At 45.6% G+C, this 56,819-nt stretch carries 59 protein-coding genes and 1 pseudogene (2 of these 60 cut by a window edge); 39 read left to right on the plus strand and 21 right to left on the minus strand.

Annotation, left to right across the window (positions count from 1 at the left end; genetic code table 11):
- The 3 genes from ACQG2Q_RS20105 to trhN all read left to right on the plus strand — a co-directional run.
- Positions 1 to 251, plus strand: partial view of a TrbC family F-type conjugative pilus assembly protein gene (locus ACQG2Q_RS20105; protein WP_001256132.1) — the 3' portion only. It extends 1,261 nt beyond the left edge of the window; the window shows 251 of its 1,512 coding nt (coding positions 1,262-1,512); its start codon lies off the left edge, out of view; the stop codon is at positions 249 to 251.
- Between the two features lie 144 nt (positions 252 to 395).
- A complete protein-coding gene (gene trhU / locus ACQG2Q_RS20110) occupies positions 396 to 1,451 on the plus strand; it encodes an IncHI-type conjugal transfer protein TrhU (protein WP_181231580.1) in 1,056 nt (351 codons plus the stop codon).
- An 18-nt stretch (positions 1,452 to 1,469) separates the two neighbouring features.
- Positions 1,470 to 4,658 carry an IncHI-type conjugal transfer protein TrhN gene (gene trhN / locus ACQG2Q_RS20115; RefSeq protein WP_000776701.1) on the plus strand — a complete coding sequence of 1,063 codons (3,189 nt, stop codon included), beginning with the start codon at positions 1,470 to 1,472 and terminating at the stop codon, positions 4,656 to 4,658.
- A 28-nt stretch (positions 4,659 to 4,686) separates the two neighbouring features.
- On the opposite strand, the gene ACQG2Q_RS20120 is transcribed toward trhN, so the two are convergent.
- Positions 4,687 to 5,559, minus strand: coding sequence for a hypothetical protein (locus ACQG2Q_RS20120; protein WP_000771834.1), 873 nt, complete (start codon positions 5,557 to 5,559; stop codon positions 4,687 to 4,689).
- A gap of 179 nt (positions 5,560 to 5,738) precedes the next feature.
- Here ACQG2Q_RS20120 and trhI point away from each other — a divergent pair, with 179 nt between their 5' ends.
- The 23 genes from trhI (at position 5,739) to ACQG2Q_RS20235 (ending at position 26,954) form a co-directional block, all read left to right on the plus strand.
- Positions 5,739 to 7,523 carry an IncHI-type conjugal transfer helicase TrhI gene (trhI, locus tag ACQG2Q_RS20125; RefSeq protein WP_000517885.1) on the plus strand — a complete coding sequence of 595 codons (1,785 nt, stop codon included), beginning with the start codon at positions 5,739 to 5,741 and terminating at the stop codon, positions 7,521 to 7,523.
- 394 nt (positions 7,524 to 7,917) lie between these two features.
- The gene (locus ACQG2Q_RS20130) at positions 7,918 to 8,790 is read left to right on the plus strand and encodes a hypothetical protein (protein WP_000041927.1); all 873 of its coding nucleotides are present in this window, start codon (positions 7,918 to 7,920) and stop codon (positions 8,788 to 8,790) included.
- 57 nt (positions 8,791 to 8,847) lie between these two features.
- Entirely contained in the window at positions 8,848 to 9,225 is a 378-nt protein-coding gene (locus ACQG2Q_RS20135) for a hypothetical protein (RefSeq protein WP_000120822.1), read from the plus strand.
- Positions 9,226 to 9,285: 60 nt separating this feature from the next.
- The gene (locus ACQG2Q_RS20140; protein WP_000810361.1) at positions 9,286 to 10,263 is read left to right on the plus strand and encodes a hypothetical protein; all 978 of its coding nucleotides are present in this window, start codon (positions 9,286 to 9,288) and stop codon (positions 10,261 to 10,263) included.
- A 57-nt stretch (positions 10,264 to 10,320) separates the two neighbouring features.
- A complete protein-coding gene (locus tag ACQG2Q_RS20145; protein ID WP_031942298.1) occupies positions 10,321 to 11,379 on the plus strand; it encodes an ATP-binding protein in 1,059 nt (352 codons plus the stop codon).
- A 131-nt stretch (positions 11,380 to 11,510) separates the two neighbouring features.
- Positions 11,511 to 11,684 (plus strand): hypothetical protein, encoded by a 174-nt coding sequence (locus tag ACQG2Q_RS20150; protein ID WP_031942299.1) that lies wholly within the window; start codon positions 11,511 to 11,513, stop codon positions 11,682 to 11,684.
- Between the two features lie 63 nt (positions 11,685 to 11,747).
- Positions 11,748 to 12,875, plus strand: coding sequence for a DUF3150 domain-containing protein (locus tag ACQG2Q_RS20155; RefSeq protein ID WP_000174396.1), 1,128 nt, complete (start codon positions 11,748 to 11,750; stop codon positions 12,873 to 12,875).
- A 77-nt stretch (positions 12,876 to 12,952) separates the two neighbouring features.
- A complete protein-coding gene (locus ACQG2Q_RS20160; protein ID WP_000762700.1) occupies positions 12,953 to 14,959 on the plus strand; it encodes a VWA domain-containing protein in 2,007 nt (668 codons plus the stop codon).
- 72 nt (positions 14,960 to 15,031) lie between these two features.
- Positions 15,032 to 15,253, plus strand: coding sequence for a hypothetical protein (locus ACQG2Q_RS20165; protein WP_000192120.1), 222 nt, complete (start codon positions 15,032 to 15,034; stop codon positions 15,251 to 15,253).
- A 113-nt stretch (positions 15,254 to 15,366) separates the two neighbouring features.
- Positions 15,367 to 16,599, plus strand: a complete 1,233-nt coding sequence (locus tag ACQG2Q_RS20170) for a DUF7146 domain-containing protein (protein WP_000220379.1) — start codon at positions 15,367 to 15,369, stop codon at positions 16,597 to 16,599.
- 269 nt (positions 16,600 to 16,868) lie between these two features.
- A complete protein-coding gene (locus ACQG2Q_RS20175; protein ID WP_001011130.1) occupies positions 16,869 to 17,390 on the plus strand; it encodes a hypothetical protein in 522 nt (173 codons plus the stop codon).
- Between the two features lie 78 nt (positions 17,391 to 17,468).
- The gene (locus ACQG2Q_RS20180; RefSeq protein WP_000762003.1) at positions 17,469 to 18,347 is read left to right on the plus strand and encodes a hypothetical protein; all 879 of its coding nucleotides are present in this window, start codon (positions 17,469 to 17,471) and stop codon (positions 18,345 to 18,347) included.
- Between the two features lie 69 nt (positions 18,348 to 18,416).
- Positions 18,417 to 19,352, plus strand: a complete 936-nt coding sequence (locus ACQG2Q_RS20185) for a hypothetical protein (RefSeq protein ID WP_000691119.1) — start codon at positions 18,417 to 18,419, stop codon at positions 19,350 to 19,352.
- A 68-nt stretch (positions 19,353 to 19,420) separates the two neighbouring features.
- Complete coding sequence (locus ACQG2Q_RS20190; RefSeq protein ID WP_031942300.1) at positions 19,421 to 20,341, plus strand: hypothetical protein; 921 nt, start codon at positions 19,421 to 19,423, stop codon at positions 20,339 to 20,341.
- 66 nt (positions 20,342 to 20,407) lie between these two features.
- Positions 20,408 to 21,028 carry a hypothetical protein gene (locus ACQG2Q_RS20195; protein ID WP_031942301.1) on the plus strand — a complete coding sequence of 207 codons (621 nt, stop codon included), beginning with the start codon at positions 20,408 to 20,410 and terminating at the stop codon, positions 21,026 to 21,028.
- Between the two features lie 489 nt (positions 21,029 to 21,517).
- Entirely contained in the window at positions 21,518 to 22,474 is a 957-nt protein-coding gene (locus ACQG2Q_RS20200; protein ID WP_000149830.1) for a hypothetical protein, read from the plus strand.
- A gap of 263 nt (positions 22,475 to 22,737) precedes the next feature.
- Positions 22,738 to 23,013 (plus strand): hypothetical protein, encoded by a 276-nt coding sequence (locus ACQG2Q_RS20205; protein ID WP_001004201.1) that lies wholly within the window; start codon positions 22,738 to 22,740, stop codon positions 23,011 to 23,013.
- Positions 23,014 to 23,057: 44 nt separating this feature from the next.
- Positions 23,058 to 23,648 carry a hypothetical protein gene (locus tag ACQG2Q_RS20210; RefSeq protein ID WP_000578891.1) on the plus strand — a complete coding sequence of 197 codons (591 nt, stop codon included), beginning with the start codon at positions 23,058 to 23,060 and terminating at the stop codon, positions 23,646 to 23,648.
- 7 nt (positions 23,649 to 23,655) lie between these two features.
- On the plus strand, positions 23,656 to 23,913 hold the full coding sequence (locus ACQG2Q_RS20215) for a hypothetical protein (protein WP_001371933.1): 258 nt from the start codon (positions 23,656 to 23,658) through the stop codon (positions 23,911 to 23,913).
- Between the two features lie 73 nt (positions 23,914 to 23,986).
- A complete protein-coding gene (locus tag ACQG2Q_RS20220; RefSeq protein WP_000107167.1) occupies positions 23,987 to 24,523 on the plus strand; it encodes a hypothetical protein in 537 nt (178 codons plus the stop codon).
- A gap of 16 nt (positions 24,524 to 24,539) precedes the next feature.
- A complete protein-coding gene (locus tag ACQG2Q_RS20225) occupies positions 24,540 to 24,986 on the plus strand; it encodes a hypothetical protein (RefSeq protein WP_282815391.1) in 447 nt (148 codons plus the stop codon).
- 90 nt (positions 24,987 to 25,076) lie between these two features.
- Complete coding sequence (locus ACQG2Q_RS20230) at positions 25,077 to 26,039, plus strand: DNA replication terminus site-binding protein (protein ID WP_000119428.1); 963 nt, start codon at positions 25,077 to 25,079, stop codon at positions 26,037 to 26,039.
- A 9-nt stretch (positions 26,040 to 26,048) separates the two neighbouring features.
- Positions 26,049 to 26,954, plus strand: coding sequence for a hypothetical protein (locus ACQG2Q_RS20235; protein WP_001198595.1), 906 nt, complete (start codon positions 26,049 to 26,051; stop codon positions 26,952 to 26,954).
- Positions 26,955 to 27,255: 301 nt separating this feature from the next.
- Here the strand turns inward: ACQG2Q_RS20235 and ACQG2Q_RS20240 are convergent, their stop codons facing one another.
- Positions 27,256 to 28,431 (minus strand): tyrosine-type recombinase/integrase, encoded by a 1,176-nt coding sequence (locus ACQG2Q_RS20240; RefSeq protein ID WP_000795949.1) that lies wholly within the window; start codon positions 28,429 to 28,431, stop codon positions 27,256 to 27,258.
- Positions 28,432 to 28,600: 169 nt separating this feature from the next.
- Here ACQG2Q_RS20240 and ACQG2Q_RS20245 point away from each other — a divergent pair, with 169 nt between their 5' ends.
- Together ACQG2Q_RS20245 and ACQG2Q_RS20250 are read left to right on the plus strand one after the other, a co-directional pair.
- Positions 28,601 to 28,813: an Hha/YmoA family nucleoid-associated regulatory protein gene (locus ACQG2Q_RS20245; RefSeq protein WP_001285422.1), complete on the plus strand. Its 213-nt coding sequence runs from the start codon at positions 28,601 to 28,603 to the stop codon at positions 28,811 to 28,813.
- 360 nt (positions 28,814 to 29,173) lie between these two features.
- Positions 29,174 to 30,256 (plus strand): hypothetical protein, encoded by a 1,083-nt coding sequence (locus ACQG2Q_RS20250; protein ID WP_001232447.1) that lies wholly within the window; start codon positions 29,174 to 29,176, stop codon positions 30,254 to 30,256.
- A 165-nt stretch (positions 30,257 to 30,421) separates the two neighbouring features.
- Here the strand turns inward: ACQG2Q_RS20250 and ACQG2Q_RS20255 are convergent, their stop codons facing one another.
- The 13 genes from ACQG2Q_RS20255 to ACQG2Q_RS20315 form a co-directional block, all read right to left on the minus strand.
- Positions 30,422 to 31,921, minus strand: a complete 1,500-nt coding sequence (locus ACQG2Q_RS20255) for a helix-hairpin-helix domain-containing protein (protein ID WP_001284318.1) — start codon at positions 31,919 to 31,921, stop codon at positions 30,422 to 30,424.
- 25 nt (positions 31,922 to 31,946) lie between these two features.
- Complete coding sequence (locus ACQG2Q_RS20260; RefSeq protein WP_000081060.1) at positions 31,947 to 33,584, minus strand: PP2C family serine/threonine-protein phosphatase; 1,638 nt, start codon at positions 33,582 to 33,584, stop codon at positions 31,947 to 31,949.
- Entirely contained in the window at positions 33,584 to 34,624 is a 1,041-nt protein-coding gene (locus ACQG2Q_RS20265) for a TerY-C metal binding domain-containing protein (protein ID WP_001253656.1), read from the minus strand. The genes ACQG2Q_RS20260 and ACQG2Q_RS20265 overlap by 1 nt, the downstream gene beginning before the upstream one ends.
- Positions 34,625 to 34,708: 84 nt before the next feature.
- Positions 34,709 to 35,347 carry a vWA domain-containing protein gene (locus tag ACQG2Q_RS20270; RefSeq protein ID WP_001253658.1) on the minus strand — a complete coding sequence of 213 codons (639 nt, stop codon included), beginning with the start codon at positions 35,345 to 35,347 and terminating at the stop codon, positions 34,709 to 34,711.
- The gene (locus ACQG2Q_RS20275; protein WP_000116681.1) at positions 35,347 to 35,988 is read right to left on the minus strand and encodes a TerD family protein; all 642 of its coding nucleotides are present in this window, start codon (positions 35,986 to 35,988) and stop codon (positions 35,347 to 35,349) included. Before ACQG2Q_RS20275 ends, ACQG2Q_RS20270 begins: the two co-directional genes overlap by 1 nt.
- Before the next feature lie 22 nt (positions 35,989 to 36,010).
- Entirely contained in the window at positions 36,011 to 36,649 is a 639-nt protein-coding gene (locus ACQG2Q_RS20280; RefSeq protein WP_001253657.1) for a vWA domain-containing protein, read from the minus strand.
- A gap of 462 nt (positions 36,650 to 37,111) precedes the next feature.
- The gene (terW, locus tag ACQG2Q_RS20285; protein WP_001176767.1) at positions 37,112 to 37,579 is read right to left on the minus strand and encodes a tellurium resistance protein TerW; all 468 of its coding nucleotides are present in this window, start codon (positions 37,577 to 37,579) and stop codon (positions 37,112 to 37,114) included.
- Positions 37,580 to 37,596: 17 nt separating this feature from the next.
- Positions 37,597 to 38,805 (minus strand): DUF4236 domain-containing protein, encoded by a 1,209-nt coding sequence (locus ACQG2Q_RS20290; protein WP_011152964.1) that lies wholly within the window; start codon positions 38,803 to 38,805, stop codon positions 37,597 to 37,599.
- A gap of 10 nt (positions 38,806 to 38,815) precedes the next feature.
- Entirely contained in the window at positions 38,816 to 39,772 is a 957-nt protein-coding gene (locus ACQG2Q_RS20295; RefSeq protein WP_031942304.1) for an HpcH/HpaI aldolase/citrate lyase family protein, read from the minus strand.
- Positions 39,772 to 40,851 carry a cysteine protease StiP family protein gene (locus ACQG2Q_RS20300; RefSeq protein WP_001585166.1) on the minus strand — a complete coding sequence of 360 codons (1,080 nt, stop codon included), beginning with the start codon at positions 40,849 to 40,851 and terminating at the stop codon, positions 39,772 to 39,774. Before ACQG2Q_RS20300 ends, ACQG2Q_RS20295 begins: the two co-directional genes overlap by 1 nt.
- Position 40,852: 1 nt before the next feature.
- A complete protein-coding gene (locus ACQG2Q_RS20305; RefSeq protein WP_001040058.1) occupies positions 40,853 to 41,626 on the minus strand; it encodes a hypothetical protein in 774 nt (257 codons plus the stop codon).
- Positions 41,619 to 42,761 (minus strand): phosphoribosyltransferase domain-containing protein, encoded by a 1,143-nt coding sequence (locus ACQG2Q_RS20310; protein ID WP_001280115.1) that lies wholly within the window; start codon positions 42,759 to 42,761, stop codon positions 41,619 to 41,621. The genes ACQG2Q_RS20305 and ACQG2Q_RS20310 overlap by 8 nt, the downstream gene beginning before the upstream one ends.
- Before the next feature lie 9 nt (positions 42,762 to 42,770).
- Entirely contained in the window at positions 42,771 to 43,829 is a 1,059-nt protein-coding gene (locus ACQG2Q_RS20315; protein WP_012695441.1) for an ATP-grasp domain-containing protein, read from the minus strand.
- A 320-nt stretch (positions 43,830 to 44,149) separates the two neighbouring features.
- On the opposite strand from ACQG2Q_RS20315, the gene ACQG2Q_RS20320 reads away from it, so the two are divergent.
- The 9 genes from ACQG2Q_RS20320 to ACQG2Q_RS20360 all read left to right on the plus strand — a co-directional run bounded on the left by ACQG2Q_RS20320 (position 44,150) and on the right by ACQG2Q_RS20360 (position 52,239).
- Positions 44,150 to 44,731 (plus strand): tellurium resistance-associated protein TerZ, encoded by a 582-nt coding sequence (locus tag ACQG2Q_RS20320; protein ID WP_000254137.1) that lies wholly within the window; start codon positions 44,150 to 44,152, stop codon positions 44,729 to 44,731.
- Complete coding sequence (locus ACQG2Q_RS20325; protein WP_001054786.1) at positions 44,731 to 45,888, plus strand: TerD family protein; 1,158 nt, start codon at positions 44,731 to 44,733, stop codon at positions 45,886 to 45,888. The genes ACQG2Q_RS20320 and ACQG2Q_RS20325 overlap by 1 nt, the downstream gene beginning before the upstream one ends.
- A 22-nt stretch (positions 45,889 to 45,910) precedes the next feature.
- On the plus strand, positions 45,911 to 46,366 hold the full coding sequence (locus ACQG2Q_RS20330) for a tellurite resistance TerB family protein (RefSeq protein WP_000007449.1): 456 nt from the start codon (positions 45,911 to 45,913) through the stop codon (positions 46,364 to 46,366).
- A 22-nt stretch (positions 46,367 to 46,388) separates the two neighbouring features.
- On the plus strand, positions 46,389 to 47,429 hold the full coding sequence (terC, locus tag ACQG2Q_RS20335; RefSeq protein ID WP_000255079.1) for a tellurium resistance membrane protein TerC: 1,041 nt from the start codon (positions 46,389 to 46,391) through the stop codon (positions 47,427 to 47,429).
- Between the two features lie 48 nt (positions 47,430 to 47,477).
- Positions 47,478 to 48,056 carry a tellurium resistance membrane protein TerD gene (terD, locus tag ACQG2Q_RS20340; protein WP_000116680.1) on the plus strand — a complete coding sequence of 193 codons (579 nt, stop codon included), beginning with the start codon at positions 47,478 to 47,480 and terminating at the stop codon, positions 48,054 to 48,056.
- 68 nt (positions 48,057 to 48,124) lie between these two features.
- Complete coding sequence (locus tag ACQG2Q_RS20345; protein WP_000301247.1) at positions 48,125 to 48,700, plus strand: TerD family protein; 576 nt, start codon at positions 48,125 to 48,127, stop codon at positions 48,698 to 48,700.
- Between the two features lie 428 nt (positions 48,701 to 49,128).
- A complete protein-coding gene (locus ACQG2Q_RS20350) occupies positions 49,129 to 50,370 on the plus strand; it encodes a vWA domain-containing protein (RefSeq protein WP_001053340.1) in 1,242 nt (413 codons plus the stop codon).
- A 90-nt stretch (positions 50,371 to 50,460) separates the two neighbouring features.
- Positions 50,461 to 50,916 (plus strand): hypothetical protein, encoded by a 456-nt coding sequence (locus ACQG2Q_RS20355; protein ID WP_000374058.1) that lies wholly within the window; start codon positions 50,461 to 50,463, stop codon positions 50,914 to 50,916.
- Positions 50,917 to 51,030: 114 nt separating this feature from the next.
- Positions 51,031 to 52,239: an IS256 family transposase gene (locus ACQG2Q_RS20360; RefSeq protein WP_015386429.1), complete on the plus strand. Its 1,209-nt coding sequence runs from the start codon at positions 51,031 to 51,033 to the stop codon at positions 52,237 to 52,239.
- Between the two features lie 240 nt (positions 52,240 to 52,479).
- Here the strand turns inward: ACQG2Q_RS20360 and ACQG2Q_RS20365 are convergent, their stop codons facing one another.
- Both ACQG2Q_RS20365 and ACQG2Q_RS20370 read right to left on the minus strand, forming a co-directional pair.
- Positions 52,480 to 52,671: a DUF7706 family protein gene (locus ACQG2Q_RS20365; RefSeq protein ID WP_000398479.1), complete on the minus strand. Its 192-nt coding sequence runs from the start codon at positions 52,669 to 52,671 to the stop codon at positions 52,480 to 52,482.
- A gap of 91 nt (positions 52,672 to 52,762) precedes the next feature.
- Entirely contained in the window at positions 52,763 to 53,104 is a 342-nt protein-coding gene (locus ACQG2Q_RS20370) for a hypothetical protein (protein WP_001151572.1), read from the minus strand.
- 625 nt (positions 53,105 to 53,729) lie between these two features.
- Here ACQG2Q_RS20370 and ACQG2Q_RS20375 point away from each other — a divergent pair.
- Both ACQG2Q_RS20375 and ACQG2Q_RS20380 read left to right on the plus strand, forming a co-directional pair.
- Positions 53,730 to 53,950, plus strand: a pseudogene (locus ACQG2Q_RS20375) (type I restriction-modification system subunit M N-terminal domain-containing protein); the annotation flags it as partial.
- Between the two features lie 140 nt (positions 53,951 to 54,090).
- Positions 54,091 to 54,345, plus strand: coding sequence for a hypothetical protein (locus tag ACQG2Q_RS20380; RefSeq protein WP_000880375.1), 255 nt, complete (start codon positions 54,091 to 54,093; stop codon positions 54,343 to 54,345).
- Between the two features lie 2 nt (positions 54,346 to 54,347).
- Here ACQG2Q_RS20380 and ACQG2Q_RS20385 read toward each other — a convergent pair whose 3' ends face one another.
- The 4 genes from ACQG2Q_RS20385 to ACQG2Q_RS20400 form a co-directional block, all read right to left on the minus strand.
- A complete protein-coding gene (locus ACQG2Q_RS20385) occupies positions 54,348 to 54,893 on the minus strand; it encodes a 3'-5' exonuclease (protein ID WP_306307854.1) in 546 nt (181 codons plus the stop codon).
- Positions 54,894 to 55,004: 111 nt separating this feature from the next.
- Entirely contained in the window at positions 55,005 to 56,009 is a 1,005-nt protein-coding gene (locus ACQG2Q_RS20390; RefSeq protein WP_000427623.1) for an IS110-like element IS4321 family transposase, read from the minus strand.
- Positions 56,010 to 56,087: 78 nt separating this feature from the next.
- A complete protein-coding gene (locus ACQG2Q_RS20395; protein ID WP_003100847.1) occupies positions 56,088 to 56,645 on the minus strand; it encodes a recombinase family protein in 558 nt (185 codons plus the stop codon).
- Positions 56,639 to 56,819, minus strand: the 3' portion of a protein-coding gene (locus tag ACQG2Q_RS20400) for a hypothetical protein (protein WP_021243030.1). 191 nt of this gene lie beyond the right edge of the window; the window shows 181 of its 372 coding nt (coding positions 192-372); the start codon falls outside the window, past its right edge; the stop codon is at positions 56,639 to 56,641. Before ACQG2Q_RS20400 ends, ACQG2Q_RS20395 begins: the two co-directional genes overlap by 7 nt.

Here is a 56,819-nt window from a genome sequence, read left to right on the forward strand (position 1 = left end):
GTCTGGGTAGTGGAAAAGTAATGCCAATGTTTACCCGTATCCAAAAAGATAATGGATGGGATCACCTAAATGATTTACGTGAAAAATTTAACGGTAAGGTGTTTAAAGTTAACGAACAGATCATCTCACGCTTTCAGATTAAAAACACACCTGCGCTTATAACTACTGACCAAGATAAATTCCGGATCACCCTGTTTAGCGAGGCAGAAGTCCGTGGTATCGGAGCCCCAAATCTTTCAGAGGAAAAATAAGATGAAACTCGGATTTATTATAGGCGCTCTCTTTGCAACATGGCTGACGCTAAATTATCCGGACCAGATGAGAAGTTATTTTACCAAAGCCGTCGACTATATCGAAAGTGTTGCAACATTTATTACATCCAAGTGAGCATGATGGTGAAAAAATTCAAAAAGTTACTTTTAGAGTTCATTGTAGCAGTTATGCTTTCGCTTTCTATACCGGGTATGGCTATGGCAGCAGATGCTGGAGTCCCTGGGGCTATGTGTCAGTCAGCTGGAGTGTGGCAGGGCTTGATTAAGAATATCTGTTGGAGCTGCATTTTTCCCATGAGGATAATGGGCATAGGGGCAGCTCCAGAAGGCGCTGCTCCTTCACGTCCGGGTTGCTACTGCACAGATCAGAACGGCGTACCGGAAATAGGTTGGCAATTGAGCTTCTTTCAGCCGGTGAAGATTGTTGAAGTTGTAAAGAGCCCCTGGTGCAGCCCCTTTCTTGAAGGCACGATGCTTCAAAAATCGCAGTTTGATATTGGTAAAAGCAACACAAATCAGCCAATGACAGCAACTGAAGCCGGATTTTACGATGTTCATCTTTGGGAGTTCCCAATCATGACAATGCTCAAATTACTGATTATTGGCGAGTGCACTGCTGAACCCTATATAGATGCCAGCCTGACCTATATAAGCGAAGTGGACCCTATGTGGGAAAGTGATCTGCTTACACTCGTCCTGAATCCAGAGGCAGTAGTTTTTGCAAACCCAATTGCCTCAATGGTGTGCGCTGCTGACTGTGTAGCAGTAACAGCAGGAAAGGATAATCTCGCTGCATACTTTTGTGCCGGATGCGATGGCAACCTTTATCCATTAACCGGCCACATTTACGCAAATGATGACGCTGTAAGGACGAGTTCACTGATAACCCAGCGTCTTCTGACTAAACTACATCGCCAGGGAATGCTGATGCGAACGATGGGAGCAGACGCAATGTGTGAGAAAACGTGGGAATACTTTACACCTCGTTCCCAGTATCGGCTTTCAATGCTTTTCCCAACTCCTGAGGCGAAAGGGCCGGATTGCTGTCATCGTCTTGGTGATTCGGTACATGACTGGTCAACCCTTAAAGGTGGGCGCAAAAAAATAGGCAATGATAATTATGTCTATATGTTGTGGCGTTACAATGACTGTTGCGTCAGATATATACCAGGCGCTTGATTTCTAAGGGTAAAAATAATGAAACTTAGAAAAACGATAGCTTCAACTATTATTGCATCAATGATTGCCAATACTATGAGTTGGGCTTTTTATATCTCTCTCATAAATATGGTAATGACTCCTCGTATTTATGCGGCAGACGCTATATTTGACCAGCTCGAAAGTAACTTTAATCTTGCTAATCCTAACGCAAATCGCAATGCGACAACCAGTGCTCAGGACATTGTTGAGAAGTACAAGAATGCGGATTCAGGCGAGAATGTCAGTGGGAAGATCACCGAGAAATACGTGGGTAAAGCCGAATCCGCTAATCTTAATCTCGGAAAGTATGGGGCAGGGAACTCAAATGAAAGTGTCATGAAAAATGCCGCATCCGATGGAAAGTCCATTGGTAGCGCCGTACAACTGCCGAGTATGTCTGGAGGGACAATCAATTCAAACTATACCAAGGAAGGGGCAAAGCTGCTCTCTCGGGATGCTAATGGCAACATTGGTATAAGCAGTAATCCCAATACTACTCCTGGAACCAAAACAAATACCGGAGAGATTTTCAGCTCAGAGCAAAAGCACAGCGATATTAAGTTCAATGCCGCAGATCGTTATGGGGATGAGGATGGCTTTGTAAACGATATAAAGAATCGGAAAAGCCAGTTATTTGATGCTCAAAGTTATGATGGCGTTGCCTACCGCACCCTCGTAAATGCTAACAAGGACAACCCGGCATCATCTATAAAGCCTAACGATCCCATGTTTACTGCGGGGAGAAATGAGATAACAAATGCTGTTGCTGGTACTGGAAACTGGCTTCAGAACTGTAATGTTGAGACCTCTAAAAAAACAGTAACCACACACTATCCTGATTACAAAGAGTTCTACTGTAACTCGCCTAAGCAAGATAACTTCAGCAGCTGCACGATAACCCGTGATTTTTCAGTCCCTGTTTACATTTCAGGCGGAAACGGAGACATGTCGATGTGCGGCGATAATTGTGTGCGTATATGGTTTGGTCGCCGTGATGACAACTACTGGAGTGACGGGGTATATGATAACGAACTGACATTAAAATTCCATCCGGATGCAAAATTGGCCTCAGCAAAGATTGTTAACGCGGAGTGGGATGACCACATGCGGGTAACACTTGATGGCACGCAGATTTTTGCTCACATAGATGGTGCATATCGAGAAAGTGACTATCCGGCTCCTAAGGGATCTTGGGAGTTAAAAAAATCGTGGAAACTCGACAAGGTTTACGATGTGACTGATAAGGTCAGAAAATCGGTGTATGAGGAGCCTGATCGAGAAGTGACAATGGCATCCAGAGTATGGGTTGGTGGGAAGGGTGAAGGGTATTTTGAGGTTGAGCTGACTTTTGAAAATATGAAGCTCGAAGATAAGCACGTCCAGGAACCAGCTGGTTGTTACGATGCTGTACAAGCTCCGAATACATTCTGCCGTTTCGATCGGTTTAAAGATATGGATGTTGGCACAAAACGGCTTCCGGAAAGCGTGCTTTCATTGGCAAAGCCTCTGTATGAAGGTGATAAAGGATTTCTTACCTGGAAGACAAACCTTGAAGGCTACTTTTGTGATCCATTGGCCAAAGACAAAATTTGCTCTTATGACGCTAGTGGAAAAATTATGAAAGACGCTAATGGAAAGGACCTCTGTTACAACTATGAAGAAATAAAGAGTATGCCTGATGCATGTAGTGCTTATAAAAATGATGCAGCATGTGTACTCGATAAACAAACATGTGCAGAGGGTTGGTTCGATGAGGGCACTAACAGTTGCTACATGTATGAACAGAAATACACCTGTGACAGAGGGAAGGATGTAGTTCGGGAGGTTGAATCTTCTACAAATGCCTGTGTTGGCATGATCCCATGTTCAGGTGGAACATGCGAAACTGGGCCAAAGGAAGAGAACAACGATTTTGGAAAAGTTGCGGCTTATTCAAACATGGTTCAGTACATGCAGGGCGAAGCCAAATGCGAAGACCCTAACGATGCCAATTCATGTTCCGTCTTTGAAGGAAAACCTGAATGGTGTGGTCGTTCAGTAGGCTTTGTAAATGGCCTGGCAAAGACGGACTGCTGCGAAGCACCACAGGGAACCGCAGGAGCACTTGAAGGTATCATGCTTGCCGGATCTATGATCAGAAACACAAACTGGACCAGAGTTAATGCTCAGCTAATAAAATGGACCGGCGGTGATACAGGTACATGGGCTTCTATGTCTAATGCGGTCGGAGAGTGGACTGCATCAGCTGGTAAAACAGTAGGGCAAATGTGGAACAACGTCACGAGCTCCTTAACGAGCGTATATGAAAACGTCGCTGGTAATCTAAGCAGGGCAGTTGGGTCTTCCGCAACTTCTGGAGGGGCAGGAGGTGCTGGCCAGTTGGCACAGGAAACAATGTCCAGCTTCGGTATAGGTCAGCTTAAGCAGATGGCAATGAAGAAAGCCTACGAATTGCTACCAGATACAGTTCGTGACTTTGTCTTTAAGAACGTTGCTACTACCGGAGGAGAGGTTGTCTTCTCGGCTGCGGTTCAAAACTTTATGCTTGCATTAAACGTGATCGGTTGGATTTATACAGCCTATCAGGTCACTAAAATGCTTTTAGAAATGTTGGTAGCATGCGACCAGAAAGAGATGGAAGCTTCTATTCATAAGAATCAAAAATCCTGTTTTACATTAGATACGGAACGATGCGTCAAATATCTGAATGTTGGTTTCACAAAGAAATGCGTTAAAAAAGCAACAGACATGTGCTGTTATAATTCCATGTTGTCACGCGTTATTATGCAACAAGCTTATCCGCAATTAGGAATAGACCCTGTCGCCTCTAATTGCGTGGGGCTATCAATAAAGCAAATACAGCAACTGGATTTCGATAAAATTGATCTGACGGAGTGGATTAATGATGCAGTTCAGGTAGGAGAAGTTCCTGATCAATATTCAAAATTCTCCGAAGAATCAATTGTGGAAAACTTACCATTCCAGAATGAGAACTATCAACTTCCATCAGAACGTACCAAGGAAGCAATGGGCGGTGAAGAAAATATGATAAAGGCCAGACAAGAAAATGCTCAGGCTATAAAAGAGGAAAATGTAGATTGTAGCTATTTACCTCGACCGGCCATATGTGAGGTAGGTTCAACTACGCTGGATCCGGTTACGGGCAAGCAGTTGCCGAAATATTGAAGAAGGGGCCGTTAGGCCCCTTTTTTAATTACTTGGCTTTCAATGTTTTTTCTGGGAAGCCTTTTTTACCGTATTCACCGGTAAAGAGGTAATAATCTTTTCCGTTGATGGAGGCTGCAACACCCCCTGGAGTTGTTGTATTTGGGCTATCAGAACGGAAAATGATACCCGAAAAATCAGCGCTTGTTTCGTTTCCTTTAAATGGGATGAACACATAACGAATTACAGCGTAATCACCAGCGGGAAGGTTTAGCTCAGGAATTTCGGTTCCTGTTGCGGGGCGAATCGCCTGAAAGCTGTACATTGAATCTGTAGGGAAAACATCAGCATCAGGCTTAGAGGGCAGATCACAGGTACTCCATTTATTGACGACTGCCATATCAATTTTACATGTGGCCAGAGCTGCTTTCTGTTTTTCAGGGTTGTATCCAAATGAGGCCTGAGTTGCTTTTGTATGCTCAAAAACATACTTAGCTCCCTCACGTACCAAACTTTCATCATTGTAAGGCAATTTTTTTGGATTGGGGACGAACACTAGGTATTGATTGACCTGGATGTATTCGGCGTCAGAAGAACTGTACAAAGAGCTGAGGCTCATGATCCCAAAACCTTTTAGACCGCCTGTTACGTAGCCCATCGAACTATTGATGAGATACTTAGAAAGAAAGTTGTCGGCATCCCCTCCAGGAGTAACCTCTTGCTCCTTAAAATTAACGTCGAAACCAGCAAACGAATAGGCATTCTTGGCGACAGAATCATTTGCATTAGCATGCCAGTACTGGCCGTGACTGTACGCATTCAGAGCGGTGCCTGGCGTAGTGCCGGTGTCACCGGCACAACCCGATAGGGAAAAACCAATGACGACAGAAGAGACCAGAGATACTAAACGTAAAAGTTTCATTTAAAGCCCTTTTTGTAATGTCTTTTGGAGATGGAACCATTATTCCATAGTCACGCGTTTCACAAACAACCTGATTGCATAAAAAAGGAAAAAAAGTGATTTCCAGTAGAACCAGCAGTACACAAGAAAAGCGCTTTTATAAAAATGTATAATTATTAAAACGAAGTAATGAGGTTGAAATGGGTAAGCCAACAGAAGAGCAAAGACCTGTTATCGAGAATGCTAGCGCAAACAATATGGTGATAGCAGCGCCTGGATCAGGCAAATCGTTCACCATGATAGAAGCGGTTATATCGATTCTCAAAAAGTATCCATATGCAAGAATCGGGATGGTGACCTTTACTCGCGCTGCAACAAACGCACTTGCAGCAAAGTTACAAAAGCGATTGAGCAAGAAGGATCTTGACCGGGTGCTGGTGGATACTTTTCACGGACTCGTTAAGAAGCAACTGGACATGATTCGCTGGCCGGGAAAGATGTTGATAGGGCCAGCACAGAGATCTGTCATTCACCGGGCTTTGAAAGAATCCGGTGTAACGATGAAGTTTGCTGAAGCTGAATTCGTTATTGATGCTATCGGCAGAGAAATGGATACGGATGTGATTTCAGTTCGGCATAACAGACAACAGATCCATTTGTTTAATACCTATCAGGCGTTATGCCAGAAAGACCATGTGGCGGACCTCAATGCTCTTTCAAAATTTGTTGTCGGTCAAATGCATTCGGGAAAAATGCGCACGTTAGATTTGACACATTTGATAGTAGACGAAGTTCAGGATACTGACTCTATACAATTCTCATGGATAGCATTGCATACAAGAGCTGGAGTCTATACGAGTATAGTTGGAGACGATGATCAGGCCATCTACTCCTTCAGATCCTCAGGAGGAGTCAAAATATTTCAACAGTTTGAAAAACACTTCAGACCTAACATATTTTACTTAAACACATGCTTTAGGTGTGAACCTGAAATTTTAGAGGTGGCCGGAGCACTGATAGGAAAGAATGTTTACCGTTATGCCAAAGAGTTACGCTCGGCAAAAAAGGGAGGGGGAAAGGTCACTTTTCGTTCATATGTAGATATGGAGGAACAGATACAGGGTATTTTAAGCCTTATAAATCAGGATCCACATGGATGGGCAATTCTAAGCCGCAATAATGCTCACTTGGATGAGCTAGAAAGTTTGATCGAACAGCCAGTAATTCGTTACGGAGGTAAATCATTCTGGGATGAAAAAGAAACAAGCGATGTGTTAAGCCTTATGGCCTTTTTCCGACAATCAAATGATCCTCGCTTAATGAAGAGAGTATTGGCATTGTTTGGAGAACAGGAATCAGTTTTGGATGAAGTGGCATTGAGTATGAGAGGAAGAAAAGTTACTTTTGGCGACCTTGCCATCCCGGAGGACAGTTCTCTCGAAACAAAAACATTACATTCAAACTTCGTGCGCTTTACCCAGGAAAGTTCTGATAAAGTTGAGATAGCAAAACGTTTCGCCAACCTTACGAAATGGATGGAATCGTCGTCAATCAAGATGAGGAGTAATAAAGGTACAGCAACCTTAACAAAAATTGCTTTAGACACTTGTAAACAGTGGGCAGAAAAGACTGGTTGGATGAATATGATAAATCGTGCTGCTGCAATGTCATTAGGCCCTAGGAAGAAGGACGAGGAATACAGCCCAGAGAAAGTAGTCCTATCAACCTTGCATGGTTCAAAGGGTCTTGAGTGGAATAAAGTAATAATAATGAGTTGTAATGCGGATCAGATACCAAGTAAAAGATCAGTTGGGGAGGAGGCAATAGAAGAAGAAAGACGTTTGCTTTATGTTGGATTTACGCGTGCAGAAAAGCAACTTTTTGTAATGTGGTATGGTGATCCTTCTTTCTTTTTAAGAGAATGCAGTGAAGAAAAGATAAAAGAAGCAGCTAATATTCGAATTTCTCCACTTTATACAGAATAATTCGATATGGGCATTTACTTATGCTTAAAGCTATAGTATAAAAACAATGAGCTTAAATATCAGCTCCCAAATTTGAGTAACTTTGCTTAAAGTTACTTTCGCGTTAAGCGTTGATTTAGCCGTGAAAAGCGGCCAGCTTAAACAAGCTGTAAGACACCACCGGCAAAATGTCACCTTTGTCGCTGGTGCACTTCCCATGCCTGCAAAAGGCAATCTGAATTTACCAAACCGTAACTAATTTAGCTCCTCCTGGGGCTATTTTTGTTGCGTACTTCTAATGCCAGATAGTATAAATCAGGCGGTTCATAGCTTACGGGAGATGAATGACAGGCTTTGCCTTCGTGTTGAAACAAAAATTTGTTTCTTCCTTCTTACTATATATAGGTGACCCCAAATGTCTAAAAATAAAGCTCGCAGTAAAGCCCTTCATCAAACCTTTAGTGAAATTATTCCAGAGATGGATAAGGCGCTAAACAAACAGCTCTTAGAAGTTCTGATGAAATATACAGAACGTGATAATGAACTGATTGTTATTTTGAATGAGGACGGCCCAAATATCATTGAACTTAAGTCTCTTAAGCCTGTGTCTTTGTTGGCCGAAAAGCTTTCTGCTTATTCAAGCTATTATCATGTGGATGTTGTGGAGCTCGTGGTCAAGAAAATTGATTTCGAAGGAGCTTATAAGCTTCTTAAAGCTTCCCCAGATGTACCACTTTTTAAAAGCTTAACTGAACTGGATAAATATCTTGTTGAGGAGTTTGAAAAATACGGATTAAATTCATTTCTTGACGTGGATAATCTGGATTACTCACTTGAAAAAGCCAGTGAACTCAAAAATGAGCAGTTAATAAATTGGGTTTCGGACATCATTTGCAAACGTGAAAAATTAACTTTACGTAAGCGTTTTGATGTCGCAGTAAAGGCCCACTACGAAAATGTAGAAAAAATGTATGATACCATTCGTCCGTTAATGAAAAAACTGGGTTTCCCAGAAGATCTCATGACGCACACCTTTAGTGAGTTAAGCGTTTTTGAAACTAAAGGATGGGACCATGCAATAAAATCGAAAATTGAGACTCTCGCTAAGCGTGAAACTCAATATTTAGATGATGCGGCTAAAGCAGAGAATCGACGTCTTGTAACAGAGAAGTTGGAGAACTCTTTAGCGATTGCACCAACTAAACCAACAAGAAATTGGTTACATATTGCCGGAATTGCCTGTTTGGTAGTCTGCACGTTCATGTATGTAACTAATAAATTTATTTAATCCTGTTAAGGGGGAACCCTAACGGGGCTTCTCTTTGAACAAATCGAGGAGCGGAAAATGTCATATCTTGAATATATCAATGAAGTAAAAGTGTCCGGGATAGTTATCAGTGCTGTGGAGAAAAAAATGACTGACCAGAGTATAGGTTTGTTAATAAAGCTCAAAAATAGGATGAAGACAGAAGTTGATGGTGAAATCACTGAGAGAGAATTTTCAGTTCAAATCAAGGTGTCGCCTGAAATGTATTCAACCTGTTTCACTGGTATAAATCAGGGTGATGAGTTGATGGTCTCCGGTTATATTGTTGTCGATACTATTATGATTGAAGGGAGAGAACATCCTCTTGACTACATGAGAGTGGTAGCAACAAGTAAGTTGGCTCACATACCTAAACCTCTAAAAGGTTTTGGACAAAGTAGCTTTAATCAGATCTGACATTAAACCCACCCTAAAGGGGAGAAATCCCTTCATGGGATTTCTCCTTTTGGAGTCCCCATGAAACAAAAATTTAGGGCTACTGCAATAAGTAGTAATCAACTTAGTTTTTTTTCTATATTCGATATAGATGAAGATGAAATAACGCAAATAGTTGATTCACCCAAAGAGCATTTAAATGATGCATACACGTCCGGATTAAACTTTAAATCAGATGAAAGTAACATTTCTGAGATAAATTATGATTCTGAAAGGCGTGAAAATCACCTTTATGAAAAATCCAAATTACTTAAAAATCAGATTTTGCATACAATTAATTTTGCAGCAGAAACAGATTATCTATATTCGGTTGAAGAATATAACCCAGATTTGGGTGGTCTGGTAATAGAATGGACCCCTGAGGATGTGTATGTTGTTTTTCTATCCGCTATGGAAGAGTCTTTGGAAATCATTAAAGAACTAGTGTTGAGGAGAAAGTTATTCTTCAAAGATGACAATGGTAATATCACAGTGAATCCACTTTTAGAAGCTGAAACACGGTGGTATATGTCAAAATCATTTGAATACACTTGTTTATCTCATGGACTTGATGCATGTGAATTTAGAGCGGAATTAAAATCATGGCTCTATTATCATTCGCATCGTTCGATTAGTGAAAACACGAAATTAGCTGAATGCAGGAATGATGATGAAATCATTTTGCATGATTGCAATGACGATATGGGCTGGGACATCTTCTTTGATCAGGATTATTTAATGTCAGAAAAAAAACTGGCTGTTAAATGGACTGACAGGGAAATTATGGATGTTTACATAAAAGCTTTTAAATCCACATTAGAGTTGTTTGACGAGCTTGTTTCATGTGATCTGTTAACTAAACGAAACGCTTTTGGCAAGTTAGAAATAAATCCAATATTCGAAAATCATTTTGAATGGATCATGTCTGAAGCTTTTGAAATAGTGGGAAATCATCTTGGTTATAATGTGCCTCAAATCAGGAAACTGATGGCAACTATTTGCCAAATGAATCTCAAATAAAATGCCACTGGCAAACATCTGCCAGAGGGCGGTGTTTGCATTTTACCGGAGTTAAAAATGTCTAATGCCGCTATGAAGTTAAATGAAACATCTTCTGATGCTTATGAAAAATTAGAAGCTCTTCTTTCCCCGGATGTTATAAAGTTAAAACATTATGTGGATAAAGGTGAGTATCTTTTAGTTCTAGCAAAGGACCTTTTTGGTATTCCAGAAATGGATCCAAAGATGGCTGTGCCTGTTTTCAAAACTAAAACCTCGTATCGAGCTCCGCTGAACAAAGACTACATACCAAATCCCCGAATACTTGAACAAGTGGTTAAACTGCTTATCAGTCCGGATATAGATTTAAGTGTGTGTCTTAAAGGTGAGTCCGGTTCTGGCAAGACTGAAATGGTAATGTACATTAGCCACATGATGAATTGGCCGCTGACAATTAAGCAGATCAACAGCAATATTCGAGTTGATGAGCTTGAAGGTGAGCGCAGTCTTAATGGTGGTAATACAGGTTTTGTACACAGCGATTTGGTAACGGGATTTCGTAATGGTCACCTCATTCTTCTGGATGAAGTGGACAAAATCGATCCTGATACGGCAGCAAAACTTCACATGCCCATTGAACGTAAGCCCTGGTCACTCAGTGCTAATGGTGGTGAGGTTATAACTGCTAATGGCTACACGCGATTTATTGGTACTGCAAACACAAACATGAGTGGAGGCGCTCGCCGGTTCGTTTCTTCTCAACGTCAAGATGCAGCTTTTATAAAGCGGTTCTTGATAGTTGAAATGGTGAAGCCCGACAAAGTTGCTTTAACCAATGTGCTTACTAAACGATATAGCTCTTTGCCTTTTCAGGTCATTGAGAAGTTCGTAAGAGTAGCGATTGCAGTAAATGACTCTGGTACAGAAGACAGTGTGATGGATATTCGTCAATTAGTAGCTTGGGTTGGCACGTCGATGACGTTAAAAACCTTTAGTCTTCTTGACACTTTCAAAATAGCTTTTGCTTCTGCTTTACCTTTACATGTGGTCGATCTTGTTCTTCAAGCTATAGATCTTTCTCTTGGCGAAGACAAGGATAAATCGCTGGAGTATTTCACAGCAAAAAAGTCGAGTTAGATGGGATTTGTTATGAAACCTCTGATATTTGTATCTCAGAGTTATCCCATCTTGAATTTAGTGCGTTTTTAAGTACGGATGGTGCTGCTACCATTGCTATAGCAAAAAACGGAACTAATTTTACTGGACTTATGCAACTGAATAACGACTATTCTTTATTGTTTTATCATGATGGTAAAATAAATATGGAAGGTATAATTAAAGAAATGGAATTAAAAGGTTATATGTATCAGGGAGCAATGGGCAATGATGATGTTGCCGCTGAGTTTCCCGGTATTCTTTTAATTGCGCCAGAGAAGCTTTAATATCAACCCTATCGGGAAATCTTTCCCGTTGGGGAGGGTTTCCCCTTTTTTTTGGAGAAACCCATGACTTTAAATACTTCAATGCTTAACAAAGTATCTGCAAAACAAATCTCTGAGAATTTTGCAAAATCATATCCAGATTTACTGGAAGGTGCAGTTATAACAAAAATTGAAATAAGTGGCTGTCAAGGATCGCGTCGAACCGATAAAATCGATTTGTCTTATGATGGAGATGATATTACGGATCAAAAAAGCGTATCTAAAAGCGAAGTACGTTGGATTGACATAAAAGCCCTTAGCTTCAAAAGTACGATTACCAGCAGAATATCAACCCTTTGCTCACGCTTGTGCATCCGCTATAGCAATATGTGGATTTTACCAGTTTCCAGTATGGAAGAGTTTCTGGAAGGGGCCCAAGAGATTGAACGAGAGTTTCAGGCAGGTATTCAAAACGTTGTAGACAATTATGAGATGCATATTGAGGCTGAAAAAAATAGAAGCCCAAGAATGTCTTCTTTGATTGATCAGTTGAAATTAACTAAAGATGATTTCATAAAATCCTTTAGATTTAATATTGCTCACTTTATTCCTTTTACGCCTATTAGCGTTGAAGGTGATGAAACCCAGGACTACTATCAGGAACAATTGATAACAGATCTGGCAGAAGAAGCAATGAGGGTTTATGAAAAAATTAGTAAAAATAATAATTTGCGCTCAAGTACTATTGACCGACTGAAGCAAATGCAAAATAAGATCATTAGCTTCATGTTTATACATAAAGAGGCGGCAGTACTTGCAGAAGCTATAAAACACATAATGAATAATTTACCTAAAGGTGCCATTTCTGAACCTCGCGACGTTGCGGTGTTACAGCAGTGGTTTTATTTCATGAGTGATGCTTCAATGTTAAAGCGTATTATTTCAGGAGAGCAAAAGGTTACTGACTGGTTGGAATCTATTACCAGATCATTTAATCAAAGCTCACAAACAGAACCGAACGCGCTACAGAACACAGGTATTGAAGCTATTTTAGATTCAACAAATGTGTTTCAGGTTGAACCTGTCGTAGAGAACGATATAAAAAACAGCACGTTTTCAAACACTGATTCTGTAGCTGAACCTGAGAAATCAGTTTCGCAACAGGAAGACAATGCTGAAAATGGTTTTGATATCGAGCTCAAAGGCTGGTAACTGTTTGCTTTATTAAAAACCCCAGATGGGTACTTCACCATCTGGGTGAGTACCCCTTTTTTATAAAGAGGTATTCTATGAAATTAGATCTTAAATCATCGCCGCGCCATATTAAGCGTTTACAGAATATAGCAAAAGTCATTAGCGGCTTAGGCGATGTAAGAGTTGTAATAGACGACAATACCAAAGGACCGTATTTTGATCCTGTCAATAAAGTTTGTGTTTTACCAAACGGCGATTATAGCGATGATGACTTTGTCAGTCTGATTGAAGGTTTTACCTGTCATGAAGCTGGTCATGGTCGCTATACCGTCAGTGAGGTTTACAGTGACGCCTTTAATAGTGTTCTCATGTCATCTGAAGGGTTTACACGCTTCGATGACGGAATGAATGCAGAGTTTGAGAGCCTCGCTGAGAAACGTAAAGCTTATAGCAGGGCAAAACGTCTTACCGGGCTTATAAATCTGTTCGATGATGTACAGATGGAAGAGAAGGTTGGTAACGATTATCCGGATGCAAAGCGGCGGCTTGCAGCCACTTACGCACTGATGGTTAAAGCCGGAAGGATGACTCCTGATATATCTTCTCGTCCGGAAAATCCTGTCCTATTTATTGAGTGGTATCTGCTTAACTCATTGCGAGTAAAAGTCCTTCAGCAGGTAGGTCACAAAGAAACCCTCGATCCGTTTTTTGACTATGCCCAAAAGATACTTTCTCCAGTAATTTCTGATGTTGAGGAAATTTTTCATGATGCTCTTGGTTGTGAAAATACTCAGGGCTGTGAATCCCTTGCTCGTAAGACCCTGGCTCTTTTAGAGAGACTGCGGGATGAGGCAAAGGAACAACAGCAGCAGACAGAGCAGGAGGAGCAGGAGGCATATGATGAATCCGAGACCGATACCGATACCGAATCAGAAGATAAATCGCTTACGTCGACTGATAGTCGTGAGGATGATTCTGAGGACGATAGTGAAGGTCAGGCAGATACTTCCGATAACGCTGATCTTGCTCAAGAGGGATGTTCTGAGCCTTCAGAACTTGCTGAAGATAACGAGGGAAATAATGAACCCACCGGTGGCAATCCCACGGGTGATAACATTATTGAAGACGATACTGATGCGATTAACCCTTCCGAGAGTGAATCAGATGAAGCCAGTTCGACTAACGTTGAAGATGAAAGTAACTTTTCATCGGCTCAATGGGAGATACTGGCAGATTTGTTGGATGCCTTTCTTAGCAGTGATGAGGATAGCGAAGATTATCACGATGCTTTGGCTAAAGAGATTGAAGGTATTGCATCAAAAGTATCCGATGACGTGAAAGCCGAATTCGGTGCTTCTGAATGGGATATCCCTGATCTCCTTATCGATTTGAATGTTTACAATGAGGCTTTGTCTCTGAGTCATTCAATCGGTAGCGACTTGTCTGTTTTACAGCAGGTTAAAATGCGTGGCCGAAACAAAACTCATGAGCGTGGAATTACCTTCGATGGAAATCGATTAATTCTGTCACAAATGGGAGTTCGTGATGTCTTCAGAGCTCAAAGCGAATCTAAAAATAGAGGGCATGTTGGCCTCGTATTAGTTCGTGATATTTCAGCGTCAATGGCTAATGATGAAAGATATATTCATGCCATTAAGTCAGATCTTGCTTTATCGATGGCCGCTGAAAGTTTGTCAAAAATGCATGTCTCCAATATAGTTTTTCCCTTCAAGGAAAGTGAATTTGAGATTATCAAAACGTTTGATCAAAGCGTTGAGGAATCTCTATCGAAATTCACTCTTGGATGTAAGGGTTATTATACCCCTACGGGATCTGCTTTAATGGCAGCTGTTGATCTGTTACTTGACAGCCAATTCGATAGGAAAATAATTTTTCTTATAACTGATGGTTATCCGAATAAATCGGAATTTACTATCGTCGAAGTTATGGAAAAGGCTAAATGTAATGGAATAGAAATCGTTGGTGTTGGTATTAAGACTGATGAAATAATTGGTTTTGAAACGGACACTTTCGTAACAGTTGATGATACTTCTTTATTGTCTATTGAAGTCAGTAAGCTAGTTCATCAAATACTTTCTTAATAAACTCTACCCAATCGGGGCAAAAAGGCCCCGGTGGGTCTTTTTGCTCCATGAAGGAATAAGGAGCAAAATATGACTCAGATAAAAACTTACCGTGTAGAACATGAAAAAGTCGGTGCGATGCATAAAGTCCGTATTTTCGGACGTGTTGGTGAAGTTATAAGCAATGATAGCCCTCAGGAAAGAATCTTCCGCGAAGTCACTATAGCGGAGGGTAATAGCCAGCAGGCTGCGTTACTTGTAGATAACTACATACAGCGTCTTGAGAATAATGGCTTCACGACTGAAGCATAAATGTTGAGGGCCCCCGGGCCCTCTTTCTTAAATTCTGCGTTGTGGGTTTCTCCCTGTCTTCTGCACCGCAGAAGGCATTGAGAAACTCACAATGCCAGATAAGAGAGATCATCATGACTTATGCATCCCCGGCTCTTCGTCGTAAACCACAGGAAGTATCTGAACACTTTATTAAACTCGTTCATGCTCGAATTGCTGAAGTGTCTGGCTGGAAGTATATATTCGAAAGAATACCTGCTTTCAAAGACGCTTGTGCAAAAGCCCCGAGCCAGGTTCCTTGCCCGTTTACTGGCGCAGGGAAATCGAAGTTTCGTTTCCGGCAAAAAGACCTTTATACCGGATGTGCGATCCATAATGACTTTCCGGTAAATGAGTTTTGCGACGGAATTGATGTTCTGGCGAAATATTATGAATTAAGTAAAACGCAGACTTGCAAAAAGATTCTCTCAGATTTTTTCGGGATGGATCTGCATGCTCCGTTAACTGACGCCGACATTGAAAATGAACGACGCTATAAATCAGCAGTTCGTGCCACAGAAACTCTTGACCGAGAGGAAGTGGCAAAGCGAATGCGAAAACTTGATGTGATGTATCACTATACCGGTGAAATAAAGCCTAATACTCCTGTTGCTTTGTACCTCCGTAATCGTGGGATCTCCCGCTTACTGAGTCACTTACCAAAGGATTTAGGCTTTAATAACCGGATCTACTATTGGGATAAAGATAAGCAGAAATCGATTATCTATCCGGGAATGATTGCAATCTATCGTGACACCCGAGGTCGGCCTCTGACTATCCATAGAACATACGTAGACAAAAACGGTGATAAGGCACCTGTAGAAAATCCAAAGCTGATGATGAAGCCTCCTGCCGATATGACAGGTGGCTCAATTCAGTTGTTTGACCCTCACTATGATTCAGGTAGTTCGACCTGGACACTGGGAGTGGCTGAAGGGATCGAGAATGCGCTTTCTGTTGTAGAAGCGACTTCAACACCATGCTGGGCAGCCAGCTCCGCATGGTGCCTTGAAAACGTTACTGTTCCTGATTTTTTACTGCCTCCGCCGGATGTAAAATATATAAACTTTTATATCTGGGCGGATAAGGATATTGCTAACTCACAAGGCACTCGTGCCGGTATCGAAGCTGCTCAGCGACTTCAAAGCCGCATGGTTGAGTTTTTGGCTAAACGATATCCCGCATCAAAGCTGACAATTGAAGTCTTCGAACCAGCACAAGATATTCCTGATGGGAAAAAGGGTATCGACTGGAACGATGTTCTCCAGTTAACAGGGCAGGATGGATTCCCGATTCACTGGGCTCCTGAATGTCTTAATCAGCTGTAACAACGATAACTCCCCCGCATTTTGCGGGGGGGGTTATCTTATCAATATTATTTTTTAAATTGTATTGATAAGATAACCGCTTTCCTTCGTGATAATTACCTGCCTTTAAGGTCTTTTCACGGCTGAGATGCTTGCTCAGTTAAATAAATGTGCGGTACTACTGGCTATGGTCGGTTGTATGACATGGTTATTCCATAAACTATTAAAACCCATAACGGGAGTATTACCGTTATGGTGATGCTCGTCGTTTTACATCGGAGAGCATTTTAATGAATTTTCAAACTAACGAAGTTTTTAATAAATTTGCTGCTGTTATAAAATCGCGCATCGTCAATGAACCATCGTCATGCTATTTGCTGCATGATAATGAGATAGATATAACGATTTTGAAACATGGCATATTAGAAAATGACAGAAACCTGTTGTACGTAGTTCGTCCTTCAGGAACGTGTTTGTTGCGTTGTGACAAATATTTCTATCCGAAATATTATCTTCGTTGCCGTGGAGATTATAAGTCATTCATATATGTCCATCTTGATCTACATAGTGGTGAAGCTAAAGAAATCACATGGGAGCAAGCAGACGATATGCTGTCTAGTCCAGGAAAACCCCCATTAAAAGGAAATCTTGGACGATTTGAGTATATAAAAGTTGTGGTTGAGGACCTTCGTATTCGAGGTTACGCTGATTATCTTCCTGCGTATAATCTTGATGACCTTCGCCGTTTTGCCTTACAGGACGACCGCCCATCCCTTGTCAGATACATTGACAATGTAATGGCAACGGTCTGATTGGTTGCTAATTGATTTACATATTTTCCCTGATGGCCAACCTGCATCAGGGAGGCCTCAATAACGACTGGAGGCTGTATGAAGTTAGCTACGGACCTGGTAAAAGCTATTTTGATTAGAAATGGTGTTGAACCAGTAAATATAAGCGAATCATCTAAATTATCTTTGAAACAACCACTGACAGAACTTAAATTCAGTTTATATTTGCGAACTGAGCATTTATCTCACTTCCTACCCGGTTATGTTTATTCTATAAAAGAATGTCCACTGTCATATGACATCGGGATCGAAATTCAGAAAATCTTCGAAAGTTTACATTTGTTAAACGAAGAATTTGAATCCCTCGGTTTTGTTTCTGTATGGATAGAAATGCATCAAAGCATTTTTGAACAAAGTCGGTTTAAGAAAAGTAACTTTACTTTTCGGGAGGAAGAGGTCGAGCTTGCTAAAGGGCTTGTTTGTTCTCACAATTCACAAATAAGTAATGCGGCTTATTTCTGGCTTCAGCACTTTGAGGAGTTTATGATTTATGTTCGTAATAAGCTTATCGACCTCTTTCGAGAGGCCTATGACCTGATCCTTGGAATGCAGCAAGTATTTTTCATTCGGGAAAAGGAAGAGCTGTTGAAAACTATAAGTTATGGGGATGACCTGTATGAGGTGAAATTAATGGCGGCTGAGCTTTACTCTATCGAACAGAACTTAAAGTGTTCTGAATCGATAAGTACAAAATCTCAAGCTTCGGCATATATTAACCGCATCCGTGAGTTTGTGCGTTCGGGGTGGAGGCAGGGCTATATAGTCTGCCATCATAAGCGAAGTAATCAAATCTCATCATTGTCATTACCGATGTACTTGAAAGATACGTCAGGCCGAAGTGCTCGAAAGCGAGTAAAACGTCTTATATCTTCTACAGTTTGTGGTAGAAATAAAGATTTAGGTCTTACAGATTTTTAATTAAATTATACCCATGTGGGGATCACACCCCATATGGGAGTGATCCCTTTTTTATTGAGAGAGGATCACATGAAAATTATCGAAAAAATCATTAATGCCTTTTTGGTTGTTCAACATAAAAAAATACAGGTTAAAAACATTACATTTTTAGACAATGGGCAGGGCATGTTCTCTGGTATGTCTTTTGATGCTGATGTTTCACTGGAGTTTATGTATGAATCAGCAAAAGCATATAGTTCTTGTTTCTGTGATATTCCCTTTCCAGGTTTTGAAGATGCAAATCTGGAGGAAATTACGAAATTTCAATTAGATGCTTTGAAGCAAAGAAAGAATCATTCTTTCATTGTTAACCATTTGAGGTTTCCTATAGTTTTAAGGGAAGGGTGCAAAATCGAAAGAGGAGAAGTCTATTCAATTTCGAATTGCACTTATAATAAAGAAAGATTGCAGTATCTTTTTTCTCAGGATATTTACGGTAAGTTGTATAATTCCTTAGAGAAAGAATTAAGCTCGTTTTTCTCATTTATCAATGTTGAGGTGCACGAGTTGTTAAAAGATGCTGTATGCTTTGCATTAAAAATCCTGAATAAGATATCTTTGGATACACCTGAAAGACTTATTAAAGCTTTTAATTATCGTGACTGGTATTGTAGTTACGATGTTGAGCTTTTTAGGAAAGGCTTACCTGGTCATATTCTGGAAGAGCTCATTGCTCCAGATATCTTACTTTCAGACCTTAACGGTTGTAGAAAAATACTTAGAAATGCAAAACGATTTCTAAATGGACATACAAAAACCAATTGTGTTTATATTAAATATGAATGGTGGTTGGGGCCTGTGGATACCTCACACTCAGCTAAGTTGATGTCTGACAAAGAAATTAACAACCGAAGTGACTTGAAGAATTTTTCAAAGGTCTTTTTCAAAGAGTGTTTAAGTTCTGGTAAGTCGGAATATGAAAACCATCTTAGTGAAAAAGAACATGCGCTTCGCTACAATTATTAATTAAAATTATTTTCTCCCATAGGGATTTCTCCCTTTGGGAGAAATCCCTCTATTAAGAGGGTATTTAAATGAATGCGATACAAAAGTTAGTTGAATCTATTCTTGTTAAAATGGGTTTTGTTGGCGCTGTAGTGGAAAATATATATTTGGATTCAAAACCATTTCGGCATATTCGATTTGTGGCTGATATTCCAGTAATATCTTTTCTACCTCATTTGGTGAAATATCTTAAGGGCGCAGACCATCTTTACTGTGGTAACGATGATTTGCATCCTCTTTTCATTTATTTTTCCGAAGCGGCTACATTAAAAGCAGGCCCTGTAAATCTCGCGAACTTTCGTTTTGAAGTTTCTATAGCTTCAACTCATTTACGACTGGTCTCAGAGAAGCCTGATTTGCTTATCAAAGGATTTAACCGGGATAATCTAGAATACGTTTATTACCGCTCAGATTTGGCCTCTAAGGATCTTATACTAGGCCTTGTTGAACACGGTTCTCCTTTCATAAAACATCTACATGGACTTATACAAAAGCGAATTTTAAACGAGTTCTCTCTGATTTTTTCTGTTCTTGAAAAGATTTTAGAAAGCGCGAAGCCACAAATTCTTGCTTGCTTCCATAGTGTTGATTATGAAATGAACGTAAAAATAATAGCCGAAGCTATACCTGAAACTGTATCTAATCAGATAGTCACATCTGATTATATAGTTAATTCTATATCAGATGCGGACAAGTTTATAAATCATGTTCGTCGCTATTTAGCAGGCAGGGTAATGAAGAGGCGGATATACGCTGAATTAGATGTTTGTGAAGAAACATCAAATATTTCACTAGTGAACTTAGGATGCTTTACGTCTCCTCTGCTCGTTACGGAATATCAAATGTTTAAGCCACACTCTTCAGGGTTATATCGAAAAGCTATAAACAACTCCTTAAAACAGTTCAAACCAGAAATGCATGTACCTTCTGAAGAACTCTTTTATAATTAATCTAACCCATCCGGGAACTTGCTTCCCGGTGGGAAGCACTTCCTTTTTAGTCATGAGGTAGTGTAAATGTTTAAAGAATCTGACCACGTGGAATTTGTTAGTGCCTTTCTTTATCAAAATTTAGGCCTTAATGTTCCCGCTGACGATATAACCGTTCAATTATCTGATACTTCGTTCGACAAAGTAACCTTTGATTACGATGTAGATATCGATAATTTAAATTGTATGTTGGATCTCTACATATCTGAACTAATAAAGCACAACGCATCTTACTCCGATTCTATTCTTTTGAAACAAAAAATAATTTATTTTCTTGGAGTATTTAAGAATTTCGGATTTTTTACGTTTGATATTCGCGGATATAGTAATACTTTAAGCCCAGTTAAAGTTATTGATATTGTTTCAATGATTATTAATGACTGTGAAGAGTTATCTAAAGCTAATTCTTCTACTGATGCTATAAGAAATCTTTATCTCGATAAAATGAAGGTGGATGGGAAAGTGTTAGTTGCGAAATTTGCACTTAAACAGTTTTTTCATTCCGACTTTGGTGACTTTATCTCATTTGTCGAGAAAAGAATTACAGATTGTCTTAATGAAACTTTAAGGATTATCAAAGCTGTTGAACATGGCTTTGTACGTGTTGGGCAGCATAAGATTAATCGCCGTATTAATGATGACTTATAGTTATGCATTGATTTCAATACTGATGATTATCCGGCAAATATGCCAGATATATATATTAAGTTTAACGATACATTTGATGGGAACGGGGCGTTATATTGTGACAATGATGCCCTCATATCCCTCTATACCGATGTTGCTTCAATTATCAATGTGCCGGTGATGATGGAAGTAAGATTGATCAATAAAAGAGGGCGTGTTGTCTGTGATTCTTCGCATTCAACTTACGTATCTCTCGAAAGTAATGACCGATACAGAGTAACTGATCGCACATTACTAATAACTGAAGCTTTTGACGATTTTCGTAACGCGTCTCAATGATCCTTTTGCTTCAGTCCAAAAAAGTAACTTTGGTTGGCTGAAGACACTTGTCTATGACAATGTAAAATCTGTCGCTGGCATCTTCTTTTAGCTTAACCAAACTTTTATCTAACCCAGTGGGGAAGTCGCTTCCCTTCTGGGGCACTTCCTCTCAAATTTGAGGTAGTGTATATGACACATTCATCTGATGATAAAAACTATGTCCGAGCAGTTCTGAGCTATCTTGGCATAGATTTTGATGAGGCGGATATAGTATTAAGTGTTTGCCATTGTCAAAGTGACGAGCTTTCTTTTACCTGTAATATCAAAGCTATTGAACTCAAGAATGCTGTTGATTTATATGTCGATAGTATCTCTGAGAATGAAATAGAAGCTTTAAACAGAGAATCTTTAAAATCTCGACTCTGTTACTTTCTTGAGGTGTTTGACGCAGTCTCTGGTCAGTACCTTGAGATTTCAGGAAAACACTTTGCAACTAGCCGTTTTGAATATGATGATGTTTGTAGTGAAGTTCTTAGCATGTCTAATGATGTTTCTCAGTCGAAAGGTTATGACCGGGATGAATATAACAGACTGATGCAGGTTGATGGTCAGGTTATGATTGCCCGTTTTGCTTTGCAACAGTTCTGGGATACTCATTTTATTGGACTAATAACATTTGTATCTGAGTCTATAACATCGAGCCTCTATAAAGCTTATGAAACTTTTAGTGATATAAGTTTGGCTTGCTATAAACTGAGTGAATATTCTTATTCACGCTCTATCAACAGTGAATTGACCCTTAATATTTCACTTAAAGAAAATGACTTCTGTGAGGACCTATCTGATTGCTATATGGAAGATGAGGCTTTACCTTCTGGTAGGGTAATTTCTCGACGCAACAATGACTCCATAATAAGTATTTATGAGAGCTATGCTGCGGCTTCTTATATTCCGATGATTGCATCTTTGGAAGTCGTTGATGAATACGGCGAAGTGGTTACTGACCTCTGCCATACCGTTTATGTTTCAGAGTTAACCGGTGGGCGGATTAAAATCCACGACCGTAATGACTTAGTATCTGAAGTTTTCGATAACCTAAGAAATTTAAATCTTGCAGTTGGAGATTCAGTTTCACAAGCTGCTTGATTCTTTCCCTGATTTTGATTTTTTCTCACATACTCTTATGGCACGGTTTCCGTGCCTTTTTTTTGCCTCGCTTACAAGCGTCTACTCCTCTTCTACCTATCCCACCTTACATCACCACTTAAAATCTATCTTTCTAATTCCATTATCCTTTTCGTAGCCTCTAATGCTCTGGTATGAACATACTCTTTAAACTCAAAAAAGTGCTATTAACGAAAAAAAATCCCTAAAGAGATTTGTATACTGTTCTCAACCAAGGAGAGCTCATGAATGAACTAAAATCCAAAAACGAGAACAGTACCAAAAGCAACTTTCCCCCGGTTGATAATCAGTTTTGCTTTTACCATGTTGATTTCAGCATAGAACGACTACTTTCAACGGCCGAGGATCTCCAGCTTGAGTACATCTTCCAGAAACCTGGAAGTGAAGTAAGAAAGGATTTGGTTGAGCGATTCGAACGTGGAGAGCGCTTTGTTACAGCTTCACACTGTGACAATTTCTGTGAAATCCTTGGTTGTCAAGGCCATCAGGAAAATGCATAAACCCATAAACCTACATTTCCACTTTTAAGGATGTTCACTAAAGAATGATTGGAGAAAGTATTTTTGACTGGGTAATTTACGGAATATCCATTTTGATATTTGCCTCAGCACTAATTGAAGGAAAGACAACTCGCTACCCAGCACTTTTTTTCTATGGGAGTTTAATTTTAATGTTAATCCTGATAGTTGCTGGAGGCCTTAACTGGTGGTTCTACAGGTCAAAATATGGCGCAGTAATCGTTATCTTCACAGTGGTCTCTTTACTGATGACTCGATTCCGCCTGGTCATATATAAATTAAGATTAAGAAAGTTAGTTTCAGAAATCAGATTTCGTATAAAAACGGGTTTTCGTATAATTCTTGTTTTGTCGGATAATGAGGATGAGCGTAATGTTCTGCTGTCTATGCTTAGCAACGTATTGCCAGAGCAAACGCTTATTCACACGCGTGATGCTCTCGGACCTCATTCAGAGCCTATCCTAAAAGCTCTTGAGCTACATCATCAACAGGGAACAGGTTACATACTCGTCTGTGAACAACAAATCTCAGCGCGTACGTGGTTGAGTATCGTAGAAAATGGGAAACCTGATACATCTATAGCTGTTAATTTTCATTCGATCCCAGAAATGGAGTGATTTTTCAATGAGTAGAACCGTTTCACAAAGTGTCACAGAAGATTGTCTTTTTGATACCCGCACACAAGTCAGATTACAACTAAGTCGAAGCGTTCATAAAACGCTGGCATCTGCTAAAGAAATTTTACAGGGAAGGGGGGTTGATTCGGTCTCTATTGAAGATCTTGTGCGAGCCTGTCTTGAAGAGAACCAGCCAATTGATCTAGCCTCACTTTACCTTGAAAATCTCTTAAAACAGAAAGGTACCAGCATTTGCGATTTTTAGTGTTTTCAAACCTATTAGATAAAATGCCGGTTGTGTTTATATAACATCAATAATTTCATGCAACAGGTAAAACATGAGTACTCAAAAGCAACTTTCCAGAACTACCGGCACTGAACGTATGTTTAAGGAAGAGCTGGCGTTATCCTTAATTTGTTGGGTTTTCACCAGTCCTTTTACCAACTGGACCGATAAAGTCTTCAGTGGTATTGAAGTTCCGTCTGAAGGACCGTCATCATTACGGGGTGAGACAGAAAAATTCTTTCGTTTTGTCGTTAATGAAGAAGGCTACGACGCAGGAAGGGCTGCTATTGGTCTTGACCTATGTTGTTTTTCACTTCCGTTGTGTTTGTTCCCGGACGCTGCCCTGTCTGAGGAAGAGGTTATGAGTAAGTTAACCGGAGAAGTTATCCATGGAATTCTTCTTTCCTTACCTGAGTTTATTGATATGCCAGAAGTGCTCGCTTACCAGGTCAGGGATGAAATTCTTGCTTTTAACACTCGCTGTGGAGACGGGATCTTTCATGGTTGGAACACGGCTTCAGAATTGTGGAAGTTTGAAATCTTTCCCCGCACCACCATCATGATGCAGCATACTTCGGCAATACATTAAAATTAGGCGGGGCAGAATGCATAAAAAACTTTTTCTTCTCGAATGGAAACCCTGTCAGAGCCGCGTATGGGCCGGTTGGATGGCCCTGTGGTTGACTATCAGTTTTCTGATGTTATCTGCCTTGCTTATGACAGATCATCTCCTGAACAAAGTCATCCTGCCGCCAACATGGTTGTTGATCTGGTTTTCGCCAATGCTGGGGTTTTTGATAAAAGTTCGCGTCGTCGAAACTCAACATTTCCTGGAGCATGACCTCTGTGTTGCAGGTTTCTCTTTTTACCGCTGGAAGAGGTTAGTTTCTCCCGGGCTTTGGTCAGTTGACTGTATAAATGGTCGTTTTCGCCTCAATCGGATCACCCAGGTGGGTAAGACTATCCACTATCCATGGCGTCTCCATTATCATCCTTTGTTCATGAACCCTATCGAACATAAATCGCATGCTGTGAAAGCTGTTTCAAAATGACTTCTTTAGAGGTTTACATGACATTTATGTTCTGCAAGGTCAGCCTGGGCAGCAAAATTGATTGGAAATAACATGAGCCTGGAGAAACGTATGAGTTATGACGATTTGCCCTATTTTCGTGACCAGATTCTGGAACGCATCGACTCGCTCAAGTGTTTTCTTTCGAACACCCCCCCGATGATGGCAAACCTGATGACTGTCTCCACCGTATCTAGAACAGAAGAGCGCTTGAAGCAGGTTAAACCCATCAGGGTTAGTATTAAAGACGATGCTTCGGTTGAGGAAATTATTCAGGCACTTACTGACATCTGTGTGGATGACATAGAGTCATTAAGTCATGATTCCACCAAAGTAACCACTAAATACCCGGGTCTAATCATTGTCCCCGAAAGAGCAGATCTTCTCGAAAGCTTGATCACTTCTATAAACGAAGCAAAAAATGATTTTGCTGCGGCAATGAGGCGTATCGATAATAAAAAGAATGTCCGTTTTGATAAAGTGCACAAGAAGCTCCCGGGCCTTGTCGCTATGCACTCAACAAGAAATATCCTTTTCATCAAGTCCCAGCTTAAAAAAGTTACTTTTTCATGGCGGCTAAACCGAAACCAGGAAGTTAAAACAGCAGAGCAACTTGTGAGTTTGTTGGAGCGCAGGAGAGCCTCAGAAGTAAAAAATGTAGCAACTACCAATTTGAATGTCGTGTCTAATATCGATAAGGCTTTACACCGTCTTGAATTTCACCCACTGAAGCAGGGCGAATCTTATCGCCTTTGTCGAACTAACTCTTTCCCTGTTCCGATTGCTCACATTTTTGCATTTAGGCCTGAAGGGCAGGAACGAAACGGGAATAAATATGCTGAGACTGATTATTCAGTAGTAAAAGCATCCTTGCCCATTTTCGCAGCAGGCAACATACCTCAATTAAAAACGCTCTCTGACTGGGCTCCTGAAAACAGCCAGGGTCCGTCCAACCAACGGAAGCTGAGCCTGAAATATACAGAACTCGTGCCGGGGGCTGAGCTGGGCATTTTCATTGTCAGCCCCGAAAATTAAGGAACAACAATGCAATGGATTTCCACAGCCAGCCAGAAAATCGATGAGCGTCTCTATCGTGTCTGCGTCTGGGTAAAAAAATATCACGCTGATGCGATTAACCGCGTTGTGCTAACCGTTGATCTAAGTAAAGCCCGACATGACCCTGACGAGGACCAGGTAAGAGCAGAGCTGCTGTGCGGCCATTATTTTTTGCTTCGTAAGGAAAACGCTTCGAACTCTGCGCCTGACGATCAAAAGTTTGCTTTCCTGCCTGACGGGCGCAATCTGTGTTGGCAGACCGCAACCCCGGTGCTTCAGCATCTCCTACTCAATAAAAACGTTCCTGAGTCGCTGAGGTTGCTTACGGACTACATACATATGCGTCTGGCCAGGCTGACAATGGTACCTATGTCCGGAACCATCATGAACGAGGCTCTGCTGGACAGCATCAGCTGGGTTAAGGTGGATTTGACCTACTTCTGGCAGTACGAACAGCTCAGCTCTCATCTGGGACCCATCCAGATAACCCACAAGGCACTTGTACGCTTCGGGCACCTGGCAAAGAATGATGAAAACTCCAGTGCCATAAGAATTCTGCGTCAGCGTCTGTCTTCAGAATTCTTACAAGAATTTCAGATGGCTGAGGATGAGCTAAAGCGCAAACAGTCGTTGATGGGCACCATGGACGTGAAAATGCTGTTTCATGCTCATTACCCCAGCCAGAAGATGCTGGTGGCTCGATATAAAAATGGTTGGGTAATGGTGGATTGTTTTCTGTTTCACCATACCAAACCTAAGAAAAAAGCAAAAAACAAAACTACTGTGGCTAAGCCTCAACTTAAACAGACTAAAAGAGAAGGGAGTGAAAATGGAACTGGGCATTATGGTGTGCATCGTGTTGTTACTCTCAGTGGCGGCGGCGTGGATCAGTAATAAGACAGTTGATTTGCTCGAAAGATTCTATTTCAAGCGTCCGCTGAGCATGGAGTACGCGGCATGGCTACGTGTAATGTGTGCAGGCTTGTTATTAGTTTTTATTCAGGTTGCTCCCCAATTTACACTCCTGTATACCCTTAAACTTGTCACGCTTATTAATCTTGGAATCCAGACAATGAAATTAAATGGCGTGTACAAATATAAAAGGACGGGAATTTTGCCTCCGGGAGGGGCACTCTCTAATCTCACCAGACTTAACCCGTTCAAGAAAAAATAAAGTTATGCGCCCGTGAGGGCGCTATTCATCAAAGGCATTTCGCATAAGCTTGATCATGGCTTTTTTACCAGCTTCAATATTGCGAATGTAGCGCATAACCATTTCTTCATTCGACCAGTTCCCCATTTCCATAATCTGTGGTAGCGAGTAACCTTCAATATCCAGCTGTATCGCACCGCCTACACGAACGCTGTGCCCTGTCCAGTAACGGGTTTTAGTCTCATTTGGATAAAGCTCATTCCACATTTCTTTAAATGCCCGTAAAAGGGAATTTTTGCTGAGCATACCGGCATCGTCCACAGTGTCTTCCTCATCTTCATCGTTCAGAAGACTTTGTTTAGCACGGTAGGGCAGGTTATGCCGTTTAAGAAGCTCAGATAGCTCATTCCCTTTACTCCGAAGCTTCCAGCCGGGTGGCATATAGCCTGTATCATGGAAATTTACGGCCTGGAAAAGGTATTCATCCGGATGACTGTGCTGATCCATTTTCACAAGGTTCATCAATCTCAAGAGGCAGTTAGTTAACTGACGTGTCAGCCGGTAGGTAAGAAGTGTACTGATGTTCGTTTTTGTACGGTATACCGTCAGGTTAAATTCACCGGTCATACTATCCAGAGACAGATCTTTCAGACGTATACGGCGAATTTCGGATGAACGGAGCAGTGTTTCAAAGCCTGTCCAGATCAGGCACAGGTCACGAAGCTTACGAACTGAGTTTGTAGTACTGCGTAACTTTATCAGAGCCTTGAGATCGCCAATAAGAAAGGGAGTTGCCTGTTTAGTCGTCTTTCGCTTCCGGGCTTCCGATTGTTTTAAGGCTTCCAGCATGTACCATGCTTCAGACGTAATAATCCCGGGCAGGTTAAGCCCTTTTTTATGGATACTGTTTAAGGCCTGAAGACAGCTGTTTATGCTGCTTCGTGACAATTTGCCTTCAAGATGCCCCATAAACGCCAGCAGAGCTTCCTCAGACACGGGGAGCGAACTTACTGGCCAGTCTGTATGCAACCGGGCATTCGCCTGATACCATTCGTTCCATACTCGTAGCCAGTGCAGATAGGTTTTAGCTGTGTTGTATCTCAGATGGGAAAAGTAACGGATCAAGCGTGAAAGCTGTTTATCATGGTTGCCGAACGTTTCCAGCTGCTGATGCAATTCGCTTTCCGAAAACTGTCTGATCACTGATTGATTCTTCATCCTGCTCACCGGGATACACTGGTTTTATTTACAGTCATTTTAGCACTCATGTACCTGGTTATGAACAGGGTGGAAACAACGAAAAAGGTTGTGAAATCGTTAGGCTTAAGTGAAAAATGATATTAAGATTATCCCTGGCCAGTTGAGGCCTGTCTAAAGAAGGTTGATTATGTCTGACACAAAGCAGTCTTATTTAATGAAATTCCGTAAGTGTAGTTCGTTCGAAACGCTCGAAAAAGTATTTGAAAGGTTATGTGAAAAAAACTCGGGTGTCGCCTCTCTTGAAATTTCTGGTGCTTATGATCATCGTAAAGCTGAACTGACAATGAAAAAGTTATATGACAAAGTTCCTGCGAGTGTGTGGACCTTTGTTCGCGAGTAATTATTGATATTGGCACAACAAAAAGACTGTGTCTGGATTTGAAAATAGTTTATGCCCCTTTCGGGGCTAAAGGCACTGTAATAGCCTGTCTTTTTAACTTTCTTATTAAGTTCGGAGAAAGACTTTAATCATAAGCCAAGCCCACTGCTAAATACATCCGATATTCTCCTTAATTTTAGAAGTTGTGATAAAAGTTACTTTACCTAAACTTCTCTCTCCATATTTGTAAGGCTCTCATTTGATTCTTGTCAAACATTAATCTGGAAAACTAAAAAATCATTTCTTTTAATTCGTTTTACAGAAATCCTCCTCCGTTATTTCGGATATAGTTTGAATAATTATCAAAAACGGGGTGCAGCCATGCGTAAGAGTTACACATTTGGTATTCCATTTGGACTCCAGAGAGAATCAGGACTCTTTTTAGATATTACAGAGGTCAGCCGGGGTATCGACTGTAACTGCATCTGCCCCGCTTGCAAAACTGATCTGTTAGCAAAGCAGGGGGAGGTCAAGCTTTGGCATTTCTCACACAGTACTGCTGTAGCCGGTGACTGTGATGGTCTGATGGAAGCCATCCGGGGAAAAATTATTGAAGTCATCAACGAGCACCAGGTTCTTGGTTTCCCAAATCTTCTCGCTGGCGACGATGGTGGGCCGGTTTCACTGAATGAGGTTATTGGAAGCGGCAGTATGTTCGGAGGCACAGCTGATCTGTTCGTAAAGGTTAATGATTTATGTGTGGCCGTCTTTCTGGACAGGGATCGTAGCATTTCTGCGAAGTTAACCTTTGACCACCTTCATCCTTCCGAAAGAGTTGCCGCATTGCGTATCGATCTTCCAGATATTGAATATGAAATCAGTCAGGTGCAGCTCGGGCGACGTAAAACAACATACAGTGAGTGCATTGAAAGCCTGATCATTGATGAGACCAGTTCCCGGGAATGGCTATATCATCCATTAATGCATGAACTTGAATCTGAACCTCTTCAGGAGTATCGGGGACGGGAGCCTTCAGAGGAAGGGCCTCTTCTTCAGCGCCTTGCTGACTGTAAGATGAAATTGCCTGATATCCTTCCGGGCAGTCATAACGCGTTAGTCAGGTTACAGCAGGATACGATTGTATGTCTGTGTCGGTTAACGGTTCGGGCTTATGACATCGCTCAGACCGATGAATTTCCTTTGTTCCTTCGCTATTTCAGGTTGCACTGCCTGGAAAACAGCGAACATGTCAGTTACGAAAGACTGATCTGCTGGCAGGAAATGATTTCAAAAACCCAGGAAGGCCAGTCCTTGACACAAAACGAACTTGAATATCTTCATGAGATTGTCCGCATCGCCTTATACAATCACCGGCTTAACAATGTCAGTATTTCAGATGTTAAAAACCATGACACAGGAAAGGAGAGCGGCAGGGTAGAGCCACAAAACTATTCACTCTTATAAATAAATTGGGCTTTGCGCATTAAACCCTTGCCGCAGGAGGTGTACCGCATATCCGGCACAGACAGTCAGTTTTTCTGGCAGCTTAAATTTGACACAGCTTAATATAGTGATTCATTAAACAGGTTCAGTATGCTGCCAGAACGTTTTAGTCGTTATGGGCGTCCGTTAGTTTTCTACTAACTGAACGACGACCAGCCTGCCGCCTTCCTCCTTTGACAGAACAAACTGAGCGTTATTCGTCAGTTCAATTTTTTCCCCAATGGCAATCTGTCGTTTATCCGGTAATGACATAAGCCCATTTATGCCTTCATTTACTAACCACCACTGATCGTTATGGAAAACAAAATACCCAACTCGTTTCCTTTGCAAATCGGTTGTACGCTCATTTGGCGCAATGAGGCGATTCACATGCCACGCATAGATTGACTGCCCGCTCCACACCATCAACCGGTGGTCGTCAGGACGATAACTGCCTTCCTTTCGGGAAGAATATAAATTTAGAACCGGTAATTTACCCTTGTATGGCGTACCGCAGTAGGGACAAACCGGCTTTGTCTTACCCGAGAAAACGTACCATTTCTGTTCACACGCCTTGTTCTGGCAGGGCTGTATCAGATCGACTGTTTTAACCAGGGCGCTTTCCCACTCATCGGCGGTCGGGCGTTTAGTGGCATCGTGTAAGCCATCTATAAAGGCGCGCTCAAACAAAGGTGTCAGATAAGGGCCCATGATGGTGTAAGGAATTTTCTCCGGGTCAGCCCAGGGCAGTGAAAAGGACGATAGCTGACTGACTTTGACTGCATTGCTTTTGTCTGTCGGATGTTCAATGAAGAGTGCCTTCTCACCCATAGATAAGGTCTCATCACGTACTTCATCCGACATGTCATGTATTTTTCCGCCACGTAGCGGATGACGGAAGAACAGATACATGTAGATAAGCACCGACAGCGCATGACGGTCAGTAGTAATGCTTGGCAATACGCGGTTCGGATCCTCTTTGGAAAGATGACTGGTTTTCACCACTTCCGGAGCGATAAAATCCGGGGTGCCCACCACGTCGGGAGGATACTTTCCAGGGACAACCAGGCCGTCTACGTCAATGATGCAGGCATGTCCCATTTCTGGATCGATAAGCACGTTTTTATAGCTTAGATCGCTGTGACAGAGACCTGCCGCATGCATCCTTCTGACGGCTCTTGTCAGCAGCAGACAGACCTTGAGATAGGTAAGCGTATTGCCTCGTTCACGTGGGTCGAGAAATTTGTTCTGGTTGCTGGCGCTGGCAAACCATTTGCCTTCCTTTTCACGACCTTTTATGCCAAGAAAATCATCGTTTTTAGAGCCGTATTTAAAGAAAAAGTAGCTTTTGTAGGTTGGAACCACGATGCCGATTTTATGCCCATGCTCAACAACATGGGTCGGCCAGCAAAACAGGTCCTTCCAGTATTCACCTCCGGACTGGCCAAAAATGTTTTGCCTGTAGCGTCCGGTGATCATATCAATCCGATCCCGGGCCTGCTCGTTCTGCGGTTTATGATAAAAAGCGACGACGTATGATTTATCAGGCGAAAAGTAAACATCCTTCATCGAGCCCGAACCAATTACCTCGTCAACATACTGGACTGTTTCGCCGTCCTTTGTTTTGCACGTAACGATATTTGCCATATTGATCACCGAAAAAGCGTATCCCTTACCACAACACCGCAATAGTGCGGTCATCATGGTTCCCTGTGGAGAAAAAGTTAAGCCAGTCGCCTAACCTCTCAGGCGCAATACTGGCGTCTGTAAGGACAGGGTTGAGCTCATCAACGAGACGGGTCCATTTTTCGTCACTGCGAAGCCCATTATCCGTCTCAAACAGAGGGTCTGAGACGCCGTCTGTCATGAGGATCAAGTGAGATACATCATTCCATTTACCCACGCTGATGCGGCCGCTAAACGAGGGGTCTGCGATAATGCTCTGGTCAAGGAAACGGGTTTGTCCTGCGTATTCTCCGCTATCGGGATTTCCCAGTATCCTGACTTTACCGGAAGGGCTGTATGCACCTATCGCACCATCACCAAGCCAGAATGCAGTCGCAAACAGCTCGTTATCAGTTCGTAGCGCTACAGTTGCCAGAAGGGTTGTTGAATAGGATTTCACAGGTTGTTCTGCACAAATGGCTTCGTTCTGGATACTGTTGACCGCGAGCGTAGCTGCCTGTTTAAAATGATGAAGCATGGCGTTTATTGTTGCCTGCTGATCGCTCCCTTCCCACGCCGTGATGTGCTGCTTTAAATGGACGCCTTTCACACCACTGAGCTGATTTAAAAGGTAATCGCCAGCCGTTTTGACTGCAATCCGGGAGCCTTCCCGGGAATTTACCGCACTACCGGCTCCGTCTGCGACCAGCATGACAGACCATCCTGTTTCCTGGCAGTGGTTGATGTAGAAGTCGTCATCTCTGAAGCTTCCGGCATGCTCATGAGAGCGTCCCCGGCGACTGGCGGCAGCAATACGTATATCACCCCTGACCAGGCCAGCAGCGTCCAGATGGGACTTAGGGTAGGGAGCGTCTGCTGGTGGCTCTACCACCTTCCACAGGCTTCTCGGATCGGGATTGATTATAAATAGCTGTTTTGTTTCACATTCGTCGTGCGACGTGCATGACCAGATTACTGAAAGCTCTATATCGCCGCTTTCGGTGGGAGTACCTGTCAGCAACTCCTGTTCTTTGTCAAAAGACAGGCCAATGTTCCGGGGAAAGACAACGTCCCTGACAGTAGCCTGCTGGCCCTCACCCAGAACGATAGCAACCGGCGAAGAGAAACGTTCGCCTGCGCGGGCGTTGGGGATCGTTATTTTAGCTCTCGGGGGAACGGCAGGTGGCACAGCTAAGCTGGCCCGCTGCTGGCCTGTCGGTATCTGCCCGGGTTTTAATACCAGGGAAGACAGGTTTTCGTCTTCCCTCTGTGCTGGTTTATCAAATTCGTAATAAGGCATCAGCTTCCAGAACGGAGGATGAGGCTCATTTTCTGGCAGGGGTTGCAGTGCTGATGTATCGGTAGCGTCAATGCCCGGGTTATCAGCAACACTTACGACCGTTTGTTGCTGATCGGAAAGACTGGATGCTGACGAGGCGGCAATCTCTGCGTCGTTATCACCTTCGCTAACCCGCGCAGATAAACCCTGTGCAAGGCTCTCAATCCGCTCTTTAAGCCGCATAATTTCTTCGGTAAGGGATGGGTCCTGCGATAGAAGTAAAAGCCGCTCACCTTCAACAGGGTGGCCCAGCTCAGACAGAACTAAGCGGATAATCTTCTCTTCAAGTAAAGCATTTTGCGACATCAACCTCTCCCTCTGTTTACGTCGAAGTTAGTGTTTCCGCCATCATTGCTGAATGACAGGCCTGTTTCACACCACGGGCAGATCACGTCATCCGGGCCGTCAATACACAGCAACTTTCCGCATGAGCACAGGGCAAACGCACTGGCATTACCGCAGTGGGGGCAACCCGGTACGCCATGCAGTTCGCTGGTATTTACCTGCAAACCGGTAGCGGTGGCATCTGACCACGCAAAATAGTCCTCATCGATGGGATAGCATCCGGCAATATTAAAGCTGTTCAGGTTCAGACTGAAATCGAGCCCGGAAACCCTTGCTGGTGGCCGTTCATACTTCATCAGGTACGGACGACGGGTCTTGCTGCAACGGCCGGTAAGCGTAACGCAGTTTTCGTCGTACGCTTTTACTGGCTCGTCCTTGGCCAGCCGGACTATGTATTCAGTCTGGCTGAGCTCAGGTTGTTTGTCGTCCCCGACGCTGCGGCTGTGCGCCGTAACCGAGGCCGTGATCCATTTGATGAAGCGGGTAAAGTCCCCTTCCTGAGATTCGGTGAACAGCATGACATTCTCTGTCAGTTGCCGCAGGATATTCAGGTCCGCTGACGGCCCCAGGCCAACGGCAATGAGATTCACTTTACTCGCGTAGTGATCCTTCCAGCGCTTCACTTCTGCGGTTGTGTCGTCAGTCGGACGTCCGTCGGTAAGGAGATACACGACGGGTTTCCAGTCGCCTTTAGCCTCATGAGTGGTTTTTCTGACCTGGGTATCAATTTGCACGGTCAGCTCACGCAATGCAGCTCCAAGGCTCGTACCGCCGCCAACGGGAAGGCGGGGAGGGTAGAACGAGGCAATTTCGTGAAGAGGTACAATCGTACGGGCTACACCGGCAAATGCGATTACCGAGACCCAGGCTGTTTCAAGTGCGTGTGGATCCTTTCTTAAATCTCCGACGATCATTTGCAGACCATCAGTCATTTTTTTCAGGTTTTCACCAATCATGGACTCTGAACAGTCCAGGACAAAAAACACGGGAAGGCGTCTCATAATTTTCCTCGTACGGCTGGTACGGCCAGCAGAAAACGTTGCTGTACAGAAAGGTGCTGCCCGGAAACAGCACCTTTCTGTCTGTCAGAGCACCAGCTGGATTTCTGGTGGAGGAGGGGGAAGGGTATCAGTTCCGTTATTAATCCCCGCGCTTGTGCTGCCGGAAGACACGCTGGCCGATACCCATTTAAAGAAACCTGCAAACGCGGTTGAATCTAGCGTCTCCAGAGACACAACCTTATCGGTGAGCTGTTTTAAGTGCTCATGGCCTGCTTTAGGACCAACGGCGCAGGCAATGATGGATCCGAATCCCCGGCCGCGAATCGCTTTTACCGCTTCACCGTACGCCAGGGCATCAGAAGGGGTTCCATCAGTCATCAGGAATACCAGAGGACGCCAGTCTCCTTTGGTATCACCATCTGAGCGACGTACATCCCGTTCAACACACTGCATCAGACATTCAAGGGCAGCACCGGTGAACGTCCCGCCTGCGCTTGGCACAACGATGTCAGAAAACTGGAAGTCTTCCAGCGGCGTGAGAGGAATGAACTCACGCGCCTCATTGTCATAGGTGATAATGGAGATATGAACGCTTTCGAGGGCGTAGGGATCCTGGCGAAGAGCGCTAAGCATCGCCTGAATTCCAACGTTAACGGAATGGATTGACTCACCGCGCATCGAGCCGGATGTGTCGATAACAAGGTAAACAGGCAGGCGGCGCATCACATGTAATTCCTCAGGTGCGAGACAAACGAATCTGATTCTGAAGGCTCACCAATTGCCCTGAGTTTCCAGCCTGTAGCCTCGCGTATCAGCTCGGCAAAGACCATGGAGCGCTGGCTGGCGAAGGCGGGTCCGCCAGAAAGATCGAATCGTGCCATTTCAATATTACGGGCATCTACTGCCCGGATGAAGGCATTCTGAACTTTACCAAAGTGCTGCTGGAGCTTTTCACCATTGTAGATCTGAACGATGAACACAATTTTCTCGTACTGAGCGTCAAGGGAATTCAGGCGCACAATAATTTGCTCATCGTCACCGTCACCGGCTCCGGTTCGGTTATCGCCCGTCAGCCAGATATTGCCTGACTTATGGCGAAGGCTGTTGAAAAAGATGATATCGCCATTCACAAGCGTTGGTTTACCATTTTCCACATTGCCGAGATCGGTCACCTTTCCGGCTGAATTACACAGGAAAGCGATCACATCAAGGTCGTATTCTTCTTCTTTTTTACCAAAGATCCCGCCGAGAAAACCTTTCTTTTCCTCATTAATATCCCAACCGAGGCCGATAGTAACGGACGAGAGATCGTATTCATTTTTTTTCAGGCTTACGCCCTGGCCTTTGCTCAGACTGACAGACATGATATCCCCTTAATCAATAAAATTATAAGACCACATTTACTTCTGGCGGCGGCGGTGGCAGGTCTTCAAGACCGATCACTTCTTTTTTGCTGGACTCCACTTTCTGACTGCCTACCGAAATGCTCGCACTGACCCATTTAAAGAAAGCTTTAATCGTCGAACTGTCAGCTGTATCGAGCTGAACCACGATTTCAGTGATTTCTTTGAGGACGCTGGTATCGGCATCATGCCCGGCTGCACATGCCACAACAACGCCGGTTCTGGCCGCTTTAAAGTCATTCAGGCCTTTACGCCAGTCATCATTCGGACTTCCATCCGTCATCAGGAATACAAGGGGACGCCAGTCACCTTTAGTGTCAGCCGTCGTTTTCTGTACTTCTTTGGCAATGGAGCTGGCCGTGAGGGAAAGCGCTTCGCCAAGAGACGTGGTGCCGCTGGCTGTTAGTGCTGGCATCTGGAAACTCAGGAGGTCTGTCAGGGGGACTGCCTGTCGGGCTGAAGAATCAAAGGTGATCACTGACACGTGAGCCGTTTCGAGTGCATACGGATCCTGTTTCAGCGTGGTAAGCAGCGTCTGAACGCCATTTTTAACCGCTTCGATAGGCTCTCCGTGCATAGAGCCGGACGTGTCGAGTAGCAGATATACGGGTAAGCGTCTCAAATGTAATTCCTTCTTAAGAGATCGGAAGAGGAGAGTAGTTTCAGGAAGAGGCCAGGGTTTGTTGATTTGATAAAACGGCACGACATCTGTCGGGTGGAGATTAAATACTCAGAAGCGGCATTAAAGAAATAAGTTAACCACCATAGAATTACCGACATGTGAATGGCCTCTTATCAACAGAAAAATAATTCAGACCGGACTGGAATATAAGATTTCTGAAAAAACTCGGACAAATAAACTGTCTTATGTATGAAATTCATCATACATCACAGATCTGCATGAATGGAGTGTAAAACGCCCAAAGATTGATGTGTAGCACAAGAGGATGTCAAGACACCAGGTTTTGTAGTCAGTAAGGCGCTGCTGGCATTGCGGGAGGAGAATAGATCAAAACTACGTCACGCCAATACAGAGGTAAAATATGACAAAACCGGGGTTTTCACCCCGGTCTGAGATTTAGCGTCAGGACTTTTTAGCGCTGTATTCTTTTATCAGTTCGTCAACGGAGTGCAGAGCCAGCTTCTCTACCGCTTCACTTCGGGTCGAGCCACTCAGCGCAGCCAGACGGTCAATTTTTCTTAAGATCCGCATGCGTAGCGATAAGGACACGGCTGTTTTTTTATCCTTATCGAGTACGACCTTCCCTGTAGACTCACCGGTTTTCAGTTCAGCATTCTGTGCGAGCGCTTCATTCATCCGGCGAAGGGTCTTTTTATCCAGCTGGCCCGGATTAACGAGATGGTAGGAATGACCTGCCTTGCTGTATTTGATCTCCGCAGAATATGACTCGCGTAGCTCTTTGAGGGCCCGGGTTAATGTCGGCTCTGAGCATTCCAGACTGGTTATAATGTCGGCAGCGGAAACGGGCTTGCCGGTGCCCAGTAAGTTGGCAAGCTTAAAAATCCGGGCCTGTCTGGTATTTAATTGCATCGTAAGATTTAGCCTGCTTAAAGGGTTAGTGGTTCAATAGGCTGAAAAATGAAGGTACTGCTCATCTTTCGAATAACCGGGTGATCGCCTAACGCTTCAACCGGATCAATGTGTTCTATGCCTGCAAAATTTACTGACGACATCTGGCTGCGAGTGCATTTGCAGGACAGGATATACTCATCCTCCAGATAGCCGGTCCGCTTACTGACCCGTTGCGTAAAGCCTGACACAATCACGTTGTCGAAAGGTAGCGTATGTAAAACGATACCGACCAGGCGGAACAAGCAGCCATGGACGTGGCGGGCATAGTTTTCGCGTACGGCTTTTTGCGTCATGGCTTTTTCCGTCAGCTCCGTGCCCCGGGCATTAACGCCGTAAATCTTATCAGGGAAATCTTCAATCTCAGCTAAATCAACGTCCAGCAGGACTGCTGATAGCTCCGGCTTTACTTCAAATGCAACAATCGTTTCACGCGGCCATTCAGTTTCTGCCAGCACACCCGCCAGGTATGATTCGAAAAACGCGGCGTCTGTCCGGAACTGCTGCCGGGCATCTGCCTGAGCCGTGGCGAGCCGTTTTTCATGTTCTTCTGCTTCAAACTTCCAGTTTGCATACTGTTCGGCCCAGGCCGTCCGTTGTTGCTGGTACCGGTGCTGTCGAAGGGTATTCTCACGCTCCACATCAATCAGCTCCTGCTGCCACCGGCGAAGATTTTCGGCGTGGCGCTCAGCTTTAGCTGATTCCGATTCAAACCATTTACCCAGAAAACTAATGCCTTCGCTCTCGGCAGGCTTTTCCGGCAATGCAAGGTAGTCTGGCTTTTCTGGACGCACCGGTGCCGGAACCTGAAAAGGCGACGTTCTGTTATGCAGGTATACTGCTTCCAGCTCTGCCCAGCTGATGCCTGTTTTTGGATCCGGCGTCAGCTCGTGAATATTACGGATTGCGGTTACCGCTGACATGAGTTCAGCGGCTTCCTGCTCAAGCGCCTGTCTGAGCCCCGGGTCGGTTGCCGTCCGGTTTCCACCTCCGGAACGCGCGGCCCGGTCAAGCCGGGTACGGTAACTCAGCCCGGTACCGGGCAAGCCCAGATTGGCATAGGTCCCCCGGCTACCAAAAGAAACGGAAGCACCTCTCGGCCCGACACTCAGGCTCGGTGCACCGTTACTCAGGTTGAGGCGAACGCCAGGAATAATGTTGATCGACTTTCTGAACCTGAACCCCATTATGATTTCCTTAATGATGCTGGGTCACGGTAAGTAATCTGATTCCATCAGCGCTTTGCTCGTTCTGTAACCCATAAAAACGAGCTCTGTCCAGAATGCCAGCCGCCCAGCGGCGATGTGTGGCGGGTTCACACATTGCTCCCTGCGACTTAAACACGGCCTGGGTAGAGTTCAGGATCCGCAGAGCGTCAGAATACTCACCCTGAGTGACCATCAGCGCGTTTTGAATGACCTCTATCTGACCCGGGTGAATGGCCGTTTTCCCAACAAGCCCATGTGCCATATCAAGAGCCAGCTCTCTGGCCATAACGGCATGATCGTCAATATGCTCACATACGGGCGCGGTCAGGGCAAAATCACGCGGGCCGAAGACTGAAACGAGCATTTTGATGACGTAGCCCATCGGGCTGTCATACAGCGTCAGGTCCCGGGGGCGGCGAAGCGACACAACGTTCATAAGATCGTTGCCGCCGATTCGAAGCGCAATAATGCGGTCGTGGCAGGGATGTTCCACCAGGCGAGTGGCCAGCTCGCGCATCTGAACCACGTCAAAGACGTCTTCTGTTTCCAGCGTTGGCATCATGCACAGGTGAGTCCCGCCCATGATATCCCACCATTCAGCTAACGAACTGAGGGTAAATTTCGGCAACACAAACCCATCGACAGCGGAAAGATCATAATGCGCTTTTAACCATCTGCCCATGTCGGCATGCCGGGGGCGAATGAACACCAGAGGCCAGTCATTTTTACCCAGGCTACGCATGCTGTTACTGAGCTCGTGCAGCAGGTGCTCCAGATTTTTGAGGGCGATGGGGATGTCTGCTTCACTGACAGCATCCTCCAGGCAAATCACCAGAGAGCGCAAACCCGGGATTTTCCCGTGCAGGACGGCATCAGCAATATCTTCCCGTGTTGCAGGCATGTATAGCGTGGCTCCCAGATTCCAGGGAGAAAGACGATTTTTCATCAGAGTACCTTCTTGATAATGGTTACAGCCCGATACTGGCCGAGGGTTCCCCCCATTTCTGTAACAACTATTCCCTTTTCACGAGCAAGCCCTACAAGCAAGGCAACGTCCGGGTCGTCAATAGAACGCACAAATACATGGTCCGGTACCCGACGTAATACAGCCCGGGTTGCTTCAGCAATACCGGGTTTAATACGATTGACGCTGTCCACTTTAAATTCATCGGCCAGGAACGCGATAACGTCGCGACTTGTCTGCCATAAGACCCGGGCTGACTCCATATTCCAGCTCAGGGTAGCGAGGGATGACGGGGTTAACTTCTTACGGAAATGGGCGACGGTATCGACAAGCATCCGGCTGCATTCGAATTCACTGAGATGCTCGCAAACCATGCACCCATGTAATCCTTCAGAGGACCATACTGACCGGGAGATCAGGCCTGATACCGGCGCACCCATGATGCCAAAAGGAATGAGCCAGTCATCATCACTGGCTGCAAGCCAGGAGCAGCCACAGGGATCGGCCAGGACAACCAGTCGCGGCTGCTCAGGATAGCCCGGGCGATCTTTCAGTGCGCGTACAAGCTCTCCGGTAATTGCGCCTTTACCTGTCCATCCGTCAACAAAGACAATACCGCTGGTACCATGGCGCTCTTCAATGACGTCGAGGGCTGCACCGTCAATTCCACGATCCCGGATAATGCTGATACCGTAATGCCATGAGGTTTTCCCCATGTCACGCAGGGCCTGGTGCAGCATAACGCCGAGCGGCACGCCAGCTCTGACGAGACTGGCCAGTACAATGGGCTCATCACCGAAGCGTTCGGCCAGAGCAATAGCGAGCTGTGTGACTTCTTTTGCAAGTCTCTCTGCGCCCCGATCCAGCGCCCGGTGAAACAAATCAAGATGCCATTGTGTTGGCGCTGGCTCCTGACTGAGCATGTCCGAATAATGTTTCTTCCCTGACTGAATCAGCTCTTCTTTTTGCTCAACCGGCGTCATCTCAATGACTACCGGCTTTAGCAGAAATTCCACGTCACCGGGCTGGTATGAGCCGGTAAATGTGTCATGTGGCTGCATTTTAATTTTCTCCAAAAATTCGCTGTGAAATGGCATCTGCAAACTGACTCTGACGCGGGATGCCAAACCAGCTGCACAGTTTCATAAAACGATGATCGCTCAGGCTGTCGCCCAGACCAATTACGGGGAAGACTCCGCGTTCAGCCCGAAGTTTTTCAAGAAGCCATCTGACTGCCAGCCCTTTCTCAACCGCGGTGGGAAGCCAGGCCACGTTATTACTGTTGCGGTGGATGTAGAAGCCCTCGGTCGGAAACACCGTTTCTATCTCATCTGCAATGGCATTGAGCTCGTCAAGGCGGGTGCTGTCGCGGTGCTTCATCACCATATAAACCGCCGTTTCACCGTATTCGAAGTTCAGCCTTGCCCAGGCATTGATCCCTTTTGCGTCCATCATTTCAGTGATCAGACGCTGCATCGATGTCAGCTTTTCCTGATAGGGAGCCAGCTGGCCGAGCATATGGGCCTTCCACTCCTCGTCGGGTTTGCCTTCTGGCGTGAGAATGACGGCCCCGTGAGTGGTGATTGCCCAGGAGTGGAAAGGGATCCGTACGCGGCTGATTTCTTCAGTTCCCCGTGCGGTAACGGGTATGAGTTCAGCCTGCTCCAGGAGCCAGTCCACCAACATGGACTGTTCTTCCGTCATAAAGCTTCGTGGATTCAGGGTGCGATCAACGGCACCGGTACGGAATGGCTCCAGGGCCAGCTCGTCCACCATTTTACGACGGGTCTGAAAGAGCGTGTCGTCAAGGTCGCTCAGAACAACGGGTTTATTCATAGGTAACAATCTCCACGACGGCCGCAACCTCAGCCAGCGCTTTAAGAAGCTGCGTGTCAATACTTTCTGCGGGTGTCTCAGTACACACAAGAATGCGGTCAAACTGCTGGTGGGCGACGTTATAGACAAAATTGGGGATGCCCAGCCCGTAGTTATCCGTAAAGGAAATGGCGGACTCAATGGCATAACCAACGGCGATAGGGGAGCGGGTGGTCGATCCATAAAATGCCTGTGCTCCGGCAGCTTCGAGCCGTTCAGCAAGCAGGAACGGCTCCCAGACGAATTCCCCGGTCCCGAGAACCAGAATACGTTCCCCCTTGTGGACGGAGACCTCATGGCCGAGATCGGCCGCAGGTGCGAGCATCCCCAGTCGGCCCCAGGACTGTTTTCCCTGGATGTCCCATTCTCCTCGTGAAGTTACGTTGACTTTCGGCATGTCCGGGACAGGTGCATCAGGTAATGGGGTCCATCCCCACTTACCGCTTACAAGAGAAACCGAAGTGACTGGTAAGGTGCTGCGCTCGGACAAGGCTTTGCCACTCCAGTCGGTAAGCGTAACGGCTATAACCTGTTCAATATGTTGAAGCTTGCCGGTATTACGCAGGGCTGAAAGCAGGTTAATAAAGGTATTACCGGTGGTTGCCTCGTCATCAATCAAAACCAGCGTTCGTGCGTTGGTAACACGACGTCTTTTCTCTTCATCATCTGGCAGATAGATCAGATGATCGGTGGCGTGGCTGTGTTCTTCCTTGAACTCGCAAAGCAACGTGCCATCAACCGGGTGACGGGTAGAGGTCAGATAGACAGATTCAGGATGCTGGTGGCGCACTTCATCAAATACACCGGCCCCAAGCCCAACGGCGGTTTCAGCCATACCGATAAACAGTACGGGTCCTGTCAGTGTCGAGGGGAACTGGCTGGCAAGCTGTCTGTAGGCCTGCCGCATGACTGAGGGTGGCACGGGAATGTGCCTGCCGAGTACTTTGCTGACAAACAGAAAGGCGCGTTTCGGGTTACGTCTTTCAGCGATGTCAAACAGGTCATCGAGCGAAACTTCACCCTGGTCGCGGGTTACCTGAATCGTACCGCATGAGAGGGTACGGCGATAAATCATATCTTCGAGGATATCAGACATAAATACGCCTTAATTCAGAAGGTTAGAGAGTGATTCCGGGTATGCAATTACATCCGTAATGGATCTCACCGCAACCGGAGAAAAGGTGTTTTTAGCGCTCTGGCGCACCATATCTTCAGACATCAGACCGAGCTTAAAGGCAGCAAATAACCCAGGAAGGTTCACCCCGCTGTGAAGGGTATAACCCACCCCCCCTGACGGACGCATGTTGGTTTCAAGCAGCACCGGGTTGCCATTCACATCGTTTCGCGTCTGAACATTCACCAGCCCGTCGGCCTTCATAACCCTGGCGCAGTCACACGCCAGTTCCCAGGCGCTTCCTTCGTTTACCAGATACTGGATAACCCCTTCCTTACGGCGTCCCACGGCTGCGAGTATTTCGCCCTTATCCGCGAGGATATCGACGGAAAATTCCGGGCCTGGCAGGTACGGCATCAAAACAAGGGGTTTAAACGACTCAGCAGCTGATGCTGCTGCAATATACTGTTGCGGACTGACCAGACGATGTTCGGGATGATTAAAGACGGCCATAGGCGAAGCACTGTCATCAAAGCGCCAGAATCCCATGCCATAGATACCCGTCACCGGCTTCACGCATACCGGGCTGTCAGTGAACGGCGGGGCCGCGAGGTGTGTTTTTAATTCTGCCAGCGTATTCACCCGCCAGGATGGTACGACCGGGAGACCCTTTTGCTCCATAAACTGAGCAAAAGTAACTTTTTCGTCAGCCAGAGTTAACCAGTCGACGCCCGTTGCACCGGTAGTAAGGGTGGCACCGGTCGATTCAATGGCTGAACGGTGTTCTTCAAACCACTGGCTGTTACGGCCAGTATGAATATGGTGGATGCCGTAGGACTGAATGGTTTCCTGGATAAACTGAAGACGTTTTTGAGGATCTTCAGGTTCAGTCAAAGAATAGTCGGCAACGGAAAGGATTTCATTTCTTTCGTTACGGTGGGAGGCAAAAACGGTAATGGCAAAATTATTTTTTTTTGCAAATGATTTTACCCCCTGAATAATATCTCGCTGGGAGGATAAACCTTCCATAAACCAAATTTTCTTGTTCATTTTTTTTAATTATCCGGAACGCCATGCAAATTTATGATTGAGAAGTGAGTCTATGAGTGTCTAAGCTACATGTCAATCATAATATGATTTATAACTCCTGTGGTTATGGAGTGCGTCAGGTTTTTTGGATTCCTGATAACACATTGATATTTAAATTAAACTTAGAAAATTAACACCCTGAAAAGGATTTCTTTTTGTGTTTTTACAGAAAACTACCAAAATTTCCCTTGTCAGAGAACTTCATCATGATATGATTTTCTTCGTCAGTTACTAAATATACCTTTGATTGTCTCGGTCATTACCATTTTAAGGAATAAAACATGGTTTCATTAGTTAAGAACCAGACGGTATCACTCAGCAAAGAATCATCTGCATTAAGCCAGCTTCATTTCGGTCTCGGTTGGGATCCGGTTAAGAAAAAAGGTCTTCTTGGAGGATTGTTTGGAGGCAACGACTCAATCGATCTCGATGCTGGCTGCGTATTAATGGACAGCACCGGTAAAACAATTGACACCATCTGGTTCCGCAAACTGGAATCCACCTGCGGCGCTGTTGTGCACAGTGGCGATAACCTGACCGGTGAAGGTGACGGTGACGATGAGGTGATTAATGTCAACCTCTCCCGACTGCCTGCAAACGTTGAATACCTGGCGTTTACGGTAAACAGCTTCCGTGGTCAGTCGTTCAATGACGTCGAAAACGCGTTCTGCCGCGTTGTCGATCAAACCGGCAAAGAGCTGGCTCGCTACAAGCTGACTGAGCAGGGCTCACATACCGGGATCGTTATTTCTTCGCTGCGCCGTAATAACGGCAACTGGGACTTTACCGCCCTTGGCCATGCCTGTCGCGGCCGCACAATTGACGATATGCACTCCGATATCGTTTCAGCGGTTATTCGCTAATGAACCTGACGCCGGGGGGCAATGCCCCCGTTCCAGCCCAGGAGTTGCGGGTCCGGATCACCTCGGGCGGCCAGGTGGATGCTTCGGCGTTTCGCCTGTATGCCGACGGGAAGGTGCAGGGTGATGCGGACATGGTGTTTTATGGTCAGCCACGTAACGATGATGGTACCGTCAGCCTGGTCAGTGAAGGCCAGTACTCAACCTTTACTGTCGCGCTCAACCGGCTGAAACCTGATGTCCAGAAAATTGCGTTCACCGTGACCTGTGACGGTGGGCAGACGGTGTCCGGTCTTCGTAATCTTTCCATCGACGTGGAGCAAGGGGCTACCGGCCTGGTTAGCGGCAGTGTCGAACTGAGCGGCCGTCAGGAAGCAGCCTTAATTCTGGGTGAATTTTACCGTCGTAATAATGACTGGAAATTCCGCTTCGTTGCGCAGGGGTTCAACGGTGGACTTAAACCGCTGGCAGAGCATTTCGGCGTAAATATTGCCGACGAACCGGCTCCCGCAGCCCCGACTCCTCCGGTTGTAACCCCTCCGCCAGTTGAGACAAAAATCAGCCTGAGCAAGGTATCGCTGACAAAAGAGAAGCCTGCAATCAGCCTGACCAAACGGGATAACTTCGGTGAAATCCGGATCAACCTGAACTGGCACCGGGGCAGCGGCAAATCAGGCTTTGCAGGCATGTTCGGCTCCAAAGGAATCGACCTGGATCTGGGGGCCTTTGTTGAGCTTCAGGACGGGTATAAATCGGTCATTCAGGCGCTCGGTAATGCATTCGGTGATTATCGCGATGAACCGTATGTTCAGCTCAAGGGCGATGACCGGACGGGTGATGTATCAGACGGCGAGTGGCTGCATATCAATGGACGTGAATGGAAGCATATCCGCGAAGTGCTGATTTACGCCTTTATTTATGAAGGTGTTCCCAGCTGGGACAAGACTGATGGTGTGGTCACCATTCATGTGCCGGATCAACCGCCCATTGAGACCCGCCTGACCGAAGGTGAAAACCGTCGCACATTGTGCGCCATTGCCAGACTCGTAAACGAAAACGGCGCAATTAAAGTCGAGCGAATTAACCAGTACTTCAAAGGCCAGGACGAAATGGACCGGGCATTTGGCTGGGGATTTCGCTGGAGCGCCGGTTCTAAATAACACAGCAACAAAGGAAACAGGTATGAGCTTTTTCGACAAAGTTAAAGGTGCCATTAACTCAGGCCGTGACGAACTGACCCGCCAGGTTGGCCGTTTCAAAAACAAAAAATTCATGCAGGGCACCGTTGCTGTATGTGCCCGTATTGCCGTATCGAGTGACGGCGTAAGTTCGGAAGAAAAGCAGAAAATGATGGGCTTTCTGCGCTCTTCAGAAGAGCTGAAGGTCTTCGATACCAATGAGGTGATTGAGTTCTTCAATAAACTGGTTTCAAGCTTCGATTTCGATGTTGAAATCGGCAAGGGCGAAACCATGAAATACATCCTGGCGCTGAAAGATCAGCCTGAGGCCGCTCAGCTGGCCTTACGTGTTGGTATTGCCGTTGCGAAAAGTGACGGTAACTTCGATCAGGACGAGAAACTGGCCTCCCGCGAGATCGCTATCGCGTTGGGCTTCGACCCGGCTGAATTTGGCCTCTGATCCACATCCCTAAGGGTAAAATATGGTTTCCACACACATCGGCTTCCCGACTGAAACGGTCATTGTTTTTATTGCGCTTTCAGTCGGTGCCATCTTTATTGACCTGTTTATGCACCGTGATGACAAGCCTATTTCGCTGAAGAGTGCGGCGCTCTGGTCCGTATTCTGGGTTGTGGTTGCGATGGCATTTGCCGGTTTCCTCTATATCCACCACGGTGCTGAGGTTGCCAGTCTGTTTGTCACGGGTTATGCGCTGGAGAAAGTGCTGTCGGTCGATAACCTGTTCGTCATGATGGCCATCTTCTCCTGGTTCGCCGTTCCGGATCGTTATCGCCACCGTGTTCTCTACTGGGGGATCATTGGTGCCATTGTCTTCAGGGGCATCTTTGTCGCCATCGGTACGAGCCTGCTGAGTCTGGGGCCGTATGTTGAAGTTGTCTTCGCTATTATCGTTGCCTGGACAGCGGTCATGATGCTTAAAAGCGGTGATGACGATGATGAAATTGAGGATTACTCCCAGCATCTGGCTTACCGCATGGTTAAACGCTTCTTCCCTATCTGGCCGAAGCTCAGAGGGCATGCCTTCCTGCTTAACCAGAAGGAAGTGGATGCTGAACTGGCGAAACCAGAAAACAGCGATGTCACCATTGGCCGTGGTAAAAAAGCGGCGCTGTATGCGACCCCGCTGTTCCTGTGTGTGGCTGTGGTTGAACTCTCGGACGTAATGTTCGCGTTTGACTCGGTACCGGCAATCATTGCCGTCAGTCGTGAACCGCTTATCGTCTATAGTGCCATGATGTTTGCTATCCTGGGCCTGCGTACTCTGTACTTTGTCCTTGAGGCACTGAAACAGTACCTGGTTCATCTGGAGAAGGCCGTTATCGTGCTACTGTTCTTCATCGCGGCAAAACTCGGCCTGAATGCGACCGATCACATCTGGCATCATGGTTACAGCATCGCGGCAACAACCAGCCTGTATGTTGTACTGGGTGTACTGGCGCTGGGCATTCTCGCAAGCGTCATGTTCCCGGGCAAACCTGAATCTGAGGAAAAGGGGAGTTAATCCCCTTAAGTGTTAACCTGAACAATTACTAATCGAAGAGGTTATTTTATGAGTGTTTCTCTTTCCAAAGGCGGGAACGTCTCCCTAAGTAAAGCAGCTCCGTCAATGAAAAACGTCCTGGTGGGCCTTGGCTGGGATGCGCGTTCAACAGACGGTCAGGACTTTGACCTGGATGCTTCAGCATTCCTGCTGGCCTCAAACGGCAAAGTGCGCGGCGATTCAGATTTCATCTTCTATAACAACCTGACGTCATCCGACGGTTCCGTAACGCACACCGGCGATAACCGCACCGGTGAGGGCGATGGTGATGATGAATCGCTGAAAATTAAACTGGACGCCGTCCCGTCTGAAGTTGACAAGATCATCTTCGTTGTGACCATCCACGATGCTCAGGCTCGTCGCCAGAGCTTTGGTCAGGTATCCGGTGCGTTTATTCGTCTGGTTAATGACGATAACCAGACTGAAGTTGCTCGCTACGATCTGACCGAAGATGCGTCCACTGAGACTGCCATGCTGTTCGGCGAGCTGTATCGCCACAATGGTGAGTGGAAATTCCGCGCAGTAGGTCAGGGTTATGCTGGTGGTCTGGCATCTGTATGTGCTCAGTACGGCATTAACGCGTCCTGATCAAAAAGTAACTTTTCTACCCGGGGCTGTTAATGCAGCCCTCATTCAACTGTTTGCAGGAGCTAAAAATGGCAGTTTCTCTCGTAAAAGGCGGCAATGTATCTCTGACCAAAGAAGCACCAACCATGAATGTTGCTATGGTTGGCCTAGGCTGGGATGCCCGTGTAACCGATGGTCAGGGTTTTGACCTGGACGCTTCCGTGTTCGCAGTAGGCGAAGACGGTAAAGTGTTGTCAGATGCGCATTTCATTTTCTTCAATAACAAAACCAGCCCTGATGGCGCGGTAGAGCACCAGGGCGACAACCGTACCGGTGAAGGCGACGGCGACGATGAGCAGGTCAAAATCGATCTGACCAAAGTCTCAGCAGATATCAAAAAACTGGTGTTTGCCGTTACCATCTATGATGCAGAAGCGCGTAAACAAAACTTCGGCATGGTGAGCAACAGCTTCATGCGCGTTTACAACAACGACAACGGCACGGAAATTGCCCGTTTCGATCTGTCTGAAGATGCCTCAACCGAAACCGCTATGGTCTTCGGTGAACTGTATCGTCATGGCGCTGAGTGGAAGTTTAAAGCTGTCGGTCAGGGCTTTGCCGGTGGCCTGGCGGCTCTTGCCTCCCAGCACGGCGTTAACATCTAAAATAACGCTGAATCATACCCCGGCAATGCCGGGGTTTTTTTTGGTTGCGATCCGCTATCAGGAGGGGGGGGGCAGAAAGGGTTCGGGAATCTCAGAAAGCAGAGAGATGTTAATTCTGACGTGAGCCTTTTAAAGGCAGGAAACGGATTTTTCTCTGGTTGCTGGTTAAAGCCTGTATTCCGTGCCTTATATCAACAGCATGCCCCTCTGATATATGTTACGTTTGCGACTTATGAAGGCACGGGTTCTGGAAGATAAAATACCCGACCAATGGAAATTCCAATTCAACAGGTATAGAAACTTCAACGTGATGAAATATGGTGTCACACCATATATACGCCTCACCAGAAATCCAGCGTCCTGAACTAAGCCAGGGGAACCTATATAAACGCTGCGCTTTAAAATAATCAAAAATCAGGAGAGTTAATGTGAATCTACAATCCGGACAAAACATACCACTTCAGCAATCTGCGATCAGGCTGAATCTTCAGTACCCTACCAAATCCGGCTTTAAAGGCGAACCCGATACCTGCCTGTTCCTGCTTAATGCTCAGGGAAAGGTCAGCGGCGATTCTGACTTTATCTTTTACAATAATCTGTCTTCTCCTGAAGGGGCAGTAAAGCTCGTTACCGGTTCTCAGCAGTCCAGCATTGAGATAGCACTGGATCGTGTTCCTGCGAACATCAGTAAAATTGCAATCACAGTTGTCATTGATGGTGAAGATACCATCAGTGGGCTCAGTTCGTTGAGCATGCAGGCTCAAGGAATCGCTGAGTTCCAGGCTGAGACTCAGGGCCGCAGTGAGAAAGCAATTATCCTGGGTGAAGTATATCGGCACAATGGCGCCTGGAAGCTTCGTGCGCTCGGGCAGGGTTTCAACGGTGGTCTTGAGCCTCTGGCCATTAGCTATGGCGTTGATGTCGCACAGCCAGCTCCGCAGCCAGCAAAGCCTGCTCGTATCAGTCTGGAAAAGAAACTGGAAACCAGATCTCCGCGCCTTGTAAGCCTCGCTAAAAAAGCCTCGGTCAGTCTTACTAAAAATAAACTGGACACCCTTGAGGCAGCGGTTGCATTTGTACTTGACGCATCCGGCTCAATGAGTGGCCAGTTCAGTAAGGGTAACGTTCAGTCTGTGCTGGACCGCATCGCCGTTCTTGCCGCCCAGTTCGACGACGACGGTGAAATGGATGTCTGGGGATTTGGAGAGAAGCATAAGAAGTATCCAAACGTCACACTGGACAACCTGGACACATATATTCAGTCCATTCGCGGGGCTGGAAAGCGTTCAGCCTGGGAGAACCTGCCGGGCCTCGGAGGGACAAACAACGAGCCTCCTGTGATGGAAGAAATAGTCGACTACTTTAAGGACTCGAAAATCCCGGTGTATGTTGTATTTATTACCGATGGCGGGATCAGCAAGACCCGGGCGATTAAAGATGCAATCCGGCGTTCTGCCAACTACCCCATCTTCTGGAAGTTTGTCGGCCTGGGTGGTTCAAGCTACGGTATCCTCAAAAATCTGGATGACTTTACTGACCGCCGGGTTGATAACACCCACTTCTTTGCCATGGATGATTTCGGTTCGATTAGCGATGAAAAGTTATATGATAATCTACTGGAAGAATTCAGACCGTGGATCGATGAAACAAAAAGGTTAGGCATCCTTTAATACGCACAGTTTGAGCTTGGTTGAATGAGCTCTACAGCAGCTTAATACTGTAGAGCCTTTGTTCATTGGAAATCGTACAGGGAGGCGCATATGGACCGCATCAAGTACCTGAAATGGATAGCTGAAGAATCACCAAGTACGGCTCAGCAGCTGGTGGCCTGGTTAAACAGAGCAAGGCACTATACGCCCGACATGAAAGAGCATCAGGCAGGTGTACAGATTCAAGAAAAGGGGATTGTTGTAGGGCTTAGACAAAGTACTAATCGTTATCATGGAGATTGTCTGACCATACATGTGGTACGGCTTCCGGAAGAAATACAAAACAAGGGATGGTTTAAGTCTTTTCTGAAGCTTTGCTGTGAATCGAATCCCTGGTGCGATGTTGTAATAGAAGACGTGAAAAACCCATATTTATTAAGCTTTTGTAAGAAACTAAACTTTACTGTATTAGATGAATTTTACCCGAATACTTACATAGTAAACACAGATGCCATTATGAGTTTACCTATCCCACCCTTAGGGAGATACGAAACCTATCTTTATTAAACCTGCGAACCTTTACCGGTTGCGTGGGGAGCGGATGGACTTGAGTCTGTACATAAATTTGTGTAATTGCCTGATTTTGATATGTTCAATCCAACATCAAAAGCAGGTTAATTTATGGACGAAAAACAGTTGCAGGCTCTGGCTAACGAACTGGCCAAAAATCTCAAAACCCCTGACGATCTCAACCAGTTCGATCGCCTGCTGAAGAAAATCAGCGTTGAGGCGGCTCTCAACGCCGAAATGTCCCACCATCTGGGCTACGATAAAAATCAGCCCAAACTGGGGGCTAATTCCCGTAACGGCTATTCCACAAAGACCGTTACCACCGGCGATGGCCCTCTGGAACTACGTACCCCACGCGATCGTGATGGCTCCTTCGAACCCCAACTGGTGAAGAAAAACCAGACCCGCATTACCGGCATGGATAACCAGATTTTATCGTTGTATGCCAAAGGGATGACCACACGCGAGATCGCCGCCGCGTTCAAAGAGTTGTATGACGCGGATGTCTCACCCGCGCTGGTCTCAAAGGTCACCGATGCGGTCATGGAGCAGGTTGTCGAATGGCAAAATCGTCCGCTGGATGCAGTCTATCCCATTGTTTATCTTGACTGTATCGTCCTGAAAGTCCGACAGGATAGTCGTGTCATCAATAAATCAGTGTTCCTGGCGCTGGGCATTAATATCGAAGGCCAGAAAGAGTTGCTGGGGATGTGGCTGGCCGAAAATGAAGGGGCGAAGTTCTGGCTGAATGTGCTGACAGAATTGAAGAATCGTGGCCTGAACGATATCCTCATTGCCTGCGTTGACGGCCTGAAAGGTTTCCCGGACGCCATCAACGCGGTGTATCCGGAGGCCCGCATCCAGCTGTGCATCGTGCATATGGTGCGCAACAGCCTGCGGTTCGTCTCCTGGAAGGACTACAAAGCCGTCACCCGCGACCTGAAAGCGATTTACCAGGCACCGACGGAAGAAGCAGGCCAGCAGGCGCTGGAAGCGTTCGCCGCAGCCTGGGACAGCCGCTATCCGCAGATAAGCCGAAGCTGGCAGGCAAACTGGGCCAACCTGGCGACGTTCTTCGCTTACCCGGCAGACATCCGCAAAGTCATCTACACCACCAACGCCATAGAATCACTGAACAGCGTGATCCGGCATGCTATCAAAAAGCGTAAGGTGTTCCCGACGGACGACGCGGTGAAAAAGGTGGTGTGGCTGGCAATCCAGGCGGCCTCACAGAAATGGACGATGCCGCTGAGGGACTGGCGTATGGCAATGAGCCGCTTTATTATCGAGTTCGGTGACCGCCTGGACGGTCACTTCTGAGAAAAGGCATTTACACAGAATCGTGTACAGGGTCATGGACTTCGGCTAAAGAAAAATCACATCGTCTATTTTGACCAGAAAAAGCTAATCTGCTTGATGTAATGCAGAAACGCATTACATTAATATCTTCTCCCAACAATCACCTGAACAATTCCCTGATTGCTTTTCACCTCATACCAGTGCTGGCTCATAGTTAGTCCTTAAGCAAATTTGTTATCGGAATAAAGAACGAAGCCAGCCTCATCGAGGCGCATAACCTTCTTCCCTTAACGCCTGTTGTAATTTTTCAATTGCGCTTTTCATTACCCAGGCTTCTTCGTCACTCACAGCACAGCCACGAAGATCGCTCCAGCTCAGACGTTTAACTAATTGAGCAAGGGCCATAGTTTCATTCTCATCAAGCTGCAAACTCAGTGTCTCAATACCTTCCACTATCTAACCTCCCTTATACTGAAAAATGGCGCTTTATTTCTGACCAGATGCCGAAGCCTTGAATGCGGCCGGAACTGCCGTTGTTTCTACTTTACAGAAATGGAATTAAAAAGTGGTGGTGCTGGGCACGTTTCTTTTCCAGTCGGGGTTTAAGCCAGAGCCGAAACTCATTCAACTTCTCAGCAGCCAAAACCGCTTCAACGGGGAAAACTTTATATTTACCCTGCTGCTGAGGTTCACCCAACCATCGCCTGATGGCTCCGTCAGTCCATAAACGAGTCTCTTTGAGCCTGGTTACAGTGACCCATTTCCTGGACCATTCATCAAATTGTCGCTGGCGATCCCGATAACGTTGTTCTTCCTGCTGACGAAGCCAGTCGCGATCAACAGCGAATTTTCGGTATCCAACAAAGAGCCCTTGTACTTTGGCCATGACAACATTCCGGTTTGCTTAGAACTGTTCAGACAGACATGTCAGGGATAAAGCTGAAGAAAAAGGTACAACGAAGAATAACCAAGACATAGGCCTGCCGGGTAAGTGGTGCGGTGCACAGGACTGTCGGAAAGTACGCTCAGAGAGGGTCGTTTAAGCATGATGCACCACCGCCAGCCAGCCTTAATAATGGTAATGTACCACTGGGTTACCAGACAGACCAGTAACGCATCAAACATAAAACTGTTTTTTAAAAAACGTCAGGAACGTAGCCTGACCTTTTAACCAGTGGTGTAAAAAACATACAGATTGCTCTGAGGTATGAGGTTCAGCAACTAGCCTTGTCGACGCAGAAACATTAAGTAATCAATAGCAGCTATCGCAAACAATGGTGAAAACCACCACGTGCTTTTCAACAAGCCAAGCGGCAGAAAGAGTACAGTTGCCATCGAATAAACAAAAACACGAACCATACCATCTGTAATAAACATAGGCTATTTGCAATCTGAGGTTGGATTGTAGATTTTAGTTAGAAATGGATCAAAGTCCGTTTTGTGCAAAACTTGGTTGACAACCCTCTTTTGGAAGATGTGCCGTTTCGTGCAAAAGTTGGTTGGAGGCCAAGATGGCAGAGTTCGTAGGTTCGGCTGCTTCGCAAGCTGATTTCATTTGGAAGAACGCGGAAGACCTGTGGGGGGGGATTTCAAGCATACCGACTTCGGCAAGATCATTTTGCCGTTTACTCTGCTGCGTCGATTGGAGTGCGCACTGGAGTCTACACGGGAAGCATCGCTCGATAGCCAACCAGCCACGATTGAGTTCTTAGAAGCAGAGTTCAGTGTTGATTTCGATGCGCTGCTATCTTGACCGCCAATCAGACCCGCATGGTTCAGGTTTGTGTATGAGAGTCCCCAAATGGCTGTAGTTCTAACCAAAGCCTTGATTGAAGCCGGCCGCGCCGGAAATAGTGGGTACAGAAAAGGCAGTTGCTTGCGCTGGGCGTAAGTTACCCGCCGAAAAGCGGCTGGATCGAACGACTGATCGGCACTGAGGTATCTGACGAGCAGTACGAACGCTTTCTGGGGCACAGCACGAGCAAGCAGGCTGAACAGATCCTACGCGGAGAGCAGCCAGCCAAGGGGCTTCAGTATGCAAAGCGAGCGAAGAAGCTCGCTTCTGAAAGAAAAGCCACAATTGATCTGGATAACGAGCACCTGTCTGAAATCGAAAAGTATCGGTAGCCCTAGACTTTTAGCCGCTGAAGATCTCTTAGATACCATTGGTGAAACTTGCTGAAGTCAGCCTTCTGTTTCTCTACCGTGCTGTTATAGATCGCATCACTGGTAACCGCACAAGCAGTCCAGCCAGCCTCATAGACGAAGCGAGTAGCTATCGGTGACTTCTTCGGGGTGCTATCCCAGCGGTTTTTGAGCCACCGCGCAAGCCCTTCATCAAGAGGGACCACCAGATTTAGCTGCTGTTTTGTGCGAGTGATACCGACATAAAACAGCCGACGTTCCTCCTCGATTTCCTCTTCGGCCGGAGGGGTGTTCATCGATGTGCGAACGCTGTAAACATCATCGGGTTTGCCGCCAGGAAATTCCTGCTCATTCAGCCCGATCAGGGGTCGTCTCAGAAAACGGAATCTATGGTCACTCCCGTTTTTGCAACACCGATTTTGACGACAAGTTGGCTTGCTTGAATCTATCCGGCGTCTGAATGGGATTTTATTCCCGCGCCTTGATGAGTTCCGCGCCTGATGAACCTCCAGAAAATATACGGCTTCAATGAGCCTTTCCGTTTTACAGGTTCCTCAACAGGCCGGTGGGCCGTTAGTATCATCAATATCAGTATTCGCAAAACCAGATCAGTAATTCTTTAAACCGGTGTATTTCTGCCGTTATGCTACATAAGTTTGCTGTCGTGCCGTTAGGGCCCAGGCTATTCTGGCCAGCTTGTTTGCCAGAGCACAAGTGACGACAAAGTTGCTTTTCCGGCACAGTAAATCCCTGACCCAATCGGCCAATTTGCCAGACTGGTGTTCCAGTTTTTGTATGAATACCCTGGCACATTGAACCAACAAAGTTCGGATCTTTTTATTACCTCGCTTACTAATTCCCAGCAATGTCGTCCTACCTCCCGTGCTGTACTGCCGAGGTACAAGCCCTGTTGCCGCCGCAAAGTCACGGCTGCTGGCGTACTGCTTCCCGTCGCCAATCTCAGTTGAAATAGTACTCGCTGTCAGTGTTCCGACGCAGGGAATGCTCAGCAAGCGCTGTCCAACCTCATCTTCGTCCAACTTTCGTTTCAACTGGGATTCCAAATCTTTAATCTGCTCAACAAGATAGTGATAATGCTGTTGTAATTTCAGCAATAACTGGCTGAGGTAAAGAGGCAAACTATTATCCTCAAGAATGGTACTCAGTCGGCTAATAACGGCAGCTCCTCGGGGAACGCTAATGCCAAATTCCAGCAGAAAAGCATGCATTTGATTGGTTGTTTTTACCTTATCCTGAACCAGGGATTCACGGACACGATGCAGAGCCCGCATTGCCTGCTGAGATTCCGTTCTGGGCTGCACAAAACGCATAGACGGACGCGATGCAGCTTCACAAATAGCTTCGGCGTCGACAAAGTCGTTTTTATTGCTTTTAACGAACGGGCGGACAAATTGTGGTGATATCAGCTTTGGGGAATGCCCCAACTCTTCCAACTTGCGTGCCATAAAGTGAGAACCGCCACAGGCTTCCATTGCGATGGTTGTAGCGGGGCATGTCGCCAAAAATTCGATCAACTTTGGCCGGGTAAATTTTTTACGGTAAACAGCCTTCCCGCGACGATCCTGGCAATGAATATGGAAAGAGTTTTTACCCAGATCGATACCAATGAGCGCAATGTTTTCCATGATAGTTCTCCGAATGAAAGCCTGTCCTCAGCATAGTACCGGGAAGGAGGGAGTGACCATCTCATTAAATAAAGCACGCTAAGCGTGCGTGGAGGCTGGCACCCAGCGGTACAGCGTCGGAATGGACACGCCGAGGTTCTTGGCCACGTCCTTGGGCGGCACCCCGCTGGCCAGCAGCTTCTTGGCCGACTCGATCTTGCTGTCGGTCATCTTCGGCTTGCGGCCGCCTTTGCGGCCGAGCTGCTTGGCGACTTCCAGCCCGGCGCGGGTGCGCTCGACGGTCAGCTCGCGCTCCATTTCGGCAAGGCTCGCCATGACGTGGAAGAAGAACCGCCCGGATGGTGTGCCGGTGTCGATGGAGTCGGTGAGGCTCCTGAACTGGACACCGTGCTTGTGCAGATCGCCGACCAGATCGACCAGTTGCTTGACCGACCGGCCCAGCCGGTCGAGCTTCCAGACGACCAAAGTATCGCCTTCGCGCAGCATTTCGAGCGTCTTGGCCAAGCCAGGCCGGTCTGCCCGCGTGCCACTCACCTTGTCCTCGAAGACCTTTTTACATCCGGCCTTGCTCAAGGCTTCGCGTTGCAGCTCCAGGTTCTGATCCTGCGTCGAGACGCGCGCATAGCCAATCAACATGGCTTGTCTCGCGCCCGGTCGATGCGTTCCTGCATCGCCTGCATCACTTCTTCGTGGGTGTACGATCTGGCGTTGGCGTCGGTGGCTTGCCGCAGGGCTTCCTCAACCTCGCGCGTCATCCGCTCGTAATCCTCCGGCCACAGCGCTTGCTCCATGCGCAGCGACGCCTGACTC

Source organism: Enterobacter cloacae complex sp. 370H10 (assembly GCF_050031535.1).
Lineage (GTDB): Bacteria > Pseudomonadota > Gammaproteobacteria > Enterobacterales > Enterobacteriaceae > Enterobacter > Enterobacter intestinihominis.

What these genes read in the sequence shown, in the direction of transcription:
- ACQG2Q_RS20235 (WP_001198595.1), top strand. Translation starts at nt 26,049, where the DNA reads ATGCAATGGATTTCCACAGCCAGCCAGAAAATCGATGAGCGTCTCTAT.
- ACQG2Q_RS20265 (WP_001253656.1), bottom strand. Translation starts at nt 34,624, where the DNA reads ATGAGACGCCTTCCCGTGTTTTTTGTCCTGGACTGTTCAGAGTCCATG.
- ACQG2Q_RS20165 (WP_000192120.1), top strand. Translation starts at nt 15,032, where the DNA reads ATGACTCAGATAAAAACTTACCGTGTAGAACATGAAAAAGTCGGTGCG.
- ACQG2Q_RS20225 (WP_282815391.1), top strand. Translation starts at nt 24,540, where the DNA reads ATGCATAAAAAACTTTTTCTTCTCGAATGGAAACCCTGTCAGAGCCGC.
- ACQG2Q_RS20180 (WP_000762003.1), top strand. Translation starts at nt 17,469, where the DNA reads ATGAAGTTAGCTACGGACCTGGTAAAAGCTATTTTGATTAGAAATGGT.
- ACQG2Q_RS20220 (WP_000107167.1), top strand. Translation starts at nt 23,987, where the DNA reads ATGAGTACTCAAAAGCAACTTTCCAGAACTACCGGCACTGAACGTATG.
- ACQG2Q_RS20240 (WP_000795949.1), bottom strand. Translation starts at nt 28,431, where the DNA reads ATGAAGAATCAATCAGTGATCAGACAGTTTTCGGAAAGCGAATTGCAT.
- ACQG2Q_RS20260 (WP_000081060.1), bottom strand. Translation starts at nt 33,584, where the DNA reads ATGTCGCAAAATGCTTTACTTGAAGAGAAGATTATCCGCTTAGTTCTG.
- ACQG2Q_RS20275 (WP_000116681.1), bottom strand. Translation starts at nt 35,988, where the DNA reads ATGTCTGTCAGTCTGAGCAAAGGCCAGGGCGTAAGCCTGAAAAAAAAT.
- ACQG2Q_RS20210 (WP_000578891.1), top strand. Translation starts at nt 23,058, where the DNA reads ATGATTGGAGAAAGTATTTTTGACTGGGTAATTTACGGAATATCCATT.
- ACQG2Q_RS20345 (WP_000301247.1), top strand. Translation starts at nt 48,125, where the DNA reads ATGGCAGTTTCTCTCGTAAAAGGCGGCAATGTATCTCTGACCAAAGAA.
- ACQG2Q_RS20205 (WP_001004201.1), top strand. Translation starts at nt 22,738, where the DNA reads ATGAATGAACTAAAATCCAAAAACGAGAACAGTACCAAAAGCAACTTT.
- ACQG2Q_RS20395 (WP_003100847.1), bottom strand. Translation starts at nt 56,645, where the DNA reads ATGTTGATTGGCTATGCGCGCGTCTCGACGCAGGATCAGAACCTGGAG.
- ACQG2Q_RS20270 (WP_001253658.1), bottom strand. Translation starts at nt 35,347, where the DNA reads ATGCGCCGCCTGCCTGTTTACCTTGTTATCGACACATCCGGCTCGATG.
- ACQG2Q_RS20155 (WP_000174396.1), top strand. Translation starts at nt 11,748, where the DNA reads ATGACTTTAAATACTTCAATGCTTAACAAAGTATCTGCAAAACAAATC.
- ACQG2Q_RS20310 (WP_001280115.1), bottom strand. Translation starts at nt 42,761, where the DNA reads ATGTCTGATATCCTCGAAGATATGATTTATCGCCGTACCCTCTCATGC.
- ACQG2Q_RS20300 (WP_001585166.1), bottom strand. Translation starts at nt 40,851, where the DNA reads ATGCAGCCACATGACACATTTACCGGCTCATACCAGCCCGGTGACGTG.
- ACQG2Q_RS20230 (WP_000119428.1), top strand. Translation starts at nt 25,077, where the DNA reads ATGAGTTATGACGATTTGCCCTATTTTCGTGACCAGATTCTGGAACGC.
- trhN (WP_000776701.1), top strand. Translation starts at nt 1,470, where the DNA reads ATGAAACTTAGAAAAACGATAGCTTCAACTATTATTGCATCAATGATT.
- ACQG2Q_RS20175 (WP_001011130.1), top strand. Translation starts at nt 16,869, where the DNA reads ATGAATTTTCAAACTAACGAAGTTTTTAATAAATTTGCTGCTGTTATA.
- ACQG2Q_RS20135 (WP_000120822.1), top strand. Translation starts at nt 8,848, where the DNA reads ATGTCATATCTTGAATATATCAATGAAGTAAAAGTGTCCGGGATAGTT.
- ACQG2Q_RS20160 (WP_000762700.1), top strand. Translation starts at nt 12,953, where the DNA reads ATGAAATTAGATCTTAAATCATCGCCGCGCCATATTAAGCGTTTACAG.
- ACQG2Q_RS20140 (WP_000810361.1), top strand. Translation starts at nt 9,286, where the DNA reads ATGAAACAAAAATTTAGGGCTACTGCAATAAGTAGTAATCAACTTAGT.
- ACQG2Q_RS20170 (WP_000220379.1), top strand. Translation starts at nt 15,367, where the DNA reads ATGACTTATGCATCCCCGGCTCTTCGTCGTAAACCACAGGAAGTATCT.
- ACQG2Q_RS20245 (WP_001285422.1), top strand. Translation starts at nt 28,601, where the DNA reads ATGTCTGACACAAAGCAGTCTTATTTAATGAAATTCCGTAAGTGTAGT.
- ACQG2Q_RS20120 (WP_000771834.1), bottom strand. Translation starts at nt 5,559, where the DNA reads ATGAAACTTTTACGTTTAGTATCTCTGGTCTCTTCTGTCGTCATTGGT.
- terW (WP_001176767.1), bottom strand. Translation starts at nt 37,579, where the DNA reads ATGCAATTAAATACCAGACAGGCCCGGATTTTTAAGCTTGCCAACTTA.
- ACQG2Q_RS20250 (WP_001232447.1), top strand. Translation starts at nt 29,174, where the DNA reads ATGCGTAAGAGTTACACATTTGGTATTCCATTTGGACTCCAGAGAGAA.
- ACQG2Q_RS20370 (WP_001151572.1), bottom strand. Translation starts at nt 53,104, where the DNA reads ATGGCCAAAGTACAAGGGCTCTTTGTTGGATACCGAAAATTCGCTGTT.
- ACQG2Q_RS20390 (WP_000427623.1), bottom strand. Translation starts at nt 56,009, where the DNA reads ATGGAAAACATTGCGCTCATTGGTATCGATCTGGGTAAAAACTCTTTC.
- ACQG2Q_RS20130 (WP_000041927.1), top strand. Translation starts at nt 7,918, where the DNA reads ATGTCTAAAAATAAAGCTCGCAGTAAAGCCCTTCATCAAACCTTTAGT.
- ACQG2Q_RS20355 (WP_000374058.1), top strand. Translation starts at nt 50,461, where the DNA reads ATGGACCGCATCAAGTACCTGAAATGGATAGCTGAAGAATCACCAAGT.
- terC (WP_000255079.1), top strand. Translation starts at nt 46,389, where the DNA reads ATGGTTTCCACACACATCGGCTTCCCGACTGAAACGGTCATTGTTTTT.
- ACQG2Q_RS20145 (WP_031942298.1), top strand. Translation starts at nt 10,321, where the DNA reads ATGTCTAATGCCGCTATGAAGTTAAATGAAACATCTTCTGATGCTTAT.
- ACQG2Q_RS20320 (WP_000254137.1), top strand. Translation starts at nt 44,150, where the DNA reads ATGGTTTCATTAGTTAAGAACCAGACGGTATCACTCAGCAAAGAATCA.
- ACQG2Q_RS20215 (WP_001371933.1), top strand. Translation starts at nt 23,656, where the DNA reads ATGAGTAGAACCGTTTCACAAAGTGTCACAGAAGATTGTCTTTTTGAT.
- ACQG2Q_RS20195 (WP_031942301.1), top strand. Translation starts at nt 20,408, where the DNA reads ATGTTTAAAGAATCTGACCACGTGGAATTTGTTAGTGCCTTTCTTTAT.
- terD (WP_000116680.1), top strand. Translation starts at nt 47,478, where the DNA reads ATGAGTGTTTCTCTTTCCAAAGGCGGGAACGTCTCCCTAAGTAAAGCA.
- ACQG2Q_RS20185 (WP_000691119.1), top strand. Translation starts at nt 18,417, where the DNA reads ATGAAAATTATCGAAAAAATCATTAATGCCTTTTTGGTTGTTCAACAT.
- ACQG2Q_RS20360 (WP_015386429.1), top strand. Translation starts at nt 51,031, where the DNA reads ATGGACGAAAAACAGTTGCAGGCTCTGGCTAACGAACTGGCCAAAAAT.
- trhI (WP_000517885.1), top strand. Translation starts at nt 5,739, where the DNA reads ATGGGTAAGCCAACAGAAGAGCAAAGACCTGTTATCGAGAATGCTAGC.
- ACQG2Q_RS20255 (WP_001284318.1), bottom strand. Translation starts at nt 31,921, where the DNA reads ATGGCAAATATCGTTACGTGCAAAACAAAGGACGGCGAAACAGTCCAG.
- ACQG2Q_RS20290 (WP_011152964.1), bottom strand. Translation starts at nt 38,805, where the DNA reads ATGGGGTTCAGGTTCAGAAAGTCGATCAACATTATTCCTGGCGTTCGC.
- ACQG2Q_RS20150 (WP_031942299.1), top strand. Translation starts at nt 11,511, where the DNA reads ATGCAACTGAATAACGACTATTCTTTATTGTTTTATCATGATGGTAAA.
- ACQG2Q_RS20330 (WP_000007449.1), top strand. Translation starts at nt 45,911, where the DNA reads ATGAGCTTTTTCGACAAAGTTAAAGGTGCCATTAACTCAGGCCGTGAC.
- ACQG2Q_RS20305 (WP_001040058.1), bottom strand. Translation starts at nt 41,626, where the DNA reads ATGAATAAACCCGTTGTTCTGAGCGACCTTGACGACACGCTCTTTCAG.
- ACQG2Q_RS20190 (WP_031942300.1), top strand. Translation starts at nt 19,421, where the DNA reads ATGAATGCGATACAAAAGTTAGTTGAATCTATTCTTGTTAAAATGGGT.
- ACQG2Q_RS20200 (WP_000149830.1), top strand. Translation starts at nt 21,518, where the DNA reads ATGACACATTCATCTGATGATAAAAACTATGTCCGAGCAGTTCTGAGC.
- ACQG2Q_RS20315 (WP_012695441.1), bottom strand. Translation starts at nt 43,829, where the DNA reads ATGAACAAGAAAATTTGGTTTATGGAAGGTTTATCCTCCCAGCGAGAT.
- ACQG2Q_RS20295 (WP_031942304.1), bottom strand. Translation starts at nt 39,772, where the DNA reads ATGAAAAATCGTCTTTCTCCCTGGAATCTGGGAGCCACGCTATACATG.
- ACQG2Q_RS20325 (WP_001054786.1), top strand. Translation starts at nt 44,731, where the DNA reads ATGAACCTGACGCCGGGGGGCAATGCCCCCGTTCCAGCCCAGGAGTTG.